We start from the raw sequence: 56,041 nt of genomic DNA on the forward strand, positions 1-56,041 counted from the left end.
TTGTTCCTGTACCAAGCACTTCTTACTCCATTAAAATAAAAAAGCTCTTAAACAGCATTATAAGAGCTTTGTCAATAAAAACTTAGGGCCAATTGGAAGCTTTATGCGCGGAATCTAGTCTTAAACCTTGTCAAGAGGATGATTAGTTTCGTGTGGTTTGCGTGGATCCCGCGCATAAAGCGCGGGAAGTGGGCAGTTTAAGTTGAAATGTCAACAGACTCTAATATTTTTCTATAAATATCGGTTGCCAACCAGCCCGGATACTGTCGGACTATAATTAACCATAATGGAAATATTTTGCAGTAAATAATGTTTGTCGGGGCTGATATTTATTGGTTTCTGAGTTATAGTAATGTTTTCTGCAGTAATAATTTGCATTGAATGTTGTTACCTGGAAAGCGTTTTCCCAGATTTTTATCTCTTGATGTATTTCGTGGAATAACGATAATTTTAATGATATTGGTGAATAGCCCTGGCAATAAAACAGTTTATTCCTGGCTTGCGCACTCTGTTTGGCATGGTTGCACCCTTGCGGATATAGTATTCCCCTTTTTTATTTTTATCGTTGGTGTGACTTCAGTCCTTTCCTTGGCAAAATCGAGGCAGCAAGGGCTAAGCAATAATTTACCTAAAATTGTTCAGCGTACCCTTATAATTTTTTTAATCGGCTTATTTCTTAATCTCTTTCCTTATCATTTTGACTTATCAACCATCCGGTTTTTTGGGGTTTTGCAACGTATTGCTATTTGTTATTTCTGTATTTCATTATTGTATTTGACTACTCGTATTCAAACCCAAATCGTTATTTTTATCAGTTTACTAATTGGTTATTGGCTATTAATGACTGTAGTCCCTGCCCCTGGTTATGGCGCGGGAAATTTAACGCCAGAAGGTAATTGGGCATCCTGCGTGGATCGCATGATTTTTTCCTCACCACATCTCTATGGAAAAATATTCGATCCCGAGGGGCTATTAAGCACACTCCCTGCAATAGCAACCGCCTTATTGGGCAGTTTTACTGGTATATGGTTAATTTCAACCAATAATCCTAGGCGACAATTAACGGGATTATTCATAGCGGGTATACTGGGTGTCGTGACGGGATGGGTCTGGGGGCTATGGTTCCCAATAAATAAGAGCTTATGGACCAGTTCTTATGTTTTATTTACTGGTGGGTTGGCGTTGATTGTTTTTGCAATTTGTTACTGGTTGCTGGATGTTAAAGGTTATAAAAAATGGGGCAAGCCTTTTGAAGTTTTGGGTTTAAATGCAATGGCAGCTTACTTCCTTCATATTTTTTTCTTGAAGGTTCAGCTAATGGTTCCAGGCAATTTGCGCTTATTAGTTACAGATCGCCTATTTGGTTGGAGTGCTCTGGAGAACGCTTCATTATTTTATGCGTTGGGTTATTCTTTACTATGGCTTTTGGTGCTTACCGTTTTCTATCGTAAGAGAATTTTTCTCAAAGTATAGAGAATGGAGTAATCAATGTGGGTTGACGCTAATATTGAGTACTGTAAAATCAAGGCACTTTTATATTACGATGATTTAAATAATCTTTCGTAGATTGCTTGAAGAAAATACAAGCGTCAAGGAATCGACATGACATTAGTAATACCTGGTAATAGTCCCTGTGATTTAATTTTATTTGGTACTCTTGGTGATCTGGCTGGCCGTAAGTTGTTACCGGCACTCTATCAACTGGAAAAGTCAGGATTATTGCATGCCAGCACGCGGATAACGGGTGTTGCACGTGAAGAGTTAACACTCTCGGATTATATAAAAATAGTTGAAACCAAATTAGAACAGTTCTTAACTGCTCCCATTGACATAGAAATTTGGCAACGGCTACAGCAGAAGCTGCAGTACGTAAAAATAGAGCTTACAAAGGGTGCTGATTATGAAAAACTTGCTCAGCTAACAGATCCTTCTTTGCGAATTCCGGTAAGCTATTTTGCCACTCCACCGTCTTTATTTGGACAAATCAGCCAAGGTCTGGAAAGGGTGGGTCTTACAACTGAGCCAGCACGAGTGGTAATGGAAAAGCCGATAGGCCATGATTTGGCTTCTTCTGTTGTAATTAATAATCAAGTATCGCAGTATTTTAATGAACGGCAAATTTACCGTATTGACCATTATTTGGGTAAAGAAACAGTACTAAATTTGTTAGTCCTTCGTTTTGCAAACGCTATTTTTGCTTCAAACTGGGATAATACTGCCATTGATCATGTGCAGATCACGGTGGCTGAAGAGGTTGGTGTTGAAGGGCGATGGGGGTATTACGATGATGCAGGCCAAACGCGAGACATGGTACAAAACCACCTGTTACAAATACTTTCCTTAATTGCCATGGAGCCGCCAAGAAGTCTGGAGGCTGATAGTATTCGTGATGAAAAATTAAAAGTATTAAAAGCATTACGGCCAATTAATGTATCTAATGTGCAAGAAAATACAGTGCGTGGCCAGTATACGCAGGGCTTTATTAATGGCAAAGCTGTACCAGGGTATCTGGAGGAAAAAGATGCTCGTACAAATAGTAAGACGGAGACCTTTGTAGCAATTAAGGTGGATATAGATAATTGGCGTTGGGCAGGCGTTCCTTTTTATTTACGCACTGGCAAGCGTATGCCCAAGAAGCAAAGTGAAGTTGTTATTTGCTTCAAGCCGCAGCCTCATAATATTTTCTCGCAAAGCTACAGGCATCTAACACCGAACAAATTGATTATCCGCTTACAACCTGATGAAGGAGTGGAAATTCAAATTATGAATAAAACTCCCGGTTTGGGAGAAACCATGCAGCTGCAACAATCAAAACTTGATTTAAGCTTCGATAAAACATTTAAATCACAACGTATTGCTGATGCTTATGAGCGCTTACTATTAGAGGTTATGTTAGGAAATCAGTATTTATTTGTGCGCCGTGATGAAGTAGAGCAAGCATGGAAATGGGTAGATGGCATATTGGAAGCCTGGAAAGGCTATCATGAGCCTCCCAGTTTTTATCAGGCAGGTAGCTGGGGACCTGTTGCTGCTATTTCTTTATTGGCGCGGAATGGTCGAAATTGGGACGAATAAGATGCAGTTAGTTCGCTTTGATGATACTAATCAGCTGGATCAGTATTTTGCCCGACAGTTGGTTGAGCTTCTAGAACAAGCAATAAAGCAACGCGGCCATGCTTATATGGCAGTATCTGGAGGTAAAACGCCCCAGGGGTTGTTCCGCTCACTGGCTAAGACTGATTTGGATTGGCAGCAAGTGACAATTACTTTAACGGACGAACGTCGGATAGCCCCGACTGAACATGATAGTAATGAACGTTTAGTCAAAGAGAATTTGCTGCAAGGTAACGCTGCAAAAGCCAACTTCATCAGCCTTTATAGCGAAGAAACCTCTGTGTCTGCCTGCATCAATGAGGTAAAAGCCAGAATAAAGACATTACCCAGGTTTGATGTAGTGATTTTAGGTATGGGTGAAGATGGGCATACCGCTTCTTTATTTCCTTGCAGTGCTGAAATTACCAAAGGATTAACTGAAACGAGCGAGGTGTTACTGGTTACTCCAGCAACCGCACCTTATCAGCGAATTTCATTGACTAAAATGCGTTTATTAAACAGTAGAGCCATCTTTTTACATCTAGTTGGAGAGAGAAAGCTGATTGTTTTGAATAAAGCATTGGATGGAACGGATGAGTTGGCGATGCCTATTCGCGCTTTTTTACAGAACCCTGATAGCCGAATTCAGGTCATGTTTGCACCCCAATGAGGTGATTTATGCATAAAGTAATACAAGAAATTACAGAACAGATTATTACCCGCAGTGAAAAAACCCGAGCTAATTATTTGATGCGCCTGGAAAAAGCTCGCTTGCAAGGGCCTCATCGTAGTGCGTTGCAATGCGGAAATTTGGCTCATGGTTTTGCTGCTTGCCAGATTCAGGAAAAGACAGCCCTTCGTGGCCTTAGTAAGCCTAACATTGCTATAGTTTCCTCCTATAACGATATGCTATCGGCACACCAGCCCTACGAGTCCTACCCAGCCTTACTGAAGGAAGCTGTGAGTCAGGCAGGTGGGGTTGCGCAATTCGCTGCAGGAGTTCCTGCCATGTGTGATGGCGTAACCCAGGGGCAGCCTGGGATGGAGCTAAGTCTTCTAAGCCGCGATATTATTGCCATGTCAGCAGCCATTGGCTTGTCGCATAATATGTTTGATGGCGGTTTAATGCTCGGGATTTGTGACAAAATTGTACCCGGATTATTAATTGCTGCATTGAGTTTTGGGCATCTTCCCTTTGTGTTTGTACCGGCAGGCCCTATGCCATCGGGGGTTTCCAATAAAGAAAAAGCCCGTATTCGACAGTTGTATGCTGAAGGGAAGGTCGGCAAAGAAGCGCTGCTTGAGGTCGAGGCGGCTTCTTATCATGCACCGGGAACCTGTACTTTTTATGGGACAGCCAACTCCAATCAATTAGTGGTAGAAATGATGGGGTTGCATTTGCCTGGAGCTTCCTTTGTAAATCCAGGGACTTTATTGCGCGAGGAACTTACAAAAGCTGCTGCTCGCCAGGTTATTTCCCTGACGCATTTGAATAATAACTATTTACCCGTAGGTCGGTTAATCGATGCCAAATCAATAGTGAATGGTATTATTGGTTTGTTGGCAACTGGCGGGTCTACTAATCATACCATGCATTTGGTAGCAGTCGCTTCTGCCGCGGGCTTTGTTGTTAACTGGGATGATTTTGCTGAGTTGTCCAAAATTATTCCTCTGGTTACTAAAATTTACCCAAATGGACATGCTGATATTAATCATTTCCAACAAGCAGGAGGAATGGCTTACCTGATTCGCACCTTATTAGACGCCGGGTTATTACATGAGGATGTTAATACAGTCGTGGGGTTTGGCTTGCGACATTATACTCAACAGCCGATTTTAGAGAACAATCAACTAACCTGGATTGATGGCCCAACTGAAAGCTTAAATCCAGAGGTGCTTACTTCGGCAGAGACACCCTTTAAAAAACAGGGTGGGTTGCAGGTATTGTCGGGGAATATTGGACGTAGCGTGATTAAAACCTCTTCTTTACATCCGGACACTGAAGTTATTCAGGCGCCGGCAGTTGTATTTTCCAGCCAGGATGAATTGGATATTGCGTTTAAGGCTGGAAAATTAGAAAAAGATTGTGTGGTGGTGGTGCGTTTTCAGGGACCAAAAGCTTGTGGCATGCCAGAGTTGCATCGTTTAACCCCCCTGCTTGGTGTTCTGCAAGATCGTGGCTTTAAGGTTGCATTAGTTACCGATGGACGAATGTCCGGCGCATCAGGAAGAGTCCCTGCTGCTATTCACGTTACTCCGGAAGCGATGAGTGGTGGTGTAATTGCAAAAATTCAAGACGGTGATCTGATTTTGGTGGATAGTCGAAAAGGAATCCTGCAAGTTTTGGTATCTGATGAGGAGCTAGCCCAACGTCAAGGGGTAAAAGCAAAAATATCTGATTTTTACGGGATGGGGAGGGAGCTTTTTGCGGCTTTACGCTTACAGTTGACTGGGGCAGAGCAAGGGGCTTGCAGTTTATTTACTGAGGTTGGCTTAAATGATTAATCAGCAACATGATACTAACGAATTTCACACAATCGTTGCTGATATTGGAGGAACTAACGCTCGCTTTAGCCGGGTTAATCTGACTAACCTGAGCGTTGATAATGTGGCTGTTTATCCCTGCTCCAGGTTCTCAACTTTATCTGCTGCGTTAACCTTTTACCAACAAGTTCAGCAGTTATCTTCTATCAAGTATGTTGTGATTGCCATTGCCTGTCCGGTGACGGGTGATACTGTACGGATGACCAATTTTCATTGGCAATTTTCAATTCATGAGATGAAGGAGCAGTTCTGTTGATGCAACCAAAGCAAGGGTGGTGTTAGGTGCTGGTACAGGATTGGGAGTCGCTCACCTTATCCCTTATGCGGAAGGTTATATTCCCGTGGCAGGAGAGGGTGGCCATGTGACCTGGGCTGCGCAAACAGAACAAGAATGGTTTATTCAGCGTTTTTTGGCTGAGCAATATGATCATGTTTCCTGGGAACGTTTGCTATCAGGTCCCGGCCTGGAAAGCCTTTACCTGGCACTTGCAGCTTATCAACGCCAACAAGTCAATCCACTCCCGGCCTCCGAGATTGCAAACCTGGCACTAACGGGTGAGTCTACGTTGGCTCAGGCAGCAGTCGCACAATTTTTTGCAAGTCTTGGAAGTTTCGCTGGTGATTTGGCACTTACTTTAGGTGCTTTCGGAGGAGTATATATTGCCGGAGGCATTGTGCCCAGGTTATTACCATTAATGGAGGGTAGTGAATTTAGAGATCGTTTTGAATCAAAGGGCCGCTCAAGTGTGTTTAATCGTCAAATTGCCACACAGGTTATTGTTGCTGAGCAACCTGGCTTATTAGGAGCGGCAGTTTATCTAAAACAAATTGTGGCCAAGGAGTATTATGGCATTCGATAATTGGTTATTAAAACCTGAGACGTTGTTTTCTTTAAGCCCGATAATCCCTGTTGTCGTGATTAAAGATCTTGAAGCTGCAATACCAACCGCTAGAGCGTTACTGGCTGGCGGGATTAAAATTCTCGAACTTACCTTAAGGACACCTGTTGCCTTGGAAGCCATTCATCTGTTAACCCAGGAAATGCCAGAGGTTATTATCGGTGCAGGAACAGTTACTACGCCGCAGCAGATGGAAGCCTGTATTAAGGCAGGTGCGCGATTTGCAATAAGTCCTGGGTTAACCCGGGATTTATTGCAAACAGGAAAAGACTCAAGTGTACCGTTGATTCCAGGTGTTGCCAGTATTTCGGAGTTAATGGAAGGTATTAATTTGGGCTATCAGCACTTTAAGTTTTTTCCTGCTGAATTGCTGGGGGGTATCCCGATGCTAAAGGCAATTCATGGCCCTTTCCCGGCGGTTACCTTTTGTCCGACTGGTGGCATTAGTGAGAAAAATTTTCTCGACTATTTAAGTTTACCTAATGTGCAGTGCGTAGGGGGGACTTGGGTTGTTCCTGGGGAGGCGATGAGAGAGGGACATTGGCACCGCATTACCGAAGCAAGTGTGGCTGCATTGAAGCAGGCGGGTTTTACAAGTAAAAAGGATTAAAAAAATGGCTTGGTTAGTAGCAATTATTGGCTCAGTAACAGGTTTCTTATTTGGATATGATGAAGGGATTATTGCAGGTTCTTTGGATTTGGTAAGGAATTATTTCCACTTAACCCACACGGACATCGGTGTCATGACATCCGCCCTGCCGTTTGGGGCGTTAATTGGTTCTATGTTTATCGGTGCTATATTGGCCTCGCGTTTTAGTAAGCGCTTTGGCAGACGGACTATTTTATTTTTTGCCGGTATTCTCTTCCTTTTAGGTGCCTTGGGGACAGCGGTCGCAGGAGAAGAATGGATTCTAATCACAGCGCGCTTTATGCTTGGGATAGCAATTGGTACTGCCGCTGTAACAACTCCCCTCTATTTGGCAGAAACCGCCCCCATGCAATTAAGAGGGGCAATGGTTGCTATTTATCAGTTGGCTATAACAGTAGGGATTGTTTGTGCCTATTCTGTTAATTATTTGCTTATCGAACATCAAGCTTGGCGGATAATGTTTGCTTCAAGCGCTATTCCAGCGATGATGTTGGTTATTGGTATCTTCTTTTTGCCAGAATCCCCTCGCTGGTTAATGAGCGTAAACAGAGAAGAAGATGCCGCAAAGGCATTAAAACGCTTGCGTAAGGATAAGCTCATTAAGCAGGAATTACAGGAAATTCAAAAAACCCTGGCAAATGAGCCTAAAAAAGGCAATTGGCGTGCTTTATTTAGCAAACCCTTGCTTCCGGTTTTATTGCTGGGAATGATGCTATTTTGCCTGCAACAGTTAAGCGGTATTAATGTGATTATTTATTTTGCTCCGGAAATTTTTAAAAATCTGGGATTTGCAAATACCACAGGGCAAATTTTGGCAACAATGGGAATTGGATTAGTCAATTTACTGGTAACGATTATTGCAATATTCAGTGTCGATAAGATTGGTAGACGCAAACTATTATTGATAGGCTTTACTGGCACTTGTATAAGTCTGGCCGCATTGAGTATGTTTTCTTTCTACCATGCTTTTTTTCTGGCTTATCTCTCCGTTGTATGTCTGACAATTTATATATTTTCATTTGCTATCAGCATAGGGCCTGTTCCTCACATAGCGATGTCAGAAATTTTTCCTTTACACGTGCGAGGGGTTGGGATGGGCTTATCCTCAGTAAGTAATTGGGGGTTTAATACCTTAATGATATTTAGTTTTCCTATTTTACATAATAAATTTGGTATAGAGTTTACTTTTGCTTTATATGCTTTTATTTGTTTTCTAGGATTAATTTATACTTATTATTACATGCCAGAAACTAAAAACTTGAGTCTGGAAGCAATTGAAGATTATTTGATGAGCGGTAACGCTTTGCGCTATTTGGGACGTGAGCAAGATAAAGAATGGCCCTCTTCTCCATCAGATGCGAAAGTGGGTCTGGTGTACGAATAATTTATAGGAAAAAGGCACAGTAAGCTATTAAGAAATTATGCTGTGCCTATGAATCAATATCAACTAACCACAGTATTTTCTAGCGTATATTAAGCTCAGTAATTCCTTGAGCAATAGCATTTGATGTACTGCTGTTCATCTTCCGAAAGCTGAATTTATCAATAAACCTGGCGAAAAAAGTTTTGGGTTCTTGGGGAGGTGCTTCAACGTGTAAGTTCTTTTCAACATGTAAGTTCTTAATGACTACATTTTTTTGATCGGCAATTTTCTTAATATGGTGAACATCCATAAAATGAAATTTGCAATTTGTAAATGGATTTAGCAGCCATTTACTTTCTTCCATTTCCAAATCCTTACGATAAGGACGAAAATTATGATACTTAATTAGTTGAGTGATGGAGAATTGATGTCCAGTTGACACAACCACTTTGTCATTGTCGTCAATTTCATTAAAAGTAAACATGTCTTCTTCGTTGATTGGGCTGAGTTCTGCCAAGACCAACAGACAATCATAAACCGCCTTTGCTAACGGGTGTTCCTCGTTTATTTTTGGTTCCTGTGGGAGTAAAGCCTGTAGTTCTATTCTTAAGGTTTCAATTTCATTTGGGAAGCCTGGAGATTTTAACCTATTAGCTATAGCCAACAGGTTGTTATTATTGGACAATTTTTCGAGATTTTCTATTGCTTGGGTAAGTTTTACTGACAACTCCATGTAGCTACCTCTCTAACCTTTATTAATAAAAAACAAATCAATCATACATTAATTAAACAGAACTTGGCATTAATTTTTCACGTAATGCGATTGCACGAAGAGTAGCCCCATAACTCCAGGTTAAGGAAATTGCGCCTTGTTGAATTCCTGTATCAAGGTTTATTTGTTCACTCATCGTTAAATCAGGTGCATAAGTCTTAATCAGTCTTAAATAATCATCTCCTTGGGCTATGTAATTCTTAATGCGTGGTTGGTTGGTTTTCGTCATCGGTAATTTGGCTGCTAGAGAATAGTAATATTCTGCCATGGTGGCGGTTAAGATAAACCAGGGATTGCCTAAACCGTCATTGCGGTAGCCATCATAAGTATCACCCGGATAACGCCCAAATAATAAGGCATTTTGATGATTGGCATTGATGGGGTAGAGAAGTTTAAACTGTTTTTTCAGGGCTGTGGCCGTATTTTTTACATAGAAATTATCAGGTGGAAAAATTTCATCGTTAGTATGCCCTAACAGCACAGCTAACATGACTGCTGAATCGAGTTCCAGTGTTTTTTGAGGCCCAGGATGTGGTGGCAGTGTTGCCTGAATTATCTTGTTTTCCTTATCAATATATTGATTTAATCGTTCAGCAATTAAATGGGCCTGATTTTCATAAAAATCTGCTGTAGAGGCTTCATTTAATTCCCGCGCCAATAGAGCACCTTCCAGTAGTGCTTTTCTTTGAACCATTTCAGTAAAAAAATGTTCGCCGTAAACTTCTTCCCAGAGATCATAATTTTTATCCTGCCAATGGTGTGCTATATATTCCAAGTCTAACTTAATAGCACCCATAGTTATAGGATCTAAGCCCCCGCCATATAGATGCGATTGAACGTAATTGATTTCATTATCTTTCAATAAAGTGTGTGCAAAACGGATTAATGTTAATGCGCGAAGAGCAGGGCCATCATTTTGTGGTCTTCCCCAGGGGCCGTCATAAGCTCGGCCATCAAGGTAAAATTTTGGTTCACCCAGGATATCTTGATCGGGAAGTGTATCCGTTTGATGTTGGGCTTTTTCAACCCAATGAACATAATTAAATAATCTTTCCTTACCCAGAGGATTGTGATTTTTTTCATACCAGGTTTCAACCAGATCCATGGTAATCGCAGCGTCGCGAACCCAGTCATAGTAATAATCGGGGTAATATCGGGAAGGAGAGGCGATAACCGCTCCTTTGCTGCTAATATTGGCAGTGAAATATTGCTTTAAAGTGCTAATTTCGGCAGGCGTAAAAATCCCTGCAGTTGCTTCTGACAACCAAAGAAAGAATAATAGAGTTAAAATCCGTTTCATTTTCATCCCCTGAAATTTCAAATTCAATCAAAATAATGCATTTTATCTCAAAGACTAAAACCAGGCTATGGATCTTTGATATAGTGGGAAATACATAATATAAAATGGGTATTTCAATGAGAGAGTTGGGATTGCACGGCATAAAAACAATTAAATTTAACCAGTTAAGTAAGGTGATCTTCTATTGTTTCCTATTTTTTAATTTACTTAATAATACAGTTGTCGCTGCTTCTCATAAGGACTCTGTAGAAAAATATGAATTAACTGATGCCCCTGAAATAGGGATAACCCATGCAGGCCAAAAGCTGATGTTAGGTGGTTTCTCAGGGCTTAGGTTCCTGGGAGAAAACAGCAGGGGAGCACTATTGTTCATTACCCATACCGATCGTGGTCCGAATCCGGAAGTCATCTATGAAAAGGATCGTATACATCGTCCCTTTCTGCTTCCTGCTTTCAATCCACGCCTGGTTTTTCTGGAGGTTGATCGCAGTAGAAAATCAATACGGGTTATTAAACAAATTGGCTTGAAGAATTTTGAGGGACACAATATGACAGGATTGCCTCAGGAAGAAAATCATGAGCATCCTGTTGATAGTTATGGAAACGATTTAAGACTTGATCCGCAGGGTATGGATTTAGAGGGAATAGAAGTAGCTCCTGATGGCAGTTTTTGGATGGTTGAAGAATATGGACCATCGATAGCACATTTTTCTCCTGAAGGTCAATTGTTGGAGTTGTTTAAACCGGGGTCAGGGCTTCCTGAAGTATTACGACAACGGCAGCTCAACAGAGGTTTTGAAGGCCTGGCACTTCAAGGTGATAAATTGTTTGCCATCATGCAAAGTCCTTTAGTTAGCCTGAAAAAAAACAGTAAAGTAGTTCGTCTTATTGAATTTGATCTTCAGGTCAAAAATACGACGGGACAGTATGTTTATTTGCTGGAAAGCAATACAGATCGGGTAAGTGATATGGTCACACTTGATGCTGAACATTTCCTCATACTGGAGCAGGGAAAGGATGCAAAAAAAGTTTTCCTGATTAGTTTGGTAAATTCGACAAATATTCATTCGTTGCCTGATAAAAAGATTAGCTCCCATACAATGCTGGAAAATTTAGAGCCCTCAAGTCTTGGGGAAGCAGGTGTAGTGACTGTTAATAAGAAGGGAATTTTAGATCTTGCTTCTCTTGGAATTAAAGGAAAAAAAATTGAAGGTATTTCTATAGTTAATTCTAATTATATCGCAGTGATGACAGACAATGATTTTGGGTTGGATGGAACGTTGGATATGAAAAGCGGGAGAGCGGGATATACCAATAAAAATTCCACCCTTTATTTAATTCCTTTTAAGATTGACAGATAAACTTATTGGTTTGTGCAACCCTGAAATGGCTATTCTCATGGCTCATAGTTAAACTACATAGCAGTTTCTGAAAAATTTGCCCATTTCTACTGAAAGTCCTGAGATTCATTTCGGGTTAGCGGATGGAGTTTGATGCCCTTTCGATAGGCCGCTCGCCCGATAAGGTGAAAGGCCACGGGTGCTGTCATAATCAGGAATAATATGGCGATGATAATTTCTGTAGCTACTGACCAGGTGGCGAAATAAATCACAGCGCCAGTTAATAAGAGGCCAGCCCCTAATGTGCCTGCTTTGGCTGAAGCATGCATACGTAGAAAGAGATCGGGCATTCTGACAAGGCCTAATGCGGCAATAAAAATAAAAATTGCTCCAACCAAAAGAAAGCAATCACTCAATGAGAACTTCATATTATTCCTCTGTATTAATTTGTTTGTCCATATAATGCGCGTACAAGGTGCTGCTTAGAAACATAACCAACGCCAGGGCAACTACGATATCCAAATAAATTGCCTGTTGGGTGTATATGCTGAACAACGCAATCGCAGCCATTAATATATTTGTTAATAAATCAATAGCGACAACTCTGTCGGCTAACCCAGGGCCGAGCACCATTCGGGTAAAACATAACATGCCGGCCAGTGTAATGAGCAAACAGGATAAATAAAACAAAATACTCACGGCCAAATCTCCATAATTGGTTGTTCAAATTTACGTTTTAATCGATCAATTAGCCGTTGCTTATCAGAAAAAAACATGACATGCATTAACATGGTTTTTTTATCGTCAGTAATCTCCAGCGCAAGCGTGCCTGGAGTCAATGAAATGACATTGGCAAGCAACGTTATCTGAATATCATTAGTACAATCAAGTGGGAAATAAACCAGGGCAGGCTTTGCACGCATGCGAGGTGTCAGCACAACATAAGCTACCCGCAGATTAGCTATTATAATTTCATAAAGAACGAACACAGAAAAAAGCATGAAAACAAGCAGGCGATGGAGAAATTTAATTATGGCTGGCATATTGCTTCTCCTGAAAGTGCCTGTAGATAACAGTGAGGGTTTAGTAACGCCTGAGCTGCCTGCTCTACTGCTCCGTAGAGAATTTGGGGATAAAAACCAATTAATAGCGTGAGTGTTCCTAGAAAAATAATGGGTGAATAAAGATAAAGGCAATCATGATAGTTTATTGGGCTCATTTGGTTGGTTGTCGGTTGTAAAATTGCAAAACGCCATATTTTTATCATAGAGAATAAAGTGAAGAAACCTACCAGAAGAGCGATTAATGCACTCAGCCAAAAGCCGGAAGTAAAGGCTGCTTGTAATAAAAGATATTTTGCCCAAAATCCAGAGAAAGGCGGTAAACCGGCGAGAGAGAAGGCAGGGATGAAAAACAGAATCACAAGCATTGGTTTTTGCTGAAAAAAGCCGCCCATCTGGCGTAAGTCTACATGCGTGCTGTACCGGGTTAATAATCCTGCGATAAGAAAGAGATTGGTTTTTACTATAATATGATGAATGATATAAAATAATGCGGCAGTTAAAGCTAATGCTGTTCCCATAGCCAGACCAAGCGTCATGTAGCCTACCTGGGAAATGATATGAAAAGACAAAATACGCCTTAAATGATAATCACTGACCGCCCCAAAAACACCGCCAAGCATAGTTAGACAAGACAGCACCAGCAAAATAGGCATCAATGGGGAATGAGGAGGGAGAAACAGGGTTGTGAAGCGTATCAGAGTGTAAACCCCTACTTTAGTTAACAGGCCGGCAAATATGCCGCCTGCCGATACACTGGTTAAATGGTAAGAAGCTGGTAACCAGAAGTAGTAAGGAAATAAGGCGGATTTCACTGCAAAAGCAATCATTAATGCAGCAAAGGGAGGTAAGAAGAATTTCATTGTTGTCAAGGAATGTGACCAGATCGCCAATTGGGCTATATTTAAAGTACCGCTAAGGCCATACAAGATTCCAATTGCCAATAGCATGATTAGAGTAGCTAGTAAATTTAAGGCAATATAGTGTAATGCCCCCTGCAAGGAATTTTTTTCTCTGGTCAGCGTCATGAGAACAAATGAGGCAATAATCATAACCTCAAACCAAACGTATAGGTTAAATAAGTCACTTGTCGAAAAAGCGCCGGTGATACCGGTTATCATAAACCAAAAGGTAGGGTAAAATGCTTGCTTCACAGCAATACTTGAATCAGATGAACAGTAAATAGAAACCGCAAATGTTGTTAAGGCGGTAATCAATAACATCAGGCTGGAAAAGTAGTCTATTGTAAACGAAATGGCGAAACCTGCAGGGTAGCCTCCCAAATCCAGAAATAAAATCCCATGCTGTTGTACTTTCCAATTTAGATAAATAGTAACTGATAGATACAGTACTGCGCCAATATAATGGATGCTGCGTTGTAATTGCCCGGTATTTAAAAGCAATAATGTTATCAAAGCAGTTGTCAGGCTGCATAGTAATGGTGCACTTGCAAGATTACTCATAATAGCGTTTTTTTGTTCTGAGAGGAGTATCCTCTGGGGGGTTGTCGTACATGGGGTAACCACGTTTATGTAAAGTGCGTAAGATAATTAATGAAAAGGCAATAAGGGCGAATGAAATAACAATAGCGGTAAGAACCATTGCTTGCGGCAAAGGATTGCCTACTTTATCCGCAGGTTGAGCGTTAATGAATGCGGGTTGTGAGAAAAAGATCCGTCCAGCCAGCAAAATAATAATATTAATCGTCGAGGATACCAGAATTAAGCCATACAGCCACCGACTAAATTGCTTGCTCATTAACAAATACAAGGCAATTGCTATCAAAACTCCTGTCATGATTGCCATTAAACTCATTGTGCTTTCTCCAAAGCGACCAATATAAATAATACAGAAAAACAGGTGATAAGATAAATACCAATATCAAATAATAAAGGAGAATTAATCACCGCAGGTGCCCATTCTGACCAAACGCTGCTGAGAAAGATCCTGCTGCCAGCTATTAATCCCCATAAACCACTACATAAGAGCAAGATTAAGCCTATACATAGCCAGACAGTTAATGATAGTTTTATGATTGAATATAAGGCTTCTAGCCCATATGCCAGCAAGTACAACGATAGTGCTGATGCGGCAACTAATCCTCCTAAAAATCCGCCTCCAGGCGCATTATGTCCACGAAATAATACCCACAAGGAGAAAAGAAGCATCCAGCCCAGTAAAATTCGGGCTATTGTTTGCAGGATTAATGATTTCATTGCTCTTTACCCAAACGATATTGCAATAAAAAGTAAATGCCGATTGCGGCAATCAGCAAGACAAGTGCTTCTCCCAGTGTGTCAAGCGCTCTAAAGTTAACCAGTATTACATTTACTATATTGCGTCCATGCCCTAAAGTAAGGCTATGATTAATAAAATAATCACTGACTTCTGAGTTAAAAGGTTGCGGCCATAGTTTATCTACCATTATGGCTATCAATAGCCCAAGAGAGATGGCAATAGTTGCTCTTGATAAGCGGTGCCATTGCGTTTCTGATTGGATGGTTGGCCATTGAGGTAAACCAGATAAGCTGAATATAATCAAGATAACCATCAGTGTTTCAATTAATGCCTGAGTCATTGCCAAATCAGGGGATCCCTGAATGACAAAGAAAAAACTAAGCCCTAAGCCAAAAACACCCAGGGCAATTAATCCAGACAGAAATTGCGAAACAAACAATAGGCTTACAGATGGAAGAACCAGCCAGAGAAAGAGAACCCAAAGAAGCCAATCAGATGGTTTAATAATTGGATCAAGATATAGAGGCAAATCTGCCGTTAGCAAAATGCTTAATGGAATAGAAAGCGTCAGAAGGGTCAGGGTAATATAGCGATTCAAATAACCACTTTGCCAAAACAGAGTCCACTGTTTGGCAATCCAGAGGCTGCCTTTGAGGGCTGACTGCAAGATTCGTTGCGGACTAACTCCTCGCAATTGTCTAAAAGTATCTAATAACTCACGTATCCAATGTCGGTTAATATATAACAATACTGCCCCACTGATAGTAATTAAGCTAAGTACCAGAGAAGAGGTCATTTCTGCTCCACCCGGCAGAAGCGCAACGTCTTCTTGTCGTCCAAGGATGGTTTCAGTCGCAGGGGTTAAAATATAGTAATCAAGTGAAGCGGGGAAAATACTTAAAAGCAGAGTGATAATAGCTACCAATAATGCATTAACCGACATGTTAAAGTTTGCTTCTTTCACTTGTAACGGTCGTTGTTTCCCCCAAAATGGCCCCAGAATCAGCACATAGGCAATGGCAGCCATCATCATGTTGGCAAAGAGAACGACGAAAGTCAGAATATGGGATGCTATTGGAGCAGTTAAACTTGCTTCGTATACCAGCTCCTTAATATAAAAACCTAACAAGGGGGGCAACCCAGCCATTGATGCCCCTGCAACACAAACAGCAAGAAAGGTCACAGGCATGGCTCGGTGCAGACCACCGATTTTTTTTAAGTGGCGTGATCCGGTTTGATGCTGGATATCACCGACCGCCATAAATAAATTTGCCTTATACAGGGCATGAACTAAAAGAAAGGCAACAGCGGCTTTAGTGGTTAGGAAATGATCGCTGGCGAGAGTAAAAACAAGTGAGCCCAAGGCGGTTATTGTTGTATAGGCCAGTGTTAACTTCATATCCAACTGCCTAAAGGCAGCCAAGGCACTTATCAGCATTGTAATGCCGCCAATAGTAGTTAAGCTGATAAACCATAATTGGGATTCGGCAAACAGTGGGTGAAAACGTGCTAATAAGTAAATACCTAGTTGCACTAAGGTGGCCGAATGCAGATAGGCACTCACTGGGGTTGGGGCTTTCATTGCGCCTGGAAGCCAGAAATCGAAAGGAAACTGAGCGGACTTGGTGAAGACGCCGATAAAAAATAAAATTAATATCCAGGGAAAATAGGGGTGGTTATAAATTAAAGCGTAGTTGGTGATTAACTGGCTAATTTTTTGAGTGTCTGTTATTTGTGCCAGTAAAATAAAGGAAGCCAGTAAACACAGACCACCTAAAGTAGTAATATACAGCGCTTCTATAGCCGCTTTCCGTGCCGTGCGATGGCGGTGATTCAAGCCAATTAATAAGAAGGAGCAAACAGACGTTATTTCCCAAAAAACAAATAAAGTGATCAGATCATCCGCACAAACCGTTCCAAACATGGATAACATGAAGATGAACAGTATAAAATAATATCGCCCCAGGTAAGGGTTATTTTCAAAGTAGGGTTTGCTGTATATAACAATGGGTAAGCCAATTCCACTAATCAACAAAGTAAACAGCTGACTTAAGCCATCCAGACGAAAGGAAAAACTTATTCCCGGGGTTTTAAACCAGGGGAGGGCAAATTGAATCACTTTACCATCTGCTATATCTGGAGTTTGGTACAAAATAAGACAAAGGGTTGTTAAGGGAGCAAGGGCTAATAGCCAGCCTAGGCGGTTGTCACGAACTGCGCGAACAGCAACAGGTGATAAGAGGGAAGCAAGCAAAAAGATCAATAAACAGCCGATGATAATCATTGGATTTGATCGTTTTGACAATCAGTTATCAGGATAGACTCGGTAATTGTCGCTTTTCTATATTTAAGCATTGGCATCCATTGTCTATTTGCTTTTAAGCCTATGTATAACTTAAATTACAATGATGAATCAAGTGGTTATCCATATTTACGGCTAATTTTATTGTAAACCACTTGATTCTCTATCTCCTTGCCTTAATGCCTCGCGTCTTTCCTCGATTAAATTATGTGCTGCCACAATAATTGGATTATCTGATAGGTCTTCTTCCAAATAAGTTATTTTTCTATACTCTTCATAAGCAGCCAGTTCTTTTTCGCGCATATGAATCTCAAATTCTTTATAAAACGCTCGCCCCTTTTTCTCTCCTAAAATGTCCATAAACTGCTCAAATAGGCCGGTTTTGGGATTACTATAAAAACAAATGTTAACAAAAGGTTTTTGATAAATATTAAAGAAACGATAGGGTTTTCCAAGGAGCGCCGGAATTTGTTTAAATAATATGTCAACGCCCTCTTTTTGCGGCTTATTTTTTGCCTGGCATAGAAGCTCAATAATTTCCATTCGTCTCTCTTTGGGGATGATAACTGAGCGGACGGATGAGAATTTATTACCTCGGATAGGATGTAAGGGAGCATTTCCTACCCTGGCCCCTCGCTCAGAGAGTAATAGTTTTACATTACCATCTTCGAGATTTTTTAAAGTAGCGAGCACTCCATGGCCTTTAAACCCCGTCGCTTGGAAGGCAAGGCCTTCTTTCTCCAATGTGTTTAGAATCTCTCTGGGGGTTGTGTCGGAGAAAGTTTTATCGATTGCTGTCAGCAATAAGTTAAATTGAGGAATTAACTCTGGGTGTTTCTCATTAAGAAAGATTTTAAGATGGCCACTGAGGATTTGCATCCCTTCATCGAAGGTTCCTGAACCGAAGTTAACTGAAGTCTTAGGGAAATCAAGGACTTCATTTAGTTTTTCGCCACCGAAAATAAAGTACAACCTGCATCGTTGCTTGAATTCCTCATGATTTATATTGTAGGCGGTTAACAGTTTTTGCAGGATTCCTTCAGGTAATGTTCTTAGATGGGGAATGGTAAGGGCTGTGTCCCCTTTATTGTTTTTAGCAAAAACATCAGCTCCAGCATTTATTAATAATCGAATTGCGTTAATATTTTGGTGTACCAGTGCTGTGAGTAAAGGTGTATTAACTTCATTATCAGGTGTATCAACTGTTTCTTTTGATAAGTTGATTAATTCATTTAAATAACTATCCTGGTTGTGAATAATAGCCAAGTGTAGAGGTGTTTGACCCTTGGCATTTTTTTCATTAAGTAAATATCCATGTTCCTTAAGTAAATAGCTTACAGCAGTGCCGTAATACTTACTGGCGAGCGCTAAATGTAACAAGGTATTTCCTTCATTATCCTTTTCTTCCAGGGAGTAACCTTGTCGATGGAAAAGCTTGAGTACCTTGTCATAATTGGTGATGGCAGCCATTAATAAGGGAGTATGACCATTATTGTTTTTTTCTCCAAGCAAGAGGGGATTGAACTGCAAAAGTCGTTCAACAATAGGTTGCTTATGGTTTATGACGGCAATGGATAAGGCATTATTGCCGTCATTGTCTTTATCATGTATCGGTGGTGATTCCTGATCAAGTAAATAATGCACTATAGGCAGCCAGCCATATGCTGCTGCAATTAACAACGGCGAGTTATCTGAAGAATCCCTTACAGATAATGAGGCACCATGCTTAACTAGCCACTCGACGGTAGATAAATTGCCTTCCTGGACAGCATCTAATAAAGCCTGGTTTTTTTCTTCCTGAGTGCATATATCAAGCAGGAGGCTGGCTGTCTCCAGGTGATGAGAACCCAACGCCAACTGGAAGGCCGTTTTTCCTTGTTTATCTTTTTTATCCGCCGGCACGCCCGCTTCTTTTAAGCGTTGAACCACCTGGCTATGTCCATGCCTGGCTGCTGACATCAATGAATTTCGTCCTTCTTTATCAACTGACATCATGTCGATATTCTTTTCAATCAGGAAATTGACATTTTCTAGTTGACCTTGGGTTGCGGCGATGTTCACCGCATTCTCCCCGCGCTTATTTTTCCAGTGGATGTCACAGTTGCTTTTAATGAGGCAGTTAATGATCCTCAGATCATTGGTTCCCACAGCGATCAAAAAAGGGGTGTTTTGCTCATTGTCTTTGGGCTCAGTTCCTTCTTCTAATAGCTCTGATTTAAGGAGGAATTGAACGGCTTCAAATCGTTTGTTGTACACAGCAAAATGTAAGGCAGACCATCCATCATTTGCTTTGTAGTTGATAAATCCCTTCTTATCCGGGACGCTGTTTAATAGTAATTGATAGGCAGCTATATCGTTCAAGGCAATGGCAAGCAATGCAGCTCTGGCTTTCTCTGGATATCTACAGCGTTGAAGTTGCTTTTTTAATTGTTCATGGTTTTGAGTAACAATAGGGGCCGTTGCACGAGTTAACCTGGATATTCCTTGCAGTTTTTCGGCGGTTTCTGGAGCGGAGTATAGATAGCAACATTCAAGAGGTGAATAACCATTGTCATTGATTTGCTCAAGAATTGGCAAGTCGGCAGTGATGTTTTCTACCGCCTTAATAATTGCTTCCATAATGGCAGGTTGATTGAACCTTGCAGCAAGATGAGCCAGGTTATTTCCTTGTTTATCTCGCGCTAAAGAGGCGTCGATGTCTGCATAGTTAATATTATCTATGAATCTTTGAGTGTCCCCTTCTCGTATAGATTCACGCAAAATATCTTCAGGAAGCATGGCTTAAGCTCATAGTTGTTTGTATAAGTATAGATTACATCTAATCAACACAGATTCACCTATAAACTGGACTCTTTACATAAGAGTCCAGTGTCTTCTTCAATCCATAGGGTCGCGGTATTTTTTGATCTAAATAAAACAGGGCTATTTTCAATCAGATTTTTATATTGAGTGGAAACCTCTTGCGGTAATTTCTTGCCAAACCGTTGTTCCGAAGAACTATCATCATCCTGGTGATCATAATCTGAAAGCAAGATACGGGCACCGGTTTGGGTACAGATTATTTCGCTGATCTGTAACGGTTTAACTGAGGAGAATTGAATTATATCTATAAGCTCTATAACCGGAAAAATTAAGGGTTTGTCTGAGCAATAGCTTTTATAAGACCGTAATGTACCGTTGCTGGCGCTATATAAAGCTTTGATAACAGGGAGCATTTCTTCATCGGTTGGCCGATAGTGTCCGCTATCGTTGGTGACTTCCTGTAGTACGCCGTTTTCAAATAGTAAACTGCCAGCAGCCAGAACTTTTTTCCCATTTGCCATGAATGAATGATGCATGGTTTTATCACAAAGTAATTTGGGATTTTCTTCACAAGTCAAAACAAAAAGATATTCACCATCTAACCATTCGTTTTTAGAATCACTAAAAAAAATGTCTCCCTCATCCTCATATAGGTTAATGACATACTCTTTCTGTTTTTCTTTATCGATGTATTTATTTTCAAGGCCATTTTCTTTCAGGAACCTCATGGCTTTTCTTTCATTTTTAAATTCATATTTCAAAGAAATTTTACTATTGATTGGTTGACCATAGTACATAATGGCTTCAGGATAGTTATTTTTCATATCAGATCATTAATAGTTAATTGGGTCTAATTTTACGTGTTAAATATTAACCGTTTATTAAGCGATTTCGTTGACTATCCAGATTCTAAAGCAGGGTGTTTTTAGATTGAAAGTATGATTGGCGGCCATTTCCTTCTGCTCTCAAACAGAAAGCAGGCTACTCTCCGGCAAGGAGTTTTGACTCTGGAGAAGCAGCCTGTTTTTCTAGGGCTGTAAATCAAACAAAGTGTTGCCTGTTTTCATGTCAAAAGGGACTGAAAAATGCTCATGCACGATTTTCCAGCTGTCATTGACTTTACGATAGCAAACCGTTGCACGCATCCAGCTGTCCTGAATTTCACCTTTTTCATTAGTACCGCCACAGCGATTTAGGAAATGGCATAACGCCAAATCGCTATTAACCTCTATTTCTAATTCATGTATTTCAAAGATAGCTTCTCCCGGGCAGTAAGAAAGACAGGCTTCCCAATGTTTTTTATAAGCATCTATTCCCTTAAATTGAAGTTGGGATACAGCATCAAATGATCGAATATTGGGGGCATATTGGGACATGATTTTGTCGATGTCTTTTCTGGAAATTGCTTTGGCTGTTTCTTCAATGAGTTTACGAATAAGGCTTTCCTCATTTTTTGTATTCTTTACAGTACCCATAATTTCTCCTTGTTTTGTGGGGATATATTAAGTTTAGGAACGTCATATATGATTGCGAAGCATTAATTCTGCCGGATAGGGAGAGAGGTAACTTTGATTTTCAAGATAGGCTTGGGGGTAGTGTTTGAGGTGGTGTTTCAGCAGGGTGATGGGGACAATCAAAGGCAATAACCCCCGACGGTAACTATCAATAGCCTCAAGTAGCTCCTCTTTATCAAGCTTGCCTAAAATTTTTTTAAAATAACCAAAACAATGTTGTAATACATTAGCATGTTTTTTAGGTGTAGCCAGACAAGACAATGTCTTCATGAACAGATTGATGTAGTCATTGACAAAACTGTTCCAATCCTGGTTCTTTAAATGACTTATTTTTTGACCCAGTATACGGTAATTAACAGGATTATGTGCCATAAGGATTAATTTATGGCGGGTATGAAAGCGGATTATTCCGGCAGCAGTCAGGCCTGATTCGATAAGCTCTTGCCACTCTTTATAAATAAAAAGACGCTCAATGAAATTTTCACGAAGACGTGGTTCGTTTAATCGTCCTTCTTCTTCAATGGGCAGATAAGGATAATTACTCTCTAGTATTCGGGCAAAAATTCCTTGACCTGATAAAGGAGCCTGCCCTTTGTCCTGATAAACTCTAACCCGTTTCCAGCCACAGGTAGGCGATTTGCTTTTTAAGATATATCCGCTGATATTACCAAGTTGAGGCACGCAGTTTTGCGAAAATTCCCGCATCGGCATTGTATAATCTTGCCGGGGATTGTTCACTTCAACCAGTTTGGGATTTTGAGGATCTCCTGATAACCGAATGGCTGGCCTGGGAATACCAAGCCCTATAGAGACTTCAGGACAGATAGGGAAAAATTCCACATATCCGGCCAGGAAATCACATATATAATTATCTCGCTTATGACCACCATCGAAACGAACTTTATCGCCGAGCAGGCATGAGGATACGCCTAAGACAATGCGCTTTTTCAAACTATAATTCCTTATTGTAAAACCATTATATTCTTTTACAATGTAGACTAATTGTGCTGATTAAAACATAGTTGACAGATTTATTGTAAGAATAAGCTGGGTACTTAAGATAGAAGTCGAGGATTGATAGTATGTCCATAGCCATAGTTTGGTTTCGGCAAGATCTGCGTTGTCAGGATAATCCAGCATTGGCCATCGCATGTCAGAATCATGACATGATTATTCCTCTTTATATTGCTGATGATCCCCCAAAAAAGACAGTGGGTGAAGCACAGTGCTGGTGGTTGCACCATTCTCTCTCTGCTTTGCAACAAGAATTGCAAAAGCATGGTTTAAGTTTATGTTTGCGTCGTGGCTCACCCTTGTCCCATTTGCTGTCTTTCATTGAAGAGTATCCTGTTAAGGCCATTTACTGGAATCGATGCTATGAGCCTGATGCTATTGCCCGAGATAAACTAATTAAGAAAGAATTAAAAACACGTGGTTTAGATGTAACCAGTTTTAATGGGAGCTTACTCAACGAACCTTGGGATATTCAAACGCAAGATAATCATTACTACAAAGTATTTACTCCTTATTGGCGGCAGTGCTTAAAACAAATGAATGTACCCGCACCGCTTGCAATTAACCAATGGCCAAGATGTCCTGATTTTCATTCAGAAACCCTTGAGTATTGGAGGCTTCTTCCTGCGGAGCCTGACTGGGCAGAAAATTTTTCCAGCATTTGGCAGCCCGGTGAAAAAGGAGCTATAAAAAAACTGAATTATTTCCTTACTAATCATTTGCATGAATATAAAACGTTGCGTGACAAACCCTCCAGTTCAGCTACATCCAGACTCTCACCCCATTTGCATTTTGGTGAAATCAGCCCTCGACAGATTTGGCGAGCTGTTGAGCAGGAAATAGCGGGAGGAAATTGCCATTTGCCTTCAGCGGAGTGTTTTTTATCAGAATTAGGGTGGAGAGAGTTTTCTTATCATCTTCTCTATCACTATCCTCAATTGCCAAGCGAAAATTTCAGATCGGAATTTAATGCTTTTACCTGGCGGGAAGATAAACAAGCTTTAAAAGCATGGCAGCAGGGACTAACCGGGTATCCTATAATAGATGCCGGCATGCGTGAACTATGGCATACGGGTTATATGCATAATCGAGTACGGATGATTGTTGCTTCATTTTTAGTGAAAGACTTACTGATTGATTGGCGAAGAGGGGCTAACTGGTTCTGGAATACCTTACTCGATGCTGATTTGGCAAACAACTCAGCGAGCTGGCAATGGGTTGCCGGGAGTGGGGCTGATGCTGCGCCTTATTTCCGTGTCTTTAATCCAACGTTGCAAGGGAAAAAATTTGATGCGGAGGGCGATTATATCAGACGCTGGGTTCCAGAGTTGGCTACTGTCCCAAATCAATGGATTCATATGCCATGGGAGGCTCCGAAGCATGCGCTTTCTATCACTTTAGGGAAGGATTATCCTTTCCCTATTGTCGATCATTCCACTGCACGAAAGCGTGCGCTGGCGTATTATCAATCCATTAAGCAATAGAAAAACTATGCTCGATACTCGAGCATAGTTTTTTAAATCGTCTCTTCACAAGATAAGTCTCCAGAGCCGCCTTATAACGAGGGACATACCTCAAATTCTTGAAATAATTCAGAAATATTTCTAATCTCAGTCTGTGCTTGTTTTCTTTTTTCCTCAAAGAAACTATAAACCTTATAGCTTTCTTTCCTTGCTTGCTTCTCTTCTGCAATCAATTTACTTGCCACATTGCTATCGATAAAAGTAAGCTCGAAGTTATCCAGGATAAATTCAGCTTCTTCCATGCTGGTGATTGTTAGAACAGGGGCATCAGGGAAGCCCGCACGAGGTTCAAGGTATTTGGCTTCCATCTCATCCAGTCTTTCCAGCAGTTGGTTAGCGGTTTCAAAATCAATTAAGCTTTCTTGTGTATCTCCTTGAATTTTTTTGAATTCTTCGCTGTTCAAAGAGGGGATTTGAATAGTAAAGCGAGAAGGCTTGTAATTTGGATTCACGAAGGCTGGACCATAATATACCCCGGCCAGTACTTTCCTGATCATGAATACGTCATTTGTGTCGATAACACTTTTTTTTCCATGAGGAACCACACCGCTGACTTCACACTCCTGGCTAATATCCCAATCTTTCTCTGGATCTTCTGCGACTATCACTTTACGTTGACGTTTTAGGGTCTCTATTGACTTGGTGACATCTATGGAAATTTTAGGTGGATTGCTCGCAATAACCATGCCAAAACGGGCAAACCTTGTTGCGATATGCGAGTATTTTGTAGTTGAAACAAATTTATAATTATCATTAAAGACAGTGGCATAATCTTCTATACTACTGTTCTGTCCTTTTGGAGTGTATAAATCCAAAAAGGCTAAATTTTTAAAGTTATTACGTATGCCTCGAAAGACAATGGACATAGGGTGAAATGTAGCTTCATGATCCCCTGTTAAGTTGGCATGATGCTGCGCAATGCTCCAGCACTTTTGGGTGGCGCTCTTTATGGTACTTGAATACCTCCGTGAAGAGACAGGGTTGGAACTGTTAAAAAATAATCCTTTATTTAATAGCATCCTTGACTTATCTAATTCCAATCTTGCAGTGATACTAAGCCTACTACGCATATTAAACCCCTATGCAACAATGTTGCTAAAATAATGCTGAATATTCCTATACTTATAAGTCCTGTAATTTGTATAATGTAAGCGGTTTGCATTAAGGAAATCTTAAAAGGTGTGTAAAGAAATTGTAATAAAGTGTAAAAATCATCAAAAAAGCCAATAAACAACCATTTATCAGTGTTTAATAAATTCAATTTGTAAAATAAGTGTTCATTTATTGAAAAATAAGTTATAGTGTTTCTGGATTAAATTTAGGAGGATGGAGTATGTTAAAGGCAGGCAGGTTTTGGATTCGCCCTCTTGGTAACCAAAGCGTTAAAAAAAATAGTAAGCCTTCTTTTCTGATTGCTGGGGGAAACCCTGGAAAGTTAAGCACTTTCTTAAATGAGCAAGGCCATTTTGCCTTTTCTCCTAAACCTGAAGCCATAAGCAAACACACTGGCGTTGAGCCAAAAATTCCTTGTACTATTGTTGAAACAGATAGGGAAGAAGATCTAGTTAGCCATGTCACAGATTTTTCACAAAAGTAAGCATTAATTATCAACCCAAGTAAAAATAAGGAAATAATGGAAGGATTGGATAAATATACCTTGATTACGCTATAGCTCCATCAAGGCTACGAAAATTATACATTTTGAAAATTACAGAATAAGAGTTAGAGTGCTATGCTCGTGATAAAGTGCCCCCGCAAATGGGAAAGACCCAAGACCCGAAAATGGCGCGCCCGGAAGGATTCGAACCTCCGACCCCCTGGTTCGTAGCCAGATACTCTATCCAACTGAGCTACGGGCGCGCATACTGATGGCGGAGAGAGAGGGATTCGAACCCTCGATGGGATTTCTCCCATACTCCCTTAGCAGGGGAGCGCCTTCGACCTCTCGGCCATCTCTCCATCAATGGAGGCGAAGTATAGCAGGTATTTGATGCACGTCAACTCCTTAAAAAATCTTTTTTGTTATCAAATTCCAGAGTATGTTCTCAATTATTTTTTTAGTACGAAGGAGTGGGCGATTATCTATCATTTTGTCCTTTGATAAGGCGCGTAAGAGGCCTTATTTAATCGGTTCAGGCAGAAAATGATGCGAATCAGCGGCATTTGCCAAAAAACTTGATTTAGGACATGTCCTAAAGCTTACAAAAACTTGGGATAGCTGCTATCTTTTATGTTTTTAGAATATCATGAAACGATTGTCAGCTGCATGGCAAATATCAGGAGGAGTAATGAAGCATAAATCGAATTTAAGTGGTAGGGAAGTATATGTAGTTGATGGGAGCCGAACTCCCTTTCTAAAAGCAAAAGGGGTAGGGCCTTTTTCCAGCTCTGATTTGGCTGTAGCTGCAGGTATGCCTCTATTAAATCGCCAGCCTTTTTCTCCCTCAGAATTGGATGAAGTTATTATTGGTTCTGCCATGCCAGGTCCTGATGAGGCGAATATTGCCAGGGTAGTTGCTTTGCGTTTAGGTTGCGGTGAGCGGGTGCCTGCATTTACGGTGATGAGGAATTGTGCTTCAGGAATGCAGGCGTTAGACAATGCTGCGATGCAGATAGCCAGTGGCCGAAGTAACCTCGTGCTTGCTGGTGGAACTGAAGCTATGAGTCATGCCCCTTTATTATTTAATCAAAAAATGGCTGTATGGTTGTCGAGTTGGTTTGCTGCGAAAAGTGTTAGTCAGCGGGCGGCTTTGATTACAAAATTCAGGCCTGGTTTTTTGGCTCCGGTGATTGCTTTGTTAAGAGGACTTACGGATCCGATTGTCGGGTTGAATATGGGGCAAACCGCTGAGAAAGTCGCTTATCGGTTTAATATTACTCGTGAGCAAATGGATTCTTTTGCCAGCGAGAGTCACCAGCGTTTAGCGCTTGCTTACGCGGAAGGGCGTATGGAAGAAGTTGTGCCTGTCATAGATTATAAAGGCCGTGTCTATTCCCAGGATGATGGCATCCGTCCTGATTCTACCGTTGAGCGCTTAGCAAAGCTGAAGCCGTATTTTGACAAGAAATATGGAATGGTTACAGCAGGTAACAGCTCTCAGGTTACTGATGGTGCCTGCCTTTTGTTGTTAGCCAGTGCTGAGGCGATAAAAAAATATAATTTACCGGTTATCGGACGTATTATTGATTCACAATGGGCAGCCCTTGATCCTTCGCAAATGGGGCTGGGGCCTGTGCATGCAGCAACACCTATCATGCAGCGTCATAACTTAACACCAGCTGATATTGATTGTTGGGAAATTAACGAGGCTTTTGCCGCACAAGTACTTGGCTGTCTGGCTGCCTGGGAAGATAAAGAATATTGCCGGACTCAATTAGGTTTAAAACAACCCATGGGTTCTCCATCCCTTGCCAGGCTGAATAGGGAAGGAGGGGCTATTGCTGCTGGACACCCGGTTGGTGCCAGTGGTGCGCGTATTGTGCTGCATGTGTTGCAATCGCTTAAACATCATAATGAGAGTCGCGGTATGGCTGCTATTTGTATAGGTGGTGGACAAGGCGGAGCAATGTATCTGGAACGTGTGACAGAGGTGAAAGGACATGAATAATTATAAACACTGGACATTGGAAACTGACGCAGATCATATTGCCTGGTTAGCTATCAATCGGCAGGATACGGCGGTTAATGCAATTAATGACGAGGTTTTGGATGAATTAAATGGTATTCTGCAAGAATTGCCACAACTTCCTGACCTAAAAGGTTTAATTGTATACTCTGGTAAAAATAAGGGATTTATTGCTGGTGCAGATGTTAACGCGTTCTCTAAATTTTCAACACCAGCAGAAGCGGTGGATTTTTTAAGGAAAGGTCAGGCCGTTTTTTCTCGTTTAGAAGCTTTATCTATCCCAACTGTAGCAATGATTGATGGTTTTTGTATGGGGGGCGGTTTGGAGCTGGCTCTCGCTTGTGATTACCGGGTGGTAAGTGATGATAAAGATACCCGTCTGGGCTTACCTGAAATTATGCTGGGTATTCATCCTGGCTGGGGTGGTACGGTTCGCTTGCCACGATTGATTGGGGGTTTTAATGCCCTATCAAAAATGATTCTGACAGGTGCCCCACTTAGTGCGGAAAAGGCTAAGCATTTAGGTGTAGTCGATGATGTAGTGCCTCTGCGCCAACTTAAACGGGCGGCAGTCTATTTCATAATAAATAAACCGCCAAAGCATAAACCAGGTTTTGTTCAATCGTTGACAAATTATTCATGGGTGCGGACGTTTCTTGCCCCTTTACTTCGGTATAATGTAGCCAAGCGTGTCTCTAAAGAACATTATCCGGCACCGTATGCGACTATTGATCTTTGGGATAGAGAGGGGGCATCAGGCGATCGTGCTTACTTAAAAGAAGCTGATTCTGTAGAAAAGTTAGTCAGCAAAGGTGATACAGCAGCCAATCTTATACGTGCTTTTTTACTACGAGAGCGGATGAAAGCCTTCGCTAAAGAAAGTGATTTCCATGCTCAACATATTCATGTTATTGGCGCTGGCGTGATGGGGGGAGATATCGCTGCATGGTGTGCCTTACGTGGGCTACATGTTACCTTGCAGGATAAATCTCAAGTGCAAATTGCCCCTGCTATCGGTCGAGCGCATACTTTATTTAAAAAGAAACTGCGTAAACCCCGTTTAATTCAGGCAGCAATGGATAGGTTGATTCCCGATCCTGATGGGTATGGAATTGCTCGGGCGGATGTAATTATCGAGGCGGTATTTGAAAATCTTGCTGTTAAGCAAGAAATTATGCAACAAGTGGAAGCAAAGGCAAAAAAAGAGGCGATTATTGCCACCAATACTTCAAGCATTCCTTTAGACGAAATTAGTCAGGCGATGACGAATCCCCAGCGTCTGGTTGGCATTCACTTCTTTAATCCAGTTGCCAAAATGGAATTGGTAGAAGTGGTAAGCAGTTCCCAGACTTCAAAAGAAATTTGTCAACAATCTTGTTCTTTTGTTAATCAAATTGGCCGTTTACCATTACCTGTTAAATCAAGCCCCGGCTTTTTAATCAACCGCGTATTAATGCCTTATCTCATGGAATGTGTCCAGTTACTTGAGGAAGGATATAGTGGTGAAGAGATTGATCAGGCAGCAAAAGATTTTGGTATGATAATGGGACCTGTGGAATTGGCCGATACAGTCGGTATGGACGTCTGCCTGGCTGTTGCGGAGAATCTGACAACGCATTTTGGTGGTACAGTCCCACAAAGATTGAGGGATATGGTAAAAGAAGGCAAGCTGGGGCGTAAGTCTGGACAAGGGTTCTATCGCTATAAGAATGGTAAGCCGATCAAGCGAAAAACAAAAGATATAAAGGTAAACAAAGAAATAGCCAATCGCTTAATCCTTCGCATGGTGAATGAAGCCGCTTCCTGTTTGCGTGAGGGCGTGGTGGCAGATAGTGATTTATTGGATGGTGGTATGATTTTCGCTACCGGATTTGCGCCATTTCGAGGTGGGCCAATGAATTACGCCAGGCAATTTGGTCATGATAAACTAAACGAACTGTTTGCCAAGTTAGAGGCTCGGTACGGTGAGCGCTTTAAAGCAGATGCCAGTTTGTAGTTTGGTTCTGGCATACTGACGATTGTTATAGGTTCTTAACGCTGTTATCTGGATTCCGCGGCATTTGATTCTGGCCGCGGAATGGTGTTGACCTTTCTTCTTATCAGTCTGCATATTTCCAGCAGAATAAATTAAAATGGCTTGCTCTCTTTTTTGCAGCAGGTATTATTTTCTTTACCGTCTCTATTAATGAGATAACTTTCATGTTCGTTTTTTGTCGTTGTCAATTTTTTGGTGTATGCCTGGCCATGGTTGTTTTATCCCCCTTGTGGGCGACCACTTATGTGTTGCCTGCTCAAGGTGATGTGGTTGGGGAAATTCAGTACACTAATGCTGAAATCGGTGAAACGCTTGCTGAAGTAGGTATGCGTTATAATATAGGTTATTATGAGATAGCAAGAGCAAATCCTCAGGTCGATCCCTCAAGGCCATTATCACCCCATACAAGATTGGTTATTCCTTCCCAATTTATTTTGCCCGCGGTGCCTCGTCAGGGGTTGGTGATAAATTTAGCTGAATACCGCCTTTATTATTTTCCTCCTCATGACAACGTGGTTATTACCATGCCTGTCGGGATCGGTCGTGAAGGCTGGACAACTCCTTTAGGCGTCACTAAAGTTACCAGCAAGGAACGGGATCCTGTTTGGCGGCCTACTCCAAACGTTAGAGCCGAGGCGGCCAAAAATGGTACCCCAATTCCGCACGAATTTCCCCCAGGAGAAGGAAATCCCTTGGGACGTCACATTTTACGTTTAGGGTGGCCCACTTATCTTATTCATGGAACGAACCGGCATAATGGAGTCGGGGCGAGAGTAAGTGCTGGATGTATACGTATGATGCCTGAAGATATTGAACATTTATTTGGACTGGTGAATGTAGGCACTGCAGTACGGGTAATCAATGAGCCAGTAAAATTAGGTTACTCTCAAGGCTCACTCTATATCCAGGTACATCCGATATTGGCTGAGCAAAGGGGGAAAAATCTAAAAGACCTGGCTTTTTCTCAACTCAATCATATTACAGTGATTAATAAAGTAAATGAAAAAGTATTGGGGACGGAGCTAAGTTACCCTAGTGGAATCCCTAGAAAGATTAGCCAGATATGAGTGGATGCCATGAGCCAGGAGGAGCACAATCAAGCTTCCCAGTAAATCAATTGGATAATGCCAGCCAAGAAGCACGCAGGAGGCAATTAATAATAAATTAATCGGCAGCAGAGGGATAAACAGGGGCGGACACCAGCGTACCAAATAAAGACAAAGCCACGCCCATATTGCATGGAAGGACGGAAATGCAATCATGCCTCCTTTCATGGTGGACGGGGGGGTATGCTGACGAATTTCTTTAAACTTGATGCCTGTGGCATACTGATCTTGAGAAAAATGAGGGCTATCAATAAAACTGGCAGGAGCTAGCGTAGGATAAAAATAATATAAAGAAAAACCAATCAGTGCACTTAATAGTAATAAGCATAAGTATTCTCTTACGTAACCAAGTCGTTGCATAAAGATGACAACAACAGGTAAGAGACTCATTTGATACGGTAAACTATCATAAATGGGAATCAGTAAGTTTGTTAGCCATGGATAACTGACAGTCCAGCCAAGGATATCTCCGACATCGATGCCTAAGGCTGCTTCCATGGCAATTAATTTTTCATCAATGGGTTGAAAAGGAGTGTATTGAATGGCATTGGTGGCAAAAGCAACGGTTGCCATAACCAGAAAATAATAGATAAGTTCCCTGGTAATTTTGACTGCTCTACTTTGGCTTCCAAATTGTAGATAGCTTCCCCAAAATAATAGAAATAAGAGCGTTACTATTAGAGGTGTTTCTGGAGGAAAATAATTATTTCCAGGAAATTTAAAGATAAAATAATTAACAGCAAGAGCTATGGTGGCCAATGTAAGAATGATGAGGCCTGTAATTAAAGTGCAAGCTTTAGTAGGATGTTGCATACTCGAGTTGGCTATTCAGTATCGCTACTTTGTTGCTGTTTTTGTTTGATGGCGCGATGAATTTCTTCGCGATGAACTTCAATTGAACGCGGCGCTTCCACACCAAATTTGATATTACCATGCTCCAGAGTTTTAAATGCCACCACTTGAATAATCTTCCCATCAATGTTAATAGTTAATGGTTCTTCAAAAGGAATGGTTACTATGTTCATATAAAAAACCTCTTTAGTTTTTAATACGTTATATCGCATGACCCAGGTAAAAGCAACGGTTTGAGGACAAATTAAATAAGTTACAATTAATACCACCAAGCGCAGTTTTAATCGCCCGGAGCTATCAAAATATTTGCTCTATAGTAGAAAACAAGTTAATATTGTGCGTTTTTTTAACCTTGCCTTACCCTGGTTTCAAGGGAAGGCTACAATCCATAAGGAGAAACGATGAGACATTATGAAATAGTGTTTCTTGTCCATCCCGATCAAAGCGAGCAAGTACCAGCAATGGTTGAGCGCTATGAGGGAATTATTACCAAACATGAGGGTAAAATTCATCGCAAAGAAGATTGGGGACGTAGACAATTAGCCTACACAATTAAAGAAGTACATAAAGCGCATTACATATTAATGAACATTGAATGTAATCAGGCTGCTCTTGATGAGTTAAAGAATGCGTTTAAATTTAATGATGCAATCTTAAGAAACTTAATCATTAAACAGAAACATGCAATCACCGGGCCGTCTGCACTTATGAAAAAAGAAAAAGACGATCGGGCCGCCTAAGGAGTAGAAAAATGTCAGCACCTTATTTTCGACGAAAAAAAATGTCTCGTGAAACCAGCGAAATCGATTACAAAAATCCTTCGGATTTAAAATTATATATCACTGAAACTGGAAAAATTGTACCTAGCCGTATTACGGGCACACCAACCCGTCCGCAGCGTGAATTGGCAATAGCGATTAAGCGTGCCCGGTTTCTGGGCTTATTGCCTTATTGCGATAGCCATCGTTAAGAAATGATCCGTTCAGGCGAATTATTGCGCAAACAAGGTCATTTTCTGTTAGAGAATGACCTTTATGCATGGGCTTCTATTGCAATTTTAGCTTTAATTCCTTTTGCAACCTGGTTATCAGCAGCTATTGTTGCCCTGATAACCCTGCGTAAAGGAATGAGTAGCGGTTTTCCAGCATTGGCAATAGGCATTGTCACCCTATTGGGTTTGTCGTTAGTGTTCAGCTCTTTATCTGGTGGAATTGTGCCTGCTGTTATGGCCTTTTTACCCTGCTATCTGGCGGCTTCTGTGTTGCGGGTATCAGCAAACTGGCGACTGGCGGTAAGCTTTATTGTGGTTCAGGCTTTGGTGGGTATCCTCCTGGTGCATTGGTTGGCTCCTGAGTTCATTGCAGGGCAGTATCAATTAATCCAGAACATCCTCAAGGAATTAGAGCGTGATGGTTCTATAGCTGGTTTGTTTAATAACCAGGAAACGATGGATCCTATGGTGATTGCCAATTACATGCTAGGACTGCAAGTGGTAAGTATCGCTTTATCGGCAATTATCTCCCTTATGTTGGCACGTTCTGTTCAAGCCAGGTTGTTTTATCCTGGCGGTTATCGTCAGGAAATGCTTGCTTTTCGTGCGAGTGTCTGGGGGGTGGTTTTCCTTATCATTACGGCGTTGGGCGCTTACCAAGGTAATCCTTTGGCGATAAGCTGCTTGCCAATACTTGTAGTGTATTACCTTGGTGCAGGACTGAGTTTGGGTTTTAATATTTTGACTAAGGGAAAAGGGCTTGGGGCGTTGGTTTTATTATTAACTCCTTTAATCCTGCTACCCTTTGTTATGATGCCGATTTACGCTATTTTAGGGGCTTTGGATAGTTTATTTAATTTTAGAGTATATTTACCCGCTAATGCGAGTAAAAAATAAAATGGGGTATTAAGATGGAAGTTATTTTATTAGAAAAAATTAGAAACCTGGGAAATCTGGGTGATAAAGTTAATGTTAAGGCAGGCTATGGCCGTAATTTTTTAATTCCTCAAAGTAAAGCTGTATTCGCTACAGACGAGAACATTAAGCGCTTCGAGGAGCGTCGTGCAGAGCTTGAGAAAAAAGCGCAGCAGACATTAACTCAGGCTGAACAACGTGCTGCTAAATTAAACGATACGACGGTGGCTATTTCTGCAATGGCAAGCGAAGAAGGCAAGCTTTATGGTTCAGTTGGTCCCAATGAGATTAGAGACGCGCTGAAAGCCAAGTCTATTGAAGTGAGCAAGCGGGAAATTGTAATGCCAGAGGGACCTATCCACTCGGTTGGCGATTATGCAGTAGAGATTCATGTCCATACCGATGTTATTGCAACGCTTCAGGTGCAAATCGTAGCAGCAAAATAATCTGAAGTATTCCTTTAAAAACCTGCTTTTCGGCAGGTTTTTTCTTAAATATCCATATCAATTTTTTATTGTGTCATTATAACCATGGTTCAAATTTGTTTGCTATAATCCGTTTATGTGTCATTATTTAACCATTTTGGTCATGGAAATAGTGAAGTGCTGAATAAATCAGATACCTACGAATTGATCTTTGATCAAAAGTTGACAAGTTTGCGATTTATTTACGAGTTTACACAAGGATACTCTAAAGGCGATGATATTTATGTCTATACTGATTTGCTAGTATATTTATATACACAGGATAAAACTCGAAGTTTTATTAAGCAAACAAAAAAGCAAATCCTAGACACCATTTATAATCAGTGTATTTCGCAAGATCCATTCCGTGTTGTGATATTAAAACTAAATTATTTTTTACTGGAGGGGGTGAATACTGCTTCTATCAGTGAGTTTAGTCAGTTTTTAACTTCAGATACCCGATATGCTGATATCTGCATGAAGCTTTTAGGTGCCGATGTTTTTGGTGAAAATAAAAATAGCCTGGTGGAGTCTTTGCTTAAAGACTCTGTAAATAAATACAATGCTTATCTTTTGCAGAAATTAAAGGCATTTTTCCCTGAACAATTTGATCAGATGTTAAAACTTAGAGCTGATGATGAAGTAAAGCTTATTGATAAAATGTTAAAGCTGGATGAAAAAGATAGCTATGAATTCTCTTTTTATATGCAGCAGTATGTGAATGGTTTTGGGAATATTAACTATGAAGGGGGCTTGCTAACTTGTGCGCAGATAAGCCGTAGAAAAGTAGATTATGAATTCTGCCCTACTGTACTGGATATGAGTTGTGCTAAAAATGAATTTGAAGAATATGTAAGAGCTGTAAAAGCACATGAGGGACATCTCAAAGAAATATTCGTCATTGCTGCAACACATTGGTATGCTGGTGTTATTGAGATAGATGAAAGCGGTAAAGCTAATTTACTGATTATTGATTCTTTGGGAAGAAATACAACTTATTTTCCGCATAATATCATTACAGCTTTTAAGAAATACTTTCCGGATTCAGAAATTTATTTTTCTTCTGAAAAAAGGCAGCACGCGCCTGTGGGATGCTCGGCATTTTCTTTGGATGATGCGGTGCACTTATATACTTTGGAACGCTATTTAGAGGAAAAATATGAGACGGGAGGTTTGTTCAGCTATTTAAGAAATAATATCATTTCACCTCATTATAAAAATTCTTTTTTAAGCGATGAAATCCGAATTAACCTCTGCAGGCTTCCTGTAAGTTTACTTCGTACCAAACAATCGAGAAAGCTACTATCAGATTTATTTCCAAGTAGAAATCAGTCTGAGTTGAGTATTCCCGTTAATAAAAATAATCAGACAGTAGAGAAAAGTACAAATGAAACCTTTGAGGAAGGAATAAATACCAGGTTAGAAGAAAAATTGGCTAAAATGGCAAAATATAATGCTAAATTTTTGCTGTCATTGGCCTCACCCTTAGAAGCTCCATCTCATATGTCGAAACATTCGTTGGTAAGCTTTCAGGAAAGAATGCAGAATAAAGATAAGCCCCTTAATTTGAATTAAACGTTTCTTATTTCAAATATACTGGCTCGAAGGGTTGTCAGCTTAATAGCCTTCTAAATAAACAACCTCGTAAGCAGGTTCTTCATAGGGATGGGATGCTCTAAGTGCTTTTACTGCTGCCTTAATATGAGCGGCGTCACAAAGCATCTCTACTTTATATTCAGAAACCAGGGTTAATGTATTTAAGGTGCCAATAGCCGGATTTGCTCCAGGGAGGGGCTTAAATTGCCCCTGTCCTAAACACTGCCAGCAGCAATGCTCGTAATCGCCCTGTCTTCCTGCTCCCGCCTCAAATAATGCCTGTTTGACCTGTTCCAGGTGACTCTCAGGAACGTAAACAGATAGTTTATACCGGTTTAACTCTTCCATTTTATATTGCATCCCAAGCTGGGCTTTTGAACCACATTGACGGGTTCATTTGCAAGAATACTGTCCAGCGCGTTGCGGATGGAGCTGCCTGTAACCGCGATTGTGTTTCCAGGCCTGGAATCATCGAGTTGGCCGCGATAGACAAGGGCAAAATTGGAGTCAAAAACATAGAAATCAGGTGTACAGGCTGCCTGGTAAGCTTTCGCGACTTCCTGCGTTTCATCATAGAGATAGGGAAATGGATAATTATGCTCAGTAGCGGTCTTTTTCATATTCTCGGGGGAATCATCCGGATAAGTTTCTACGTCATTGGAGTTTATCGCTATAAAATTAATACCCAGTTTCATGTAATCATTGGCTAATCTTGTCAATTCTTTGTTGATATGTCTTACATAAGGACAATGGTTGCATATAAACATAATGACGGTGGCTTTACTCTCAGGCGAGCTATTTAAACTAACCGTGGAGCCGCTTACCGTGTCCAAAAGGCTAAATTGTGGAGCATAGGTTCCCAGAGGTAACATAGTTGAAGGTGTTTTAGCCATAAATTTTTAACCTTATGAAAAAATTAACTTTAAAATTGCAATAATAGCAAAAAGCGAGTTAAGTATCGCCCACAATAGTGCGACTGGTTTTCCTTTATAAACCGTATAGAAAGCATAAACTGCTACGAAGAAACTGCCAAGAAAAAATATCCATTGGTTTTCATAGGAAAATCCAATAGAGAGAATGGCAATGCCGAGGATACCTGTGATAAGGAAAAAATTATTCAGTTGTCCGCTTAAAAAGTAAAAGGTTAATAATTGAAGACAAAGAAGGAGAGGTAATGCTAGTTGAATGATAGTACCAATTCCCAGGAGGATTGCGCCGTGACCTGCCATTAAAATTATTTCAAGCGCTATAAAATAAATAAGCTTAAAATGAATTGATGTGATTAATAAGAAGGCAGATCCAATAACATAATATTTTTGTGCAGGTGTTTGCATTAGCCCGGAAAGCAATATAAGGGAGCCAATTATTCCGGTCAGTAGAAATAATTTATCCTGGATCTTAATGTTTAATGTGCTTACCAACGTAAATAAATTCCCTTTCGAATTGCTTCATTAATAACGTTATCTTGTGTTTTATTGGTTGATACCCAGTAGTTCCCCATATTACTGAGGGCAAACTTAACGCGTGGGTATTGGCACACTTCCAATACATCACGACAATTAATTTTTTTTATCTCTTCACTTTCTTTAGAAAAGCATTGAAAATGCAGGTTTTCAACATCTGAGGCAAAAGCGGCCCAGTTTAGCGGATCCAGCTTGGCTGTAAGAGAGGGGCTCATAAAGACTTCCCTTGTTTCAATCCGCTGTAGCTCAACTTGCTTGTTACTACGATTTTGAATTAAATAAAAAGCCTGTTGTCCACTATCATTAACAATCAAATATTCTTCGCTAAAACCAAAGCCCGTTACTTCACAGCCATGTGGGAATGGACTATTTGTATGCTTGGCTGCAAAGGCATTATTTAAAAAAGCTGTAGCGACCAATATCGGCATGATTGCCTTACAAAATGCCATGAGAATCCTCTTGCTGTTAAAATCAGCTATTTTAATGATAACTGCTTTAAAAGGGAATCAGTCTTTTTACTTTCCACTTGGTAAAATTTCAGAACGGGTTATCGGTGAATAAGTGCGATAAATGCTAAGCACTAAATACATAATAACATAACTTAAAGACAAGAATAGCCAAATATAATCTATGCTTGGATAACTCCATAATACAAGCGCAGAGCTAACTCCATAAATTAATGAGAAAATATGCATCATAATTTTTAAAGCACGGTATCTTGTCAGGTAGTCAAGGCGGGAAGGGTATACGTACTTAATCGGCACAAAAATCATTATGCACAAAATCGATAATATCCATGCATTGGTGTACATCGAAGTATCGAAAATAAACATATAGAATACAGCGATATTCCAATAACAGGGAAACCCTTTAAAAAAATGATCTGGCGTTTTCGCATCTGCCTGACAAAATTGATAGGATGAGGTGATGGTGATCGCTATTATTATGAATAACAAGTAGCCAGAAGGCAGCATGTCAGGTTTTACGTAAAGAAAAAAACAAGGCGTAATGACATAATTCAGATAATCAACAATGTTATCGAGCAAGGTACCATCGATTTTTGGCAATACTGACTTGACCCGCACAAGCCTTGCCAGTGTCCCATCGACTGCGTCAATTACTACCGCAATGGCCATCAGCCATAAAGCGTGAACGTATTCATGCTGGTAAATTTTTACGAGAGTGAGTACTCCGACACAAGCGGCACTTGCTGTAAATGCATGTACAGCCCAGGCAACCAAATAATGAGCGGGGTGGTAGCCCAGTTTTTTATTTATCATTTCTGATCCTAATTTAGATATCATATTTTTATCTTAGTGTTTATAGTGTTCTCAACAGAGATGACTATTAGAAACTAGCAAAATAGTAACAACAATCAAAACCTGTGTGCAAGAAAACAAAAGTTTTCTGTCCAATTATTTTAGAATGGCGCTTTATTTTTACCTTTCTGTGGTATTCAAACGAAAAGACTCTAAGCTTATGGGTATTTGCGTCAAATTTTCCATAAGCTACACTGAAAGAAATGTCAGGGAGACACATTATGATTATTCGTACCATCAACCCGGCAACGGAAGAAGTTTTGCAGGAATACCCAACATTAAGTGATAAACAAATATCAGCTTATATTGATGCTGGGCAGTTAAGTTTTAATGTCTGGAAAAAATCAGCTTTCTCTCTGCGTGCACAGGCGATGTTAAAGCTGGCTCAATTACTTAAGGAAAAGCAAGATGAGTTGGCTTTATTGATAGCTAATGAAATGGGGAAGCCTGTCAGTCAGGGAAGAGCGGAAATTGAAAAATGTGCCTGGGTTTGCGAGCACTATGCCAGGAATGCAGAAAATTACCTCCAACCTCGCATGATTCAAACTGAAATGAAAAAAACGTTAGTAGGCTACCAGCCTCTTGGGATAGTATTTGCTATCATGCCCTGGAATTTTCCTTTTTGGCAGGTATTTCGGTTTGCAGCTCCTACCCTCATGGCTGGAAACGCTGCAGTTTTAAAGCATGCTCCTATTTCGACAGGCAGCGGTAATCGAATTGCAGAATTATTTCTGGAAGCAGGGTTTCCTCAGCATCTGTTCCAACATTTTGTTCTCGATAATGAGCTGGCTTCAAAAGTAATTGCTAACGATAAAATCGTAGCGGTTACCTTAACAGGCAGTGAGCAGGCGGGCTCGATTGTTGCCTCTAATGCCGCTCGCCATTTGAAAAAAGCAGTGCTGGAGCTTGGCGGTAATGATCCCTATATTGTGCTTGAAGATGCGGATCTTGATCTGGCTGCCAAGGCTATTGTCACTTCACGCTTAAATAACACGGGCCAGGTTTGCATCGCAGCCAAACGCATTATTGCTGTTGATTCTGTCCATGATAATCTGGTAGAAAAAATACAGGCGTTAATGGCTGACTACAAAATGGGAAATCCCTTGGATGAAAAAACCAACTTAGGCCCTATGGCGCGCGAAGATCTCAGGGAAACGCTTCATAAACAGGTATTAAAAAGTGTAAAATCAGGCGCAAGATTAATTGAAGGCGGTCAAATACCGACAGGAAAGGGCTTTTATTATCCTCCTACTTTGTTGCAGGACGTTAGCAAAGGAATGACGGCGTTTGACGAAGAATTGTTTGGTCCCGTTATTGCTGTTGTCAGGGCAGAAAATGAAACGAATGCAATTCAGTTGGCAAATGAGTCTCAGTATGGACTGGGGGCTGCTGTGTTCACCCGTGATTTGGCACGGGGAGAACATATTGCCCGATACGAAATTGAAGCTGGGTCATGTTTTGTAAATACGTTCGTAGCTTCTGACCCTCGAGTTCCTTTTGGCGGCATCAAGCGTTCAGGTTTTGGGCGAGAATTATCCAGGGAAGGAATTTTGGAATTTGTTAATACTAAAACGGTATCAGTACATGACAGCTAATAACCACAGCAAGCAATACATCCATATCTCGACAAGTCAGCAAATCATGTATTGTTATGAAGATGATGTACTTTATAGGTCTTATTTAATTTCCACAGGAAAAAATGGGCTGGGGGAGCAGCAAGGCAGCGAATGTACCCCTCGAGGCTGGCATCAGGTGCATTCGAGGATAGGTCTTGATGCACGACCGGATAGTGTCTTTGTTGCCCGCCGATGGACCGGTGAGGTTTACTCTCCGGAACTGGCATGCCAATATCCCGGGCGTGATTGGATACTTACGCGCATTCTTCAGCTTGATGGGCTTGAGCAGGGGCGTAATAAAGGAGGGGATGTTGACAGTTTACAGCGGTATATCTATATCCACGGTACGCCAGAGACTACGGTGTTGGGTAAACCTGGCTCCAGAGGCTGTATTCGTATGCGTAATTCGGACATAATTGAACTGTCGGATTGGGTTATGGTAAGGGCTCCTGTCTATGTTGACTAATTCAGATTCATTGTCAGGCATGATAAATGAATACAATAAGTAGTTAGTCTTTAAAAAATGAATTATTTGATTAAATAAATGCGAGACTGTCGTGTAAGTTGCCTTATAGAAGTATATAATCTGTCAATTTGTTTTCATGCCTAAATGAGGTGAATGAATGTCTTATAAATTCGAAGAGGGTAAAGATTTAATCATTGAAGCAGTCGTTGAGCGATTGAAGCAACGGATGGACAGTGAACAAGCCAAGCTTTGCTCTGAATTTGTTGAGCAATTTTACGGGACAGTGGCATTAGATGATTTACGTGAATGGGATGTAGAAGATCTTTACGGTGCGGCAGTTAATTTCTGGTCGCTGATTCAGCAGCGCGCTCATGAAGAGACCAAGATTCGCATTTACAATCCGGATTTTGAAAGGCACGGTTGGCAAACAACGCATACAGTAGTAGAAATTATTACTGAGGATATGCCGTTTTTAGTTGATTCGCTACGTATGGTGATTAACCGTTTAGGGCTTGTTTCCCATCTGATTATCCACATGGGAGGGTTGCGTCTTCAGCGGGATAAAGATAATCAGGTAACCGCTATTTTTCCCCGTAAAGGTGAATTTAATAACAACAATAACGGAATATTAACCGAAGCTGCTATCTTTATCGAAATAGACAGACAAACGGATGCTTCAGTTCTTGAAGATCTGCATTGTAACTTTGAGCGAGTATTGGAAGATAATCTTGTTGTCGTGAAGGACTGGGGATTAATGCGTGAAAAAGTCCGTGAAGCGATTGACGAGCTTGATAAAGCGTCTGCAGTGCTTGACCGCGATGAAACAGAAGAAACCAAAGCATTTCTGCACTGGATAGAAGACCATCACTTTACTTTTTTAGGTATTCGTGATTATGAGTTAGTTCAGAAAGGTCAGGAAACAATTTTACAACCCTTGCCGGAAACAGGTCTTGGCGTTCTGCGGCAAAGCATGAGCAAGTCAAGCGCCCGCAGTATTTCCGCAATGACTCCGGAAGCCAGAGAGTTAACGCTGTCCTCGCGTATTTTAGTAATGTCAAAGACAAATACGGAAGCAACGGTTCATCGGCGTGCTTACACTGATTATATCGGTATTAAACGATTTAACAAAAAAGGTCAGGTGATTGGTGAGCGTCGTATTATAGGACTTTATACGTCGGCAGCTTATAATACAAATCCAAAACATATTCCTTTCCTGCGCCATAAAGTTGCATTAATCATGAATAATTCTAATTTGAATCCTCGTGGTCATGCTGGCAAGGTTCTGTTAAATATTCTGGAGACGTTGCCTCGCGATGATTTAATTCAGGCATCTGAAGATGAGCTGCTTGAAATTGCAATGGGTATTTTCTACATGCAGGAGCGGCGTCGGATCCGGATGTTTGCACGTACGGACGTTTATCGTCGTTTTGTTTCCTGCCTTGTGTATGTGCCGAAAGAACGTTTTAACACTGAATTACGGCAGGCGATGCAAAAAATTCTTGCTGAGAGCTTTAATTCTAATGAAATCACTTTTTCCACCTGGTTTGGTGAGTCGGTTCTTGCTCGTATCCACTTTATTATAAGGACCAATCCTCAGGATACTACTCAATGGGATTTTAAAGAAATTGAGAAAAAACTCATTGAGGTAGGACGTACATGGGCTGATGATCTGCAACATTTCCTTTTTGAAACCTTTGGTGAAGAAAATGCCAATCGGCTCTTTGCGCGTTATAAAGAAGCATTTCCTGTTGCCTATTCAGAAAACTTCTCTCCAAGGACTGCCGTTTATGATATTAAACATATAGAAGCATTGTCTCCAGATAACCCGCTGGTAATGAATTTCTATAAAATGATGGATGAAAGATCGGAAAGTTTTCGATTAAAGATTTATCAGCATGGGGTTACGATTCCTTTATCAGACGTCTTGCCTATTATTGAACGGCTTGGCATGAGGGCGATCAGTGAAAGACCTTATTTGCTAAAATACGAGGACAAGGAAACCTGGATTAATGATTTTGCCCTTCAATATACTCGCGGTGATTATTTTGAAATTGATAATATCAAGGATTTATTTCAAAATGCGTTCGCCAGTGTCTGGTTTGGCGAAGCAGAAAATGATGGTTTCAACCAACTAGTCCTTGCTGCTTGCCTGGATTGGCGGCAGGTGTCTGTTTTACGAACATATGCTAAATATTTTAAGCAGATTGGGACTACATTCAGTCAGGAATATATTGAATCTGCTTTAAATAATAATGCCCTTATTACTAAAAAACTGATTCATCTTTTTGAAAAACGTTTTAACCCGGCAATAGAAAAAAATCGAGAAGAGGATTGCCAGCAAATCGTTGATGAGATATTCACCGAGCTGGAGGGAGTAGCTAATCTTGATGAAGACAAAATCATCAGACAGTACATTCAGGCAATTCTATCTACGACAAGAACTAATTATTATCAAACCGATCGGGGAAGTTATAAAAATTATATTTCTGTCAAATTAAACAGTAAAGCAATTCCTGGTGTACCTAAGCCTTATCCGATGTTTGAAATTTTTGTTTACTCTCCTAAAGTTGAGGGTGTCCATCTTCGTGGTGGGCGAGTGGCAAGGGGGGGATTACGTTGGTCTGATCGTCCAGAGGATTTCCGTACGGAAATATTAGGTCTGGTAAAAGCACAGCAGGTAAAAAATGCTGTTATTGTTCCTAGCGGTGCAAAAGGAGGATTTGTTCCTAAACAGTTGCCGGTTAATGGTACACGTGAAGAAATTTTAGCAGAAGGGATTGCCTGTTATAAACTTTTTATTCGTGGCCTATTGGATATCACTGATAATTACAGCCAAGGCACAGTAGTTAAACCTGAAAATGTGGTTTGTTTTGACGAAGATGATCCTTATTTGGTGGTCGCTGCGGACAAAGGAACTGCGACTTTTTCGGATATCGCGAATGAAATCTCGCTTGAATATGGCTTCTGGCTGGGTGATGCCTTTGCTTCAGGTGGTTCGGTGGGCTATGACCATAAGAAAATGGGAATTACCGCAAGGGGTGCCTGGGAGTCTGTGAAGCGTCATTTCTATGAAATGAATCGCGATATTCAAACCAGTGATTTTACTGTGGTTGGTATTGGTGATATGGCAGGTGATGTATTTGGTAACGGCATGTTGCTTTCCAGGCATATTAAACTGGTTGGGGCATTTAACCATCAGCATATTTTTATTGATCCCGACCCTGATCCTGAACTGAGTTTTCAGGAACGTGAGCGCTTGTTCCATTTGCCCCGTTCGAGCTGGATGGATTATGACAAAAAACTAATTTCTAAAGGCGGCGGTGTCTTTAATCGCAATGCCAAATCAATTCCTGTCAGCAAAGAAATGAAAGAGTTTTTTGGTATTAAGCAAGCGACAATCGAACCTAATGAACTGGTCCGTGTCCTTCTAAGGGCCAAGGTTGATTTATTGTGGAGTGCTGGCATTGGCACTTTTGTCAAAGCGCATACAGAGAGTCATAGTGATGTAGGTGATCGAACCAATGATGCTATCCGCATTAATGCGAAACAGCTGCGCTGTAAAGTGGTTGGTGAAGGCGGTAATCTTGGCTTGACCCAGTTGGCCCGTGTTGAATATGCATTGAATGGCGGGCTGATCTATACGGATTTTATTGATAACTCTGCGGGTGTTAACTGCTCGGATAAAGAAGTAAATATTAAGATTTTACTCGATAGTATAGTTTCGACAGGTGATCTGACTGAAAAGCAACGTAATGAATTATTAAGTGAGATGACAGACGAAGTGGCTGCTTTGGTCTTACGGGATAATTTTGCTCAACCACGCGCAATCAGCCTTTCAGCGACTCAGGCAGGAAAGTCAGTAGAGCTTCATAGTCGTTATATTAATGAGTTGGAAAAAAGCGGTAAGCTGGATAGGGAGCTGGAATTTCTGCCTAATGAAAAAGTATTAATGGAACGTAAATTAATGGGACAGGGTTTGACCAGACCAGGCATAGCGGTATTGTTATGTTATACCAAAACGATTTTGAAGGAGCAGCTTCTGGCTTCCAATGTTCCGGAAGATCCTTATCTCAAAGATCTGCTGATTGGTTGTTTTCCCAAACCGTTGCAGGATCGTTTTAGCAAGCAGATGCAAAATCATCCATTGAAGCGTGAAATAATTGCAACCAGATTGAGTAATCTGGTTGTTAATGAAATGGGTTTTACGTTTGTATATCGTTTACAAGATGAAACGGGTGCCCCTGTATCGGCAATTATCAGGGCTTATATGATTGCAAGAAGTGTGCTTGATCTTGAAACAATATGGAATGAAATTGGTGCATTAGGGATTAAAGTACCCGCTGACAACCAAAATGAATTCATGATGTTATATATTCGATTGCTCAGGAGAATTACCCGATGGTTTTTACGTAGTCAACGGATGCGTTTGAACATGAGCAAAGCAGTTAAATATTATGCCCCTGGGGTACGCGAGCTTAAGAGGGCTTTACCCGATCTGCTGAGTGAAGGAAATCGGGCGCAATATGATAAGCATTTTAATGAATATGTGGAAATGGGTATATCTGAGCGTTTGGCGCATGAATTAACCATTACCCGTGCATTGTTTTCTGCGCTTGATATTATCGAGGTGAGTTATCAGACAGAAATTGAGATAGCAAAAATTGCAGAAGTCTATTTTAATATTGGAGAATTCCTGGATTTGAACTGGATTCGCTCACAAGTTATTTCTCATCCTACTGAAAATCATTGGGAGTCATTATCGAGAGAAGCCTTGCGTGATGATCTGGATTGGCAACAGAGACAATTGACTGCGGGCATCATTAATCTTGCGGATAAAAAGAAAGATTTTATGAAGTGCTTTACTTCCTGGTCTGAAAGCCATATGACGTTGATTGACAGGTGGCGTCATGTGCTGGCGGATTTGCGCTCCAGTTCAGCACTTAACTATACTATGTTTTTTGTCGCTATCAGGGAGTTACTGGATCTTACTCAGACAACGGTGCAAATGTCCTCAAAAGAAGGGGCTTTGGTTTAAGTCAATGCAGGGTAAGATCATTATTTGCGCAATATGATTTTGTCTTGTTTTTACTCAGGGCAAGATCATACTATTTTGGCAATAAATAGCTTTTTCAAACGGATTTATAAACTGATTTAAAAATAGATCCCGCCATGCGTGGCAATAACAAAACTATTGCATAGTATAGTCAAAGTATGATTTTGCCCTGGTTTTTATCTGGGGTGCGATTAAAACTGTGGTTGGCAGCAATTAATGGCTCGGATGGAGCGTCAGCAAAATCCGGGATCAGAGCTTGATAGTAAACTGATGCTCCCGGTTCGCTGTACTCCACCCAGGAAACAACTTTCAAGAAAAAACCGCAATAATCGCACCCTTTTACCTGATGAAACTTGCAGCTCGGGAATCTTTCTGTTAAATAATATATTATTTTTAAAGGAGTTTTAATGAAAAGAAGTGCTGTGATAAGTTATTCAAAGGAATCCAGGTTTTTCCATTGGTTTATTGCTGTTGTATTGATTTTTATGCTGTCCGGCAGTTTCTTTCTGGGGGATTTGCCAGAGCAGTATGTTTCATCAGGTTTTATTATCCATAAATCAATAGGTCTTACTATCTTGTTTTTAATGGTTTTGCGCCTTATATGGATTCTTCATTCAGGCAAGCCGCCCCTCCCGACTTCAGTTGCTCCCTGGGAAAAGTATCTGTCGCGCATCGTACAATATAGCTTATATGCCTGTGGTATTTTGATGCCGCTAAGTGGTTGGATAATGTCTACAGCAGCCGATAAGGCACCAGTTTACTTTGGTCTATTCTCAATACCATTTCCGGGCATAGGGCCAAACGAGCCACTGTCTCACTTGATGAATACGGCGCATAAAACGATCGCCTGGATTTTTATCAGCCTTATCGTGTTGCATGTCCTCGGTGCATTGAAGCATCATTTTATTGATAAAGATAACGTATTACAACGCATGCTAAGCGGCCGGTAGCTCTTAACTTCAGGCTCGTTACCAAGCAGTAAGTCCATAAGAACTTACTGCTTGATAACGGGATTAATCTTTACAGGATCCTTATGATTTTCAATGTGCACTTTGGCGGGGTGCTCAAAAAGTATGCTTGCTGCAATTAAATGCTGTTGAGCACCTAAAGGACAAAAATCTACCAGCTCACCAATTTCCACGCCTGATGATGGCTCAAGCAGTTTTTGGCCTGTGTGCAGGGGTTTTTCTGTTTCAATGGTAAACAAGCGCAAACCATGTTTTAGTTTTGCTCGATAGTGGGTACGTGCGATAATTTCCTGGCCTTTATAGCAGCCTTTATTAAAATTCAGATGACCTGACAAATGTAAATCAAGGCGATGAGGTAAAAATAATCCTCTTGTCTGGGGATAAATTTGTACTTGTTTATGAGTTAATTGCAAGTAATGCCATGCAAGAGAACCTCTAATTTGCTGGTTTTCCTTAAAGGTATTTATAAAGGATGGAATTTTCTCCTGTTTTATTAAAAAAATAAATAAATTATGCCCCAGGCTATAGCAACAAAATTCTTCTGTTTGAATAGCCGCAAAACGCGCTGTTTCTGGTCGTATATTCCCAGGCAATAGATCATCAGGGTTATTCAGATAAAACCCATATATCTGATAAGAGTATGCCGGCTCAAGAATAACTCGCGAAAGCATGGCGGTTTTTGCCAATGAATTTTTTGTATCACTAAGAAGATCTTTGGGTAAAATTAATTGGAATTGATGCCACTGGATCACATCCAGCAGCGCCAGGATTCGTCCTTTTAAATTGCACATGGCACCTTGGCGCATTACGGCAGGACTTACCTGCCGTATATCACAACTTAGCTGTCCCTGTAAAAACTCTTCCGCACGCACACCGATTACCGAGAGCATTGCTAAATAAGATAAATCGAAGAGATAATTTTTCTCAGGATGGAAGTCAAATTCTTTAGCAAGGGGTAAGAGGCCGGTGTACTCTCTATTGTTTATCAGATAGGTATCAAAATTCATTTTTCATATTTATAGAATTGGATTGCCATGAAGTTTAGTGTAACATCCTTCTGTCTGGCAATCTGGTAAAAGTATGATTAATCCTTCAAGACGAGCTAAATTCATCTGGCAGTGTAGACGAGGTATGCTTGAACTGGATTTAATTCTTAAGCATTTCGTGGAAAATTCTCTGGATACACTTAGTGAAGAACAGCTGGAGAGTTTTGATAAGTTATTAAGTTGTAATGATGTTGAGCTTTTTAGCTGGTTAATGGGTTATGAGCAACCTATGGACAGGGAATTGATTAATATTGTTGAACACATCAAATTACATCATAGAGCTTGATCGTTCCCGACTTTATTTGCGCATGGTCTTATTAATCTATGCTGCAGCTTCCTTGTTATTATTCTACTCAGCTTGGGTTTTATGGCTAAAATTGGCTGTTGCTATTCCAACTGTCTTGCAAATTTTCCGAATTAATCAAAATCAAAATCCCAATCCCACGTTCTCAAAACTGGCCTACAGCAATGGAATATGGATTCTATATGATTATAATGGTAAAAAATCATTCTATAATGAAAGTCATATTGCGTTTGACGCAGGAATTTTTTGTTTGCTGGAACTGAAAAACGAAAAAAAACGTCAAATTATCATTGTTTTTTCAGATCAAATAACAGATAACCTCTACAGGCATATAAAATTAAGTGGTCTTAATGTCTAAAATTAAAGCAAAATAATAAATATACCGACATATTGTTCAGAGACCTAACCATTGGATAGCTTATGCATGGTATGGAATTAGCTGAACAGCAGTTAATTGATTTAGCATTAGAGGGTAATTCCAGGGCATTCAATCAGTTAATTGTTCGCTATCGTCAAAAAATACTGTCACAAATATATACTCAGGTTTCGGACCATTTTTTGGCGCATGATCTGGCTCAGGAAGTGCTCATTAAAGTTTTTCGTTATCTTCGCTATTTTAAGCAACAGTCAAGCTTTCCTACCTGGTTATATAAAATCACTCAAAATACCATTAAGAATCATTTTAGAACCAGGAAAAAGGAATCACGCGATTCAGATTGCCTCGCGGCTAAAATAAACAGTGAATATAATTCACCAGAAGCTTATTTAATTGAATTTCAATTGAGCCAGCAGATAGATGAAATTTTTACTAATATGTCTCATGAATTACAACGTTGCTTTCAATTATATGTGGTTAAAGGTTTGAGCTATAAGGCAATAGCAAAACAGCTCCATTGTCCATTGGGTACAGTTCGCTCCCGTATTCATCGTATAAGAAGTCTGATAAAAGAAAATATGAAACCTTAACATTGATGAAAAGAGTATCAGGCAACGTTCAGGGACGTTGCCTGATACTCTTTTTCTTTTTTCTTTTCCTTAGACCCTGGGTGCCGTGACAAATAGGGCTGGTGGGCAGATTATTGACATCCCTAATAATATCTCAGTTATTTTAATGCTTCTTATTAAAACTGATCCAGTGTTTCCGGTAAAGTTTGTCCACCATCCACGATAATTGTTTGACCGGTTATAAATCCGGCTTCTTTTGAAGCTAAAAATAAAGCGGTATTAGCAATGTGATCTACGTCGCCTAGTTTGTTTAGTGGTATAGATTTAGCCATGCTTGCTATATGTTCTTCACCCAGCTCAATAACGCCTTCTGTTTTGATATTCCCGGGCAAAATAGAATTTACAGTAATACCATAAGGGGCGAGTTCGAGGGCAGCTGATCTCATAAAACCCAGTTGTCCGGCTTTACTGGCCCCATAATGTGTCCATCCCGGAAAACCGGTAACAGGTCCAGTAATTGAAGAAGTTAAGACAATTCGTCCGTCGATTGATTTTTTTAAAAGAGGTAAAAATGATTTGATGGTAATAAATGTCCCTTTGAGATTGATATCCATCACTTTATCCCAATCAGCCATACTAATAGACTCAATTTTTTGACAAGGATAGATACCGGCATTGGCACAAATGATATCAACATGACCAAAAGTTTTTTCTGCATAATCAGCTGCTGCAAGCATGAGATCTTCGGAGCTGACATCGGCTGAAAAGGAATTTGCCTGGTGCCCGCGATCCTTTAATTGTTGAATTAATAAATTACCTTCAGACTCATTCCTATTAATTAATAGTAATTTGGCACCGTGTTCAGCAAACTTGAACGATATTCCCCGGCCAATGCCTTTAGAAGCACCTGTAATAATTACGACCCTATCAGTTAATGGTGTAAACATAATTTCTCAGAGCAGAATAATTTGATAATATGATATTGGAAATCTGGCATGGCATAAAGAAAAATTCATTAAGAAGCAACTGTAAAAAACAGATGAAGCTTCCGGGAAAAAGCTGTGCTAGAATGCGTGAAACTAGGCAAAACCCTGACTCCTATGCTGGAAAGTGATCGCTTGATAAGTGCTGATGCAGTTAGTTGTGAAGAGGTGCTGGATCGTGCTATCCGTCCTTTAACACTGGATGAGTATATCGGCCAGGATGTTGTTTGCTCCCAGATGCGTATTTTCATTGAAGCAGCCAAGAGTCGTCAAGATGCTCTTGACCATGTACTTATTTTCGGTCCCCCCGGTCTTGGGAAGACAACTCTGGCTAATATTATTTCCCATGAGATGGGGGTCAATTTAAGGCAAACCTCTGGTCCTGTTCTTGAAAGAGCTGGCGATATTGCGGCTATCTTAACTAATCTGCAAGAAAATGATGTTTTATTTATTGATGAAATCCATCGTTTAAGCCCGGTCATAGAAGAGATTCTTTATCCTGCCATGGAAGACTATAAGCTGGATATTATGATCGGGGAGGGGCCTGCGGCCAGATCAATCAAGCTGGAATTACCTCCTTTTACCTTGATAGGTGCAACAACACGAGCCGGTTTGCTTACATCACCACTACGAGATCGTTTTGGAATCGTCCAGCGACTGGAGTTTTATTCAGTAGATGCGCTGTGTCACATTGTGTCACGCTCAGCACGATTACTTGGTGTAACAGCGGAAGATAAAGGAGCAAGGGAAATTGCCATGCGCTCCCGTGGAACACCTCGTATCGCCAATCGACTTTTACGGCGAGTCAGGGATTATGCGCAAGTCAAAGGTAAAGGGGTTATTACGCTTGAGATGGCAAAACGTGCTCTGGAAATGCTGGATGTTGATCAGCATGGATTTGACATGATGGACAGAAAATTAATGCTTGCTGTGATTGAGCGATTTTCCGGAGGGCCTGTGGGCGTTGATAGTATTGCAGCAGCCATTGGCGAGGAAAAAGGGACAATAGAAGATGTATTGGAGCCCTATCTTATTCAGCAGGGTTTTTTAATGCGTACCCCGCGCGGTCGCATTGCCTCACAGCTTGCTTATGAGCATTTTGGTATACCCATGATTGAGGAAAGGTAATTATGGATTTAACTATCCCTGTTTTAAATACCGAAGATCAATTTTAATGTGTTATCAGGCCAGTTATCTCTGTTTTTTAAGCATGCCGGAACAGAAATGACAGACAAAAATATCGACCTATTTTAGTTGGAGGGAAACGTGGATAGCCATGCCAGTATATTAAGTTATTTCATGCAGGCCGGTCTGGTTGTTAAAAGCGTCATGATGCTTTTACTTGCTGCATCGGTGATATCCTGGACGCTTATTTTACAAAGAGCTTGGTACTTTAAGCAAAAAAAGCAGCAGTGTGATGCCTTTAGCAAACGTTTTTGGGACAGTAATGATTTAAGCAAGTTATACGCTGATATTGATGGCAATGCAGAGGATAAGCAGGGATTGGCTGCCATTTTTTATGCAGGGTTTAAAGAATATGTGCGCTCTCGAAAGCAAGGCAGCGTGTTAATTGAGCCGATCCAGAGAGCAATGCAGATTAGACATGCCAAAGAGGCCGTGCAGCTTCAGCAGCATCTTCCTTTTTTTGCTTCGGTAGGGTCGATTGCACCTTATATCGGATTATTTGGGACTGTATGGGGTATTATGACCTCTTTTCAGGCTCTGGGGCATGCCCAACAGGCGACTATCGCTATGGTAGCTCCTGGGATTTCAGAAGCATTGGTAGCAACGGCTTTAGGGTTATTTACGGCTATCCCTGCAGTGATTGCGTTTAACCGTTATACGACACGTGCGAGTAACCTGCTTGATCATTATGATTTATTTCAGGATGAATTGGTCTCGCTTATTGAGCAGCAAACTGCAGCGTCAATAAGAGGGTAATGTCATGCTAAGAAAAAAGACGAGGGATTCTCGTCCAATTGCTGAAATCAATGTGGTTCCTTATATTGATGTGATGTTAGTACTGTTAGTAATCTTCATGATTACAGCGCCCATGCTTACTCAGGGCGTTACAGTAGACTTGCCTAAAGCAGCCAGTGAGACATTAAAACCGACGGAACGGGAGCCTGTTATCGTTTCTGTTAATCAACAGGGGGAGTATTTTCTTAATATTAATACAAATCCTGATTACCCCATTGAGCCTAAGGCATTGATGGTCAGGGTGGCTGCTGAGCTTGAGCTGGCGCGCCAGACAAATCAAACCATTAATGTGCTGGTAAAAGGAGATCGGGGAGTTACTTACGGTAAGGTTGTGACTGCGATGGGATTATTAAAGCAGGCGGGTGCTGAGCAAGTGGGGTTATTGACTGATTCGTCACAGGAGAATCAGGGATGATATATGATCAAAGCTATCGTAATGCCTTTTATGCAGCAATTTTCATCCATATTTTATTAGCTGTATTGTTGCTAATGGAACCTGATCATCAACGCCCTGTGATGACAGCCGCCAAAAATCAACCAAGTCAGGCTTTGCCTGTAGAACAAAATAAACAACCTAAGGATCAGGTGGTAAAGGCTGTCAGTGTTGATAATCAGGAAGTGATGGAGGCGGTTAATCGATTAAAACAGGAGCGAGCTGATCAACTAAAGGCTGAGCAGGCACGGCAGCAGGCATTAGCAAAGCAAGCTGAGATGGCTCGTAAGGCACGCTTGAGAGAACAGCAGCAGTTAGCAAAATTAAAAGAAGAAGCAGAAAAGGTTGCGATTGCCCGTAAAAAACAAATGGAAGAAGAGCAACGTCGGTTAAGGCAATTAACATTGCAGAAAGAGCAGGAAGCAAAACGACTTGCAGAATTAAAGGCAAAACAACAGCAGCTTGAGAAGAAACAACGCGAAGAGACTGAAAAAATTGCGCAGCTGAAGAAAAAACAAGCGGAAGAAAAAGCAAGAGCTGAGAAAGAAAAGGTATTCAAAGAAGAGCTTGCCCGTGCTGAAAAAGCAAAGGCGGCAGAGATAGCTGAAAAACAACGCCAGGCAGCGGCTCAGCAGGCGGCTCAGGATGCAGCAAAAAAAGCTCATATTGCAGGAGAGGTTGATAAATATAAAGCTATGATTGTGAATGCAATAAGTCGTCAGTGGATATTGCCCGAAAATGTCAACCGCGGTTTATCAAGCCAGTTTCGTATCCGTCTTGCTCCAGATGGTGCGGTATTGGAAGTGACTTTGACTCGCAGTAGTGGTGATCCTGTATTGGACCGTTCAGCTCAGACTGCTATTTATAAAGCATCACCGCTTCCTGTGCCGACTGATGCTGATGCTTTTAATATATTTCGCGACATTAGTCTTACTGTACGTCCAGAGAATGTTAGGGGGTAAAGGTGTTAAGTAAATGTTTAATCACGTGGTTTCTAATCTTGTTTTCAAGCACACTTTTCGCTGTGGATCTTGAATTAACGCAGGGTATCAATTCTGCTTTACCAATTGGAATTAATGCTTTTGGACATGATGAAGCTGGCAACCAATTATCTTCTGTTATAAACAAAGACTTGCATTTTTCCGGACAGTTCAAGCTTGTTCCAATACCACAAAGCTATGACAATCAACCTTCAATCAATGCATGGCGCCAAGCGGGGGCTGACAGTGTATTATCAGGACGAGTTAATAAAATTGGCTATAACCGCTATGAAGTGAATTTTGAATTGGTTGATGCAGTGGCGCAGGGAAGGCTATTGCTGTCAAAAAGCTATCAGGTCAGTGCAAATGAATTACGACCCTTGGCACATCATATCAGCGATGAGGTTTATCAAAAACTTACTGGAGAGCGTGGTATTTTTTCAACTCGAATTGCCTATGTTTTAGTGCAACGCAATGGAGAGAGGGCAAAATACTTCCTCGAGGTCGCCGACGTTGATGGTCACCAGCCTCAAAGCCTGCTAGTTTCTACAGAGCCGATTATGTCACCTGCCTGGTCCCCTGATGGCCGGCAAATCGCTTATGTATCGTTTGAGAAGAAAAAAGCCCAGATTTTTACCGTCAATGTAGAAACTGGTCGCCGTCGCCTGGTAACTGATTTTGCCGGAATCAATGGAGCTCCTGCCTGGTCTGCAGATGGTCGTCAGCTTGCTGTCGTGCTCTCAAAAGGAGGCTCACCGAAAATTTATAGCGTCAATTTGGATAACGGCAGCATGAAACAATTAACATTTGGCGATGCCATTGATACCGAACCACGTTATTCGCCTGATGGACGTTCACTGCTGTTTACCTCAGGACGTGGGGGAGTACCGCAAGTTTATCGTTTGTCGTTGGCAGATGGTACTATCAGCCGTATGACCTATGAGGGGAATTATAACGCCAGGGCTTCCTATACGCCTGATCAAAAACATATTGTGATGCTGCATCGGGAAGATAAAAACTTTAATATCGCAGTACAGGATGAAGGCGGCCGGGTCACTCAATTGACCTTTTCCTCCATGGATGAGTCACCTTCAGTAGCCCCTAATGGGCGTTTGGTACTCTATGCTACCCACCAAAATGAGCGTGGCGTGCTAGGCGTTGTTTCTCTTGATGGACGGATTAAAATGACTTTACCGGCTCGAGAGGGGGATGTGCAGGAACCGGCTTGGTCGCCTTATTTAGGGTAGTTATAAAATGCTCAAAAAGGTAAGTTATTATTGCTTGCTGGCTTTGCTGTTGAATCCATGCCTGATGGTGAGCAGCTACGGTTGGAATTCTCTGGGCCACCGTCTGGTGGCTCAAATTGCTTATCACCACCTGACGCCACACACCAGGCAGGTTTTAAACCATTATAATCATGCACTGGATAAAGTATATAGACCGCAAAATTTGATCAATTCTGCGGCCTGGCTGGATAGTTTGCGCTATCAAAATGACTTCTGGCTTGGTTCAAAACATTACATCAACATTCCTTTTTCTCAGGATGGTACAGCCTTGGAACCTCCAGCGGCTGAGAATGCAGTTTCGGCAATTAAAGCGGCGGAAAAATTAATGCAAACCAGTCTTGCAAGCGATTTTGATAAGGGATTTACCTTGCGGCTATTGCTGCATGTGGCAGGTGATATTCACCAACCGCTTCATGCCGCCAGCCAATTCAGTATACGCCATCCCCATGGTGATAAGGGAGGGAATCTCTTCTCATTAGGTTATAATCCCATCGCAACTAATCTCCATGCTTATTGGGATAAGGGTGGTGGTTTGTTAGACACAAAAAAGCACTATACTTCTGAACAGCTTAACCGAAAGGCTTATAGCATTGAAAAACGCTGGCCATGTCAGCCCAAAAAGATGACTCTTAATCCGGAAGTGTGGGCAAACGAATCGCATCAATTGGCTGTTAACAATGCTTATCATATTCGCCCAGGAGAAAAACCATCCAGGCAATACCAGCGTATGGTTAAGTCTTTAACTGAGCAACGCCTGGCTCTTGCCGGTTGCCGTCTGGCATCTCTGTTAAATAAACTGGCCTAGTTACCTGGCAACAGGTGCAACTCTCGTATGGGTAAATTTAAGTTGCTATCTCCGCGCAGGCGGAGATCCATGTTGAGTGCAGGTACGGTGCTACAACAAAAATGGATCTCCGCCTGCGCGGATGACAATTCTAACCAAAATTGTCATGAAAAAGATGACTTGTAGTCGTTACTGCTTCAGTAACAGTTCTTTTTTTCCTATATGAGGGTTGCATCTCCTAGAGCAGCATATGATTTAAATTTACGCAGCCAATTTTGTAGCAATATGTAAATTTGTTACCATAGCAGTTCTGTTTAAATCAAACTCATTCAGTCTTAATCCGAAATACCTGGCTCTTGGACCTTTTCGATTACAAATAGATGCAAGAGCATGTTCAACTTTAACACGTTCTCGGG

The 56,041-nt window shown here is 40.9% G+C and carries 53 protein-coding genes, 2 tRNA genes and 1 pseudogene; 31 read left to right on the plus strand and 25 right to left on the minus strand.

Annotation, left to right across the window (positions count from 1 at the left end; genetic code table 11):
- Positions 1-381: 381 nt before the first annotated feature.
- The 7 genes and pseudogenes from E1O65_RS08975 (at position 382) to E1O65_RS09005 (ending at position 8,569) form a co-directional block, all read left to right on the plus strand.
- The gene (locus E1O65_RS08975; protein ID WP_133133272.1) at positions 382-1,473 is read left to right on the plus strand and encodes a heparan-alpha-glucosaminide N-acetyltransferase domain-containing protein; all 1,092 of its coding nucleotides are present in this window, start codon (positions 382-384) and stop codon (positions 1,471-1,473) included.
- A 129-nt stretch (positions 1,474-1,602) separates the two neighbouring features.
- Complete coding sequence (zwf, locus tag E1O65_RS08980) at positions 1,603-3,075, plus strand: glucose-6-phosphate dehydrogenase (RefSeq protein ID WP_133133273.1); 1,473 nt, start codon at positions 1,603-1,605, stop codon at positions 3,073-3,075.
- A 1-nt stretch (position 3,076) separates the two neighbouring features.
- Positions 3,077-3,763 (plus strand): 6-phosphogluconolactonase, encoded by a 687-nt coding sequence (gene pgl / locus E1O65_RS08985; RefSeq protein ID WP_133133274.1) that lies wholly within the window; start codon positions 3,077-3,079, stop codon positions 3,761-3,763.
- 8 nt (positions 3,764-3,771) lie between these two features.
- Positions 3,772-5,598 carry a phosphogluconate dehydratase gene (gene edd, locus E1O65_RS08990; RefSeq protein ID WP_133133275.1) on the plus strand — a complete coding sequence of 609 codons (1,827 nt, stop codon included), beginning with the start codon at positions 3,772-3,774 and terminating at the stop codon, positions 5,596-5,598.
- A pseudogene (locus tag E1O65_RS08995) lies at positions 5,591-6,497 on the plus strand (glucokinase). Before edd ends, E1O65_RS08995 begins: the two are co-directional and overlap by 8 nt.
- Positions 6,484-7,146, plus strand: coding sequence for a bifunctional 4-hydroxy-2-oxoglutarate aldolase/2-dehydro-3-deoxy-phosphogluconate aldolase (locus E1O65_RS09000; RefSeq protein WP_133133276.1), 663 nt, complete (start codon positions 6,484-6,486; stop codon positions 7,144-7,146). The pseudogene E1O65_RS08995 and the gene E1O65_RS09000 overlap by 14 nt, the downstream one beginning before the upstream one ends.
- A 4-nt stretch (positions 7,147-7,150) precedes the next feature.
- The gene (locus E1O65_RS09005) at positions 7,151-8,569 is read left to right on the plus strand and encodes a sugar porter family MFS transporter (RefSeq protein ID WP_133133277.1); all 1,419 of its coding nucleotides are present in this window, start codon (positions 7,151-7,153) and stop codon (positions 8,567-8,569) included.
- Positions 8,570-8,648: 79 nt separating this feature from the next.
- Here E1O65_RS09005 and E1O65_RS09010 read toward each other — a convergent pair whose 3' ends face one another.
- Together E1O65_RS09010 and E1O65_RS09015 are read right to left on the minus strand one after the other, a co-directional pair.
- On the minus strand, positions 8,649-9,281 hold the full coding sequence (locus E1O65_RS09010; RefSeq protein ID WP_133133278.1) for a hypothetical protein: 633 nt from the start codon (positions 9,279-9,281) through the stop codon (positions 8,649-8,651).
- Between the two features lie 52 nt (positions 9,282-9,333).
- Complete coding sequence (locus tag E1O65_RS09015) at positions 9,334-10,620, minus strand: glycoside hydrolase family 15 protein (RefSeq protein WP_133133279.1); 1,287 nt, start codon at positions 10,618-10,620, stop codon at positions 9,334-9,336.
- 116 nt (positions 10,621-10,736) lie between these two features.
- Here E1O65_RS09015 and E1O65_RS09020 point away from each other — a divergent pair, with 116 nt between their 5' ends.
- The gene (locus E1O65_RS09020; RefSeq protein WP_165474946.1) at positions 10,737-11,981 is read left to right on the plus strand and encodes an esterase-like activity of phytase family protein; all 1,245 of its coding nucleotides are present in this window, start codon (positions 10,737-10,739) and stop codon (positions 11,979-11,981) included.
- A gap of 86 nt (positions 11,982-12,067) precedes the next feature.
- Here E1O65_RS09020 and mnhG read toward each other — a convergent pair whose 3' ends face one another.
- From mnhG to E1O65_RS09075, 11 genes are all read right to left on the minus strand, one after another.
- Positions 12,068-12,388 (minus strand): monovalent cation/H(+) antiporter subunit G, encoded by a 321-nt coding sequence (gene mnhG / locus E1O65_RS09025; RefSeq protein WP_133133281.1) that lies wholly within the window; start codon positions 12,386-12,388, stop codon positions 12,068-12,070.
- A 1-nt stretch (position 12,389) separates the two neighbouring features.
- Positions 12,390-12,659 (minus strand): monovalent cation/H+ antiporter complex subunit F, encoded by a 270-nt coding sequence (locus E1O65_RS09030; RefSeq protein ID WP_133133282.1) that lies wholly within the window; start codon positions 12,657-12,659, stop codon positions 12,390-12,392.
- Positions 12,656-13,003 carry a Na+/H+ antiporter subunit E gene (locus E1O65_RS09035; protein WP_133133283.1) on the minus strand — a complete coding sequence of 116 codons (348 nt, stop codon included), beginning with the start codon at positions 13,001-13,003 and terminating at the stop codon, positions 12,656-12,658. The genes E1O65_RS09030 and E1O65_RS09035 overlap by 4 nt, the downstream gene beginning before the upstream one ends.
- A complete protein-coding gene (locus E1O65_RS09040; protein ID WP_133133284.1) occupies positions 12,991-14,484 on the minus strand; it encodes a proton-conducting transporter membrane subunit in 1,494 nt (497 codons plus the stop codon). The genes E1O65_RS09035 and E1O65_RS09040 overlap by 13 nt, the downstream gene beginning before the upstream one ends.
- Entirely contained in the window at positions 14,477-14,836 is a 360-nt protein-coding gene (locus E1O65_RS09045; protein WP_133133285.1) for an NADH-quinone oxidoreductase subunit K, read from the minus strand. Before E1O65_RS09045 ends, E1O65_RS09040 begins: the two co-directional genes overlap by 8 nt.
- Positions 14,833-15,237 carry an MnhB domain-containing protein gene (locus tag E1O65_RS09050; protein WP_133133286.1) on the minus strand — a complete coding sequence of 135 codons (405 nt, stop codon included), beginning with the start codon at positions 15,235-15,237 and terminating at the stop codon, positions 14,833-14,835. Before E1O65_RS09050 ends, E1O65_RS09045 begins: the two co-directional genes overlap by 4 nt.
- Entirely contained in the window at positions 15,234-17,564 is a 2,331-nt protein-coding gene (gene mbhE, locus E1O65_RS09055) for a hydrogen gas-evolving membrane-bound hydrogenase subunit E (protein WP_242601571.1), read from the minus strand. Before mbhE ends, E1O65_RS09050 begins: the two co-directional genes overlap by 4 nt.
- Before the next feature lie 138 nt (positions 17,565-17,702).
- Positions 17,703-20,339, minus strand: coding sequence for an ankyrin repeat domain-containing protein (locus E1O65_RS09060; protein WP_133133287.1), 2,637 nt, complete (start codon positions 20,337-20,339; stop codon positions 17,703-17,705).
- Between the two features lie 59 nt (positions 20,340-20,398).
- Entirely contained in the window at positions 20,399-21,187 is a 789-nt protein-coding gene (locus tag E1O65_RS09065) for a hypothetical protein (RefSeq protein ID WP_133133288.1), read from the minus strand.
- A 204-nt stretch (positions 21,188-21,391) separates the two neighbouring features.
- On the minus strand, positions 21,392-21,838 hold the full coding sequence (locus tag E1O65_RS09070; protein WP_133133289.1) for a nuclear transport factor 2 family protein: 447 nt from the start codon (positions 21,836-21,838) through the stop codon (positions 21,392-21,394).
- 42 nt (positions 21,839-21,880) lie between these two features.
- On the minus strand, positions 21,881-22,828 hold the full coding sequence (locus E1O65_RS09075; protein WP_133133290.1) for a DUF523 and DUF1722 domain-containing protein: 948 nt from the start codon (positions 22,826-22,828) through the stop codon (positions 21,881-21,883).
- 131 nt (positions 22,829-22,959) lie between these two features.
- On the opposite strand from E1O65_RS09075, the gene E1O65_RS09080 reads away from it, so the two are divergent.
- Positions 22,960-24,375 (plus strand): deoxyribodipyrimidine photo-lyase, encoded by a 1,416-nt coding sequence (locus tag E1O65_RS09080; RefSeq protein WP_133133291.1) that lies wholly within the window; start codon positions 22,960-22,962, stop codon positions 24,373-24,375.
- A gap of 71 nt (positions 24,376-24,446) precedes the next feature.
- On the opposite strand, the gene E1O65_RS09085 is transcribed toward E1O65_RS09080, so the two are convergent.
- A complete protein-coding gene (locus tag E1O65_RS09085) occupies positions 24,447-25,433 on the minus strand; it encodes a hypothetical protein (RefSeq protein WP_133133292.1) in 987 nt (328 codons plus the stop codon).
- A 314-nt stretch (positions 25,434-25,747) separates the two neighbouring features.
- On the opposite strand from E1O65_RS09085, the gene E1O65_RS09090 reads away from it, so the two are divergent.
- Positions 25,748-26,011 carry a hypothetical protein gene (locus E1O65_RS09090; protein ID WP_133133293.1) on the plus strand — a complete coding sequence of 88 codons (264 nt, stop codon included), beginning with the start codon at positions 25,748-25,750 and terminating at the stop codon, positions 26,009-26,011.
- A gap of 186 nt (positions 26,012-26,197) precedes the next feature.
- Here E1O65_RS09090 and E1O65_RS09095 read toward each other — a convergent pair.
- Together E1O65_RS09095 and E1O65_RS09100 are read right to left on the minus strand one after the other, a co-directional pair.
- Positions 26,198-26,274 (minus strand) — tRNA-Arg (locus E1O65_RS09095).
- 9 nt (positions 26,275-26,283) lie between these two features.
- A tRNA-Ser gene (locus E1O65_RS09100) sits at positions 26,284-26,373 on the minus strand.
- Positions 26,374-26,702: 329 nt separating this feature from the next.
- Here E1O65_RS09100 and E1O65_RS09105 point away from each other — a divergent pair.
- The 3 genes from E1O65_RS09105 to E1O65_RS09115 all read left to right on the plus strand — a co-directional run bounded on the left by E1O65_RS09105 (position 26,703) and on the right by E1O65_RS09115 (position 31,142).
- Positions 26,703-28,022 (plus strand): acetyl-CoA C-acetyltransferase, encoded by a 1,320-nt coding sequence (locus E1O65_RS09105; RefSeq protein ID WP_133133294.1) that lies wholly within the window; start codon positions 26,703-26,705, stop codon positions 28,020-28,022.
- Positions 28,015-30,036: a 3-hydroxyacyl-CoA dehydrogenase NAD-binding domain-containing protein gene (locus E1O65_RS09110; RefSeq protein WP_133133295.1), complete on the plus strand. Its 2,022-nt coding sequence runs from the start codon at positions 28,015-28,017 to the stop codon at positions 30,034-30,036. The genes E1O65_RS09105 and E1O65_RS09110 overlap by 8 nt, the downstream gene beginning before the upstream one ends.
- A gap of 203 nt (positions 30,037-30,239) precedes the next feature.
- Positions 30,240-31,142 (plus strand): L,D-transpeptidase family protein, encoded by a 903-nt coding sequence (locus tag E1O65_RS09115; protein ID WP_133133296.1) that lies wholly within the window; start codon positions 30,240-30,242, stop codon positions 31,140-31,142.
- Here E1O65_RS09115 and E1O65_RS09120 read toward each other — a convergent pair.
- Together E1O65_RS09120 and E1O65_RS09125 are read right to left on the minus strand one after the other, a co-directional pair.
- On the minus strand, positions 31,098-31,994 hold the full coding sequence (locus tag E1O65_RS09120) for a phosphatase PAP2 family protein (protein WP_133133297.1): 897 nt from the start codon (positions 31,992-31,994) through the stop codon (positions 31,098-31,100). The genes E1O65_RS09115 and E1O65_RS09120 overlap by 45 nt on opposite strands.
- 11 nt (positions 31,995-32,005) lie before the next feature.
- A complete protein-coding gene (locus E1O65_RS09125; protein WP_133133298.1) occupies positions 32,006-32,206 on the minus strand; it encodes a carbon storage regulator in 201 nt (66 codons plus the stop codon).
- Positions 32,207-32,434: 228 nt separating this feature from the next.
- On the opposite strand from E1O65_RS09125, the gene rpsF reads away from it, so the two are divergent.
- From rpsF to E1O65_RS09150, 5 genes are all read left to right on the plus strand, one after another.
- Positions 32,435-32,773, plus strand: a complete 339-nt coding sequence (rpsF, locus tag E1O65_RS09130) for a 30S ribosomal protein S6 (protein ID WP_133133299.1) — start codon at positions 32,435-32,437, stop codon at positions 32,771-32,773.
- A gap of 11 nt (positions 32,774-32,784) precedes the next feature.
- Complete coding sequence (gene rpsR, locus E1O65_RS09135) at positions 32,785-33,003, plus strand: 30S ribosomal protein S18 (protein WP_133133300.1); 219 nt, start codon at positions 32,785-32,787, stop codon at positions 33,001-33,003.
- A gap of 24 nt (positions 33,004-33,027) precedes the next feature.
- The gene (locus E1O65_RS09140; protein ID WP_133133301.1) at positions 33,028-33,921 is read left to right on the plus strand and encodes a hypothetical protein; all 894 of its coding nucleotides are present in this window, start codon (positions 33,028-33,030) and stop codon (positions 33,919-33,921) included.
- A 14-nt stretch (positions 33,922-33,935) separates the two neighbouring features.
- Complete coding sequence (gene rplI, locus E1O65_RS09145) at positions 33,936-34,385, plus strand: 50S ribosomal protein L9 (RefSeq protein WP_133133302.1); 450 nt, start codon at positions 33,936-33,938, stop codon at positions 34,383-34,385.
- A gap of 156 nt (positions 34,386-34,541) precedes the next feature.
- Positions 34,542-35,978: a hypothetical protein gene (locus tag E1O65_RS09150; RefSeq protein WP_133133303.1), complete on the plus strand. Its 1,437-nt coding sequence runs from the start codon at positions 34,542-34,544 to the stop codon at positions 35,976-35,978.
- A 42-nt stretch (positions 35,979-36,020) separates the two neighbouring features.
- Here E1O65_RS09150 and E1O65_RS09155 read toward each other — a convergent pair whose 3' ends face one another.
- The 5 genes from E1O65_RS09155 to pcsA form a co-directional block, all read right to left on the minus strand.
- Complete coding sequence (locus E1O65_RS09155; protein ID WP_133133304.1) at positions 36,021-36,347, minus strand: YqfO family protein; 327 nt, start codon at positions 36,345-36,347, stop codon at positions 36,021-36,023.
- Positions 36,335-36,892, minus strand: a complete 558-nt coding sequence (locus E1O65_RS09160; RefSeq protein WP_133133305.1) for a thioredoxin family protein — start codon at positions 36,890-36,892, stop codon at positions 36,335-36,337. The genes E1O65_RS09155 and E1O65_RS09160 overlap by 13 nt, the downstream gene beginning before the upstream one ends.
- Positions 36,893-36,904: 12 nt before the next feature.
- A complete protein-coding gene (locus E1O65_RS09165) occupies positions 36,905-37,420 on the minus strand; it encodes a hypothetical protein (RefSeq protein ID WP_242601572.1) in 516 nt (171 codons plus the stop codon).
- Complete coding sequence (locus E1O65_RS09170) at positions 37,414-37,911, minus strand: enhanced entry protein EnhB (RefSeq protein ID WP_133133306.1); 498 nt, start codon at positions 37,909-37,911, stop codon at positions 37,414-37,416. The genes E1O65_RS09165 and E1O65_RS09170 overlap by 7 nt, the downstream gene beginning before the upstream one ends.
- Positions 37,912-37,977: 66 nt before the next feature.
- The gene (gene pcsA, locus E1O65_RS09175; protein ID WP_133133307.1) at positions 37,978-38,742 is read right to left on the minus strand and encodes a phosphatidylcholine synthase; all 765 of its coding nucleotides are present in this window, start codon (positions 38,740-38,742) and stop codon (positions 37,978-37,980) included.
- A gap of 260 nt (positions 38,743-39,002) precedes the next feature.
- Here pcsA and E1O65_RS09180 point away from each other — a divergent pair, with 260 nt between their 5' ends.
- The 4 genes from E1O65_RS09180 to E1O65_RS09195 all read left to right on the plus strand — a co-directional run bounded on the left by E1O65_RS09180 (position 39,003) and on the right by E1O65_RS09195 (position 46,866).
- Entirely contained in the window at positions 39,003-40,376 is a 1,374-nt protein-coding gene (locus E1O65_RS09180) for an NAD-dependent succinate-semialdehyde dehydrogenase (RefSeq protein WP_133133308.1), read from the plus strand.
- Positions 40,366-40,863 (plus strand): L,D-transpeptidase, encoded by a 498-nt coding sequence (locus tag E1O65_RS09185; protein ID WP_133133309.1) that lies wholly within the window; start codon positions 40,366-40,368, stop codon positions 40,861-40,863. The genes E1O65_RS09180 and E1O65_RS09185 overlap by 11 nt, the downstream gene beginning before the upstream one ends.
- 157 nt (positions 40,864-41,020) lie before the next feature.
- Positions 41,021-45,898, plus strand: coding sequence for an NAD-glutamate dehydrogenase (locus E1O65_RS09190; protein WP_133133310.1), 4,878 nt, complete (start codon positions 41,021-41,023; stop codon positions 45,896-45,898).
- Between the two features lie 425 nt (positions 45,899-46,323).
- Positions 46,324-46,866 carry a cytochrome b gene (locus E1O65_RS09195; RefSeq protein ID WP_133133311.1) on the plus strand — a complete coding sequence of 181 codons (543 nt, stop codon included), beginning with the start codon at positions 46,324-46,326 and terminating at the stop codon, positions 46,864-46,866.
- 44 nt (positions 46,867-46,910) lie between these two features.
- Here E1O65_RS09195 and E1O65_RS09200 read toward each other — a convergent pair whose 3' ends face one another.
- Positions 46,911-47,891 (minus strand): folate-binding protein YgfZ, encoded by a 981-nt coding sequence (locus E1O65_RS09200; protein ID WP_133133312.1) that lies wholly within the window; start codon positions 47,889-47,891, stop codon positions 46,911-46,913.
- A gap of 73 nt (positions 47,892-47,964) precedes the next feature.
- Here E1O65_RS09200 and E1O65_RS09205 point away from each other — a divergent pair, with 73 nt between their 5' ends.
- The 3 genes from E1O65_RS09205 (at position 47,965) to E1O65_RS09215 (ending at position 49,200) form a co-directional block, all read left to right on the plus strand.
- The gene (locus E1O65_RS09205) at positions 47,965-48,216 is read left to right on the plus strand and encodes a succinate dehydrogenase assembly factor 2 (RefSeq protein ID WP_133133313.1); all 252 of its coding nucleotides are present in this window, start codon (positions 47,965-47,967) and stop codon (positions 48,214-48,216) included.
- A gap of 22 nt (positions 48,217-48,238) precedes the next feature.
- Positions 48,239-48,592, plus strand: a complete 354-nt coding sequence (locus E1O65_RS09210; RefSeq protein WP_347400069.1) for a protein YgfX — start codon at positions 48,239-48,241, stop codon at positions 48,590-48,592.
- Between the two features lie 62 nt (positions 48,593-48,654).
- Positions 48,655-49,200 (plus strand): sigma-70 family RNA polymerase sigma factor, encoded by a 546-nt coding sequence (locus E1O65_RS09215; protein WP_133133315.1) that lies wholly within the window; start codon positions 48,655-48,657, stop codon positions 49,198-49,200.
- 155 nt (positions 49,201-49,355) lie between these two features.
- Here the strand turns inward: E1O65_RS09215 and fabG are convergent, their stop codons facing one another.
- Positions 49,356-50,126: a 3-oxoacyl-ACP reductase FabG gene (gene fabG, locus E1O65_RS09220; RefSeq protein WP_133133316.1), complete on the minus strand. Its 771-nt coding sequence runs from the start codon at positions 50,124-50,126 to the stop codon at positions 49,356-49,358.
- Positions 50,127-50,279: 153 nt separating this feature from the next.
- Here fabG and ruvB point away from each other — a divergent pair, with 153 nt between their 5' ends.
- From ruvB to E1O65_RS09250, 6 genes are all read left to right on the plus strand, one after another.
- A complete protein-coding gene (ruvB, locus tag E1O65_RS09225; protein WP_133133324.1) occupies positions 50,280-51,290 on the plus strand; it encodes a Holliday junction branch migration DNA helicase RuvB in 1,011 nt (336 codons plus the stop codon).
- Positions 51,291-51,428: 138 nt separating this feature from the next.
- A complete protein-coding gene (gene tolQ / locus E1O65_RS09230; protein WP_133133317.1) occupies positions 51,429-52,103 on the plus strand; it encodes a protein TolQ in 675 nt (224 codons plus the stop codon).
- Positions 52,104-52,107: 4 nt separating this feature from the next.
- Positions 52,108-52,557 (plus strand): protein TolR, encoded by a 450-nt coding sequence (gene tolR, locus E1O65_RS09235; RefSeq protein WP_133133318.1) that lies wholly within the window; start codon positions 52,108-52,110, stop codon positions 52,555-52,557.
- On the plus strand, positions 52,554-53,537 hold the full coding sequence (tolA, locus tag E1O65_RS09240; protein ID WP_133133319.1) for a cell envelope integrity protein TolA: 984 nt from the start codon (positions 52,554-52,556) through the stop codon (positions 53,535-53,537). Before tolR ends, tolA begins: the two co-directional genes overlap by 4 nt.
- Positions 53,538-53,539: 2 nt before the next feature.
- Positions 53,540-54,802, plus strand: coding sequence for a Tol-Pal system beta propeller repeat protein TolB (tolB, locus tag E1O65_RS09245; RefSeq protein ID WP_133133320.1), 1,263 nt, complete (start codon positions 53,540-53,542; stop codon positions 54,800-54,802).
- Between the two features lie 7 nt (positions 54,803-54,809).
- Positions 54,810-55,646, plus strand: coding sequence for a S1/P1 nuclease (locus E1O65_RS09250; protein WP_133133321.1), 837 nt, complete (start codon positions 54,810-54,812; stop codon positions 55,644-55,646).
- Positions 55,647-56,041 lie beyond the last annotated feature (395 nt).

It is taken from the genome of Legionella sp. W10-070, assembly GCF_900640175.1.
Classification (GTDB): domain Bacteria; phylum Pseudomonadota; class Gammaproteobacteria; order Legionellales; family Legionellaceae; genus Tatlockia.

What these genes read in the sequence shown, in the direction of transcription:
- E1O65_RS08975 (WP_133133272.1), top strand. Translation starts at nt 382, where the DNA reads ATGTTGTTACCTGGAAAGCGTTTTCCCAGATTTTTATCTCTTGATGTA.
- zwf (WP_133133273.1), top strand. Translation starts at nt 1,603, where the DNA reads ATGACATTAGTAATACCTGGTAATAGTCCCTGTGATTTAATTTTATTT.
- pgl (WP_133133274.1), top strand. Translation starts at nt 3,077, where the DNA reads ATGCAGTTAGTTCGCTTTGATGATACTAATCAGCTGGATCAGTATTTT.
- edd (WP_133133275.1), top strand. Translation starts at nt 3,772, where the DNA reads ATGCATAAAGTAATACAAGAAATTACAGAACAGATTATTACCCGCAGT.
- E1O65_RS09000 (WP_133133276.1), top strand. Translation starts at nt 6,484, where the DNA reads ATGGCATTCGATAATTGGTTATTAAAACCTGAGACGTTGTTTTCTTTA.
- E1O65_RS09005 (WP_133133277.1), top strand. Translation starts at nt 7,151, where the DNA reads ATGGCTTGGTTAGTAGCAATTATTGGCTCAGTAACAGGTTTCTTATTT.
- E1O65_RS09010 (WP_133133278.1), bottom strand. Translation starts at nt 9,281, where the DNA reads ATGGAGTTGTCAGTAAAACTTACCCAAGCAATAGAAAATCTCGAAAAA.
- E1O65_RS09015 (WP_133133279.1), bottom strand. Translation starts at nt 10,620, where the DNA reads ATGAAACGGATTTTAACTCTATTATTCTTTCTTTGGTTGTCAGAAGCA.
- E1O65_RS09020 (WP_165474946.1), top strand. Translation starts at nt 10,737, where the DNA reads ATGAGAGAGTTGGGATTGCACGGCATAAAAACAATTAAATTTAACCAG.
- mnhG (WP_133133281.1), bottom strand. Translation starts at nt 12,388, where the DNA reads ATGAAGTTCTCATTGAGTGATTGCTTTCTTTTGGTTGGAGCAATTTTT.
- E1O65_RS09035 (WP_133133283.1), bottom strand. Translation starts at nt 13,003, where the DNA reads ATGCCAGCCATAATTAAATTTCTCCATCGCCTGCTTGTTTTCATGCTT.
- E1O65_RS09040 (WP_133133284.1), bottom strand. Translation starts at nt 14,484, where the DNA reads ATGAGTAATCTTGCAAGTGCACCATTACTATGCAGCCTGACAACTGCT.
- E1O65_RS09045 (WP_133133285.1), bottom strand. Translation starts at nt 14,836, where the DNA reads ATGAGTTTAATGGCAATCATGACAGGAGTTTTGATAGCAATTGCCTTG.
- E1O65_RS09050 (WP_133133286.1), bottom strand. Translation starts at nt 15,237, where the DNA reads ATGAAATCATTAATCCTGCAAACAATAGCCCGAATTTTACTGGGCTGG.
- E1O65_RS09060 (WP_133133287.1), bottom strand. Translation starts at nt 20,339, where the DNA reads ATGCTTCCTGAAGATATTTTGCGTGAATCTATACGAGAAGGGGACACT.
- E1O65_RS09065 (WP_133133288.1), bottom strand. Translation starts at nt 21,187, where the DNA reads ATGAAAAATAACTATCCTGAAGCCATTATGTACTATGGTCAACCAATC.
- E1O65_RS09070 (WP_133133289.1), bottom strand. Translation starts at nt 21,838, where the DNA reads ATGGGTACTGTAAAGAATACAAAAAATGAGGAAAGCCTTATTCGTAAA.
- E1O65_RS09080 (WP_133133291.1), top strand. Translation starts at nt 22,960, where the DNA reads ATGTCCATAGCCATAGTTTGGTTTCGGCAAGATCTGCGTTGTCAGGAT.
- E1O65_RS09085 (WP_133133292.1), bottom strand. Translation starts at nt 25,433, where the DNA reads ATGCTATTAAATAAAGGATTATTTTTTAACAGTTCCAACCCTGTCTCT.
- E1O65_RS09090 (WP_133133293.1), top strand. Translation starts at nt 25,748, where the DNA reads ATGTTAAAGGCAGGCAGGTTTTGGATTCGCCCTCTTGGTAACCAAAGC.
- E1O65_RS09105 (WP_133133294.1), top strand. Translation starts at nt 26,703, where the DNA reads ATGAAGCATAAATCGAATTTAAGTGGTAGGGAAGTATATGTAGTTGAT.
- E1O65_RS09110 (WP_133133295.1), top strand. Translation starts at nt 28,015, where the DNA reads ATGAATAATTATAAACACTGGACATTGGAAACTGACGCAGATCATATT.
- E1O65_RS09115 (WP_133133296.1), top strand. Translation starts at nt 30,240, where the DNA reads ATGTTCGTTTTTTGTCGTTGTCAATTTTTTGGTGTATGCCTGGCCATG.
- E1O65_RS09120 (WP_133133297.1), bottom strand. Translation starts at nt 31,994, where the DNA reads ATGCAACATCCTACTAAAGCTTGCACTTTAATTACAGGCCTCATCATT.
- E1O65_RS09125 (WP_133133298.1), bottom strand. Translation starts at nt 32,206, where the DNA reads ATGAACATAGTAACCATTCCTTTTGAAGAACCATTAACTATTAACATT.
- rpsF (WP_133133299.1), top strand. Translation starts at nt 32,435, where the DNA reads ATGAGACATTATGAAATAGTGTTTCTTGTCCATCCCGATCAAAGCGAG.
- rpsR (WP_133133300.1), top strand. Translation starts at nt 32,785, where the DNA reads ATGTCAGCACCTTATTTTCGACGAAAAAAAATGTCTCGTGAAACCAGC.
- rplI (WP_133133302.1), top strand. Translation starts at nt 33,936, where the DNA reads ATGGAAGTTATTTTATTAGAAAAAATTAGAAACCTGGGAAATCTGGGT.
- E1O65_RS09155 (WP_133133304.1), bottom strand. Translation starts at nt 36,347, where the DNA reads ATGGAAGAGTTAAACCGGTATAAACTATCTGTTTACGTTCCTGAGAGT.
- E1O65_RS09160 (WP_133133305.1), bottom strand. Translation starts at nt 36,892, where the DNA reads ATGGCTAAAACACCTTCAACTATGTTACCTCTGGGAACCTATGCTCCA.
- E1O65_RS09170 (WP_133133306.1), bottom strand. Translation starts at nt 37,911, where the DNA reads ATGGCATTTTGTAAGGCAATCATGCCGATATTGGTCGCTACAGCTTTT.
- pcsA (WP_133133307.1), bottom strand. Translation starts at nt 38,742, where the DNA reads ATGATAAATAAAAAACTGGGCTACCACCCCGCTCATTATTTGGTTGCC.
- E1O65_RS09180 (WP_133133308.1), top strand. Translation starts at nt 39,003, where the DNA reads ATGATTATTCGTACCATCAACCCGGCAACGGAAGAAGTTTTGCAGGAA.
- E1O65_RS09185 (WP_133133309.1), top strand. Translation starts at nt 40,366, where the DNA reads ATGACAGCTAATAACCACAGCAAGCAATACATCCATATCTCGACAAGT.
- E1O65_RS09190 (WP_133133310.1), top strand. Translation starts at nt 41,021, where the DNA reads ATGTCTTATAAATTCGAAGAGGGTAAAGATTTAATCATTGAAGCAGTC.
- E1O65_RS09195 (WP_133133311.1), top strand. Translation starts at nt 46,324, where the DNA reads ATGAAAAGAAGTGCTGTGATAAGTTATTCAAAGGAATCCAGGTTTTTC.
- E1O65_RS09200 (WP_133133312.1), bottom strand. Translation starts at nt 47,891, where the DNA reads ATGAATTTTGATACCTATCTGATAAACAATAGAGAGTACACCGGCCTC.
- E1O65_RS09205 (WP_133133313.1), top strand. Translation starts at nt 47,965, where the DNA reads ATGATTAATCCTTCAAGACGAGCTAAATTCATCTGGCAGTGTAGACGA.
- E1O65_RS09210 (WP_347400069.1), top strand. Translation starts at nt 48,239, where the DNA reads ATGGTCTTATTAATCTATGCTGCAGCTTCCTTGTTATTATTCTACTCA.
- E1O65_RS09215 (WP_133133315.1), top strand. Translation starts at nt 48,655, where the DNA reads ATGCATGGTATGGAATTAGCTGAACAGCAGTTAATTGATTTAGCATTA.
- fabG (WP_133133316.1), bottom strand. Translation starts at nt 50,126, where the DNA reads ATGTTTACACCATTAACTGATAGGGTCGTAATTATTACAGGTGCTTCT.
- ruvB (WP_133133324.1), top strand. Translation starts at nt 50,280, where the DNA reads ATGCTGGAAAGTGATCGCTTGATAAGTGCTGATGCAGTTAGTTGTGAA.
- tolR (WP_133133318.1), top strand. Translation starts at nt 52,108, where the DNA reads ATGCTAAGAAAAAAGACGAGGGATTCTCGTCCAATTGCTGAAATCAAT.
- tolA (WP_133133319.1), top strand. Translation starts at nt 52,554, where the DNA reads ATGATATATGATCAAAGCTATCGTAATGCCTTTTATGCAGCAATTTTC.
- E1O65_RS09250 (WP_133133321.1), top strand. Translation starts at nt 54,810, where the DNA reads ATGCTCAAAAAGGTAAGTTATTATTGCTTGCTGGCTTTGCTGTTGAAT.